A 57,671-nucleotide genomic window follows, 5' to 3' on the forward strand; every position below is an offset into this window, starting at 1 on the left:
GTGGGCGTAGCTCAGTTGGTAGAGCACGGGATTGTGACTCCCGTTGTCGAGGGTTCGATCCCCTTCGTCCACCCCATATTTGAAAAGGCGCCAGATTTAACGGTCTGGCGCCTTTGTTTTAAAAGCTTCAAGCCGCGGATGTGGTGGAATTGGTAGACACACTGGATTTAGGTTCCAGCGCCGCGAGGCGTAAGAGTTCGAGTCTCTTCATCCGCACCAAATACAGCGTCACCCTTGCCATGGGCTGGGTTGGTGCTCAACAGAGAAGGCGATTGGCTTCTTTGTCACGCAATATGGTGGGCGTAGCTCAGTTGGTAGAGCACGGGATTGTGACTCCCGTTGTCGAGGGTTCGATCCCCTTCGTCCACCCCATATTCCGAAAGGCGCCAGATTTAACAGTCTGGCGCCTTTTTTGTTTTAGCGGTTTGCGGCTCCGGGTCGCAGGGGTAGGGCGTTTCGTCGTATTTTTGTTTCTCGATGATGCCGAACTACCCGCCGGCCTTGCGTGCAGGGTTGGCTGCCAGGGAGGAAGTTGCTGGTTTCTTCTATATATAGAAGGGGCGGCACAGAGCCCTGGCGTGATGGGCTGTATTTGTCACTGGGGCGAGGAGCATTCGTGCATTCGTACCTGTAAAATGCCTGCTGTTTTTTAACCCGTTTTCAGTAGGGTGACTTCTTGAGTTTGACCCACTAGAATGCATGCCCTTGATTCTTGGGTCGGAAACGGCCGGCTAACGTCTGTGCAACGAGGAATATCCATGCAAGTTTCTGTTGAAAATACTACTGCTATCGAGCGCCGCATGAGCATCACCGTGCCGGCCGAGCGCATCGAGACCGCGGTCAACAAGCGTCTGCAGCAGACTGCCCAGAAGGCCAAGATCGCTGGTTTCCGTCCAGGCAAAGTGCCGATGAGCGAAATCAAGCGCCGTTTTGGTGCTGACGCACGTCAAGATGCTGTAGGTGATGTGATCCAGGCTTCCTTCTACGAAGCCGTTGTCGAGCAAAAGCTGAACCCGGCAGGCTCGCCTTCGATCGAGCCCAAGTCCCTGGAAGCGGGCAAGGACCTGGAATACGTTGCCGTATTTGAAGTGTTCCCAGAGTTCACCGTGGCAGGCTTCGACGGTATCGAAATCGAGCGTCTGAGCGCCGAAGTGGCTGATGCCGACCTGGACAACATGCTGGAAATCCTGCGCAAGCAGAACACCCGTTTTGAAGTGGCCGATCGCGCTGCCCAGAACGAAGACCAGCTGAATATCGATTTCGTGGGCAAGGTTGACGGCGAAGTCTTCGCCGGTGGTTCGGCCAAGGGCACCCAGTTGGTACTGGGCTCCAACCGCATGATCCCGGGTTTTGAAGACGGTCTGGTTGGCGCTAAGGCCGGCGAAGAGCGCGTTCTGAACCTGACGTTCCCGGCGGACTACCAGAACCTGGACCTGGCTGGCAAAGCCGCCGAGTTCACCGTGACCGTCAACAGTGTTTCCGAGCCTAAGCTGCCAGAGCTGAACGAAGAGTTCTTCGCCCAGTTCGGTATCAAGGAAACCGGTATCGAAGGTTTCCGCACCGAAGTTCGCAAGAACATGGAGCGTGAGCTGCGCCAGGCCATCAAGTCCAAGGTCAAGAACCAGGTCATGGACGGTCTGCTGGCCGCCAACCCGATCGAAGTGCCTAAGGCCCTGCTGTCCAACGAAGTGGATCGCCTGCGCGTACAAGCTGTCCAGCAGTTCGGTGGCAACATCAAGCCTGATCAACTGCCGGCCGAGCTGTTTGAAGAGCAAGCCAAGCGCCGCGTGGTGCTGGGCCTGATCGTCGCGGAAGTGGTCAAGCAATTCGACCTCAAGCCAGACGAAGACCGCGTTCGCGAAATGATCCAGGAAATGGCTTCGGCCTACCAGGAGCCTGAGCAGGTCGTGGCTTGGTACTACAAGAATGACCAGCAGCTGAACGAAGTCCGTTCGGTTGTGCTGGAAGAGCAAGTTGTAGATACTGTTCTGCAGAAGGCTAAGGTGACCGACAAAGCGGTCTCTTACGAAGAAGCAGTCAAGCCGGCAGAAGCAGCACAAGCCGACTGATTGTCCAACTCGTTTGAAAATACACCCATAAGCCAGCCTCGCGCTGGCTTATGCGTATTCAAGACATGACTATTTGGGAGTAACTGCAGAGCATGTTCCGTAATTCGTATATTCAGCAGAACTCTGATATCCAGGCCGCAGGCGGCCTGGTCCCGATGGTTGTCGAGCAATCTGCTCGTGGCGAACGCGCCTATGACATCTACTCGCGCCTGCTCAAGGAGCGAGTGATCTTTCTGGTTGGTCCGGTAGAGGACTACATGGCCAACCTGATCTGTGCGCAACTGCTGTTCCTTGAAGCGGAAAACCCGGACAAGGACATCCATCTCTACATCAACTCCCCAGGCGGTTCGGTGACGGCGGGCATGTCGATCTACGACACCATGCAGTTCATCAAGCCGAACGTATCCACCACGTGCATCGGCCAGGCCTGCAGCATGGGGGCATTCCTGCTGACGGCGGGTGCCGAAGGCAAGCGTTTCTGCCTGCCCAACTCGCGTGTGATGATTCACCAGCCACTGGGCGGTTTCCAGGGCCAGGCGTCGGACATCGAGATCCACGCCAAGGAAATCCTGTTTATCCGCGAGCGTCTCAACACGCTGATGGCCAAGCACAGCGGGCACACCCTGGAAGAAATCGAGCGCGATACCAACCGTGACAACTTCATGAGTGCCGAAGCCGCGCGTGAATACGGGCTGATCGACGCCGTGATCGACAAGCGCCCCGCTTAATATAAGCAGCTCAAAATAGGGCTGGTCGGCATGTCCGACCACCGGCGGGCTTGAAAAAGCCCGCATAAGCCTTCATCTTGTGTTGCAAGCCTATCGGATTTGGATCGAACGAATGACTGACACCCGCAACGGCGAGGACAACGGCAAGCTGCTCTATTGCTCCTTCTGTGGCAAAAGCCAGCATGAAGTGCGCAAATTGATTGCCGGCCCCTCGGTCTTTATCTGCGACGAGTGCGTCGACCTGTGCAATGACATCATCCGTGAGGAGGTGCAGGAGGCACAGGCCGAGAGCAGCGCGCATAAATTGCCTTCGCCTAAAGAAATCAGCGGCATCCTTGACCAGTACGTGATTGGTCAAGAGCGTGCAAAGAAGGTTCTGGCCGTAGCGGTGTACAACCACTACAAGCGCTTGAACCAGCGTGACAAGAAAGGCGACGAAGTCGAACTCGGCAAGAGCAACATCCTGCTGATCGGTCCTACAGGCTCGGGTAAAACCCTGCTTGCAGAAACCCTCGCTCGCCTGCTGAACGTTCCGTTCACCATCGCCGACGCCACCACCCTCACCGAGGCGGGTTACGTAGGTGAAGATGTCGAGAACATCATTCAGAAACTGCTGCAGAAGTGCGACTACGACGTAGAGAAGGCCCAGATGGGTATTGTCTATATCGATGAAATCGACAAGATTTCGCGCAAGTCCGACAACCCGTCGATCACCCGGGATGTTTCCGGTGAAGGCGTGCAGCAAGCCCTGCTCAAGCTGATTGAAGGCACGGTCGCTTCCGTACCGCCTCAAGGCGGCCGTAAGCACCCGCAGCAGGAATTCCTGCAGGTTGATACGCGTAACATCCTGTTTATCTGTGGCGGTGCGTTCTCCGGCCTGGAAAAGGTTATTCAAAACCGTTCCACCCGTGGCGGCATCGGTTTCAGTGCAGAAGTGCGCAGCAAGGAAGAAGGCAAGAAGGTGGGCGAGTCCCTGCGTGAAGTCGAGCCTGACGATCTGGTCAAGTTCGGTCTGATCCCGGAATTCGTTGGCCGTCTGCCGGTCCTGGCCACGTTGGACGAGCTGGATGAGGCTGCGCTGATTCAGATCCTCACCGAGCCGAAAAACGCCCTGACCAAGCAATACGCCAAGCTGTTCGAGATGGAAGGCGTGGACCTTGAGTTCCGTTCTGACGCGCTCAAATCGGTGGCCAAGCGGGCACTGGAGCGCAAGACCGGTGCACGCGGTTTGCGTTCGATTCTCGAAGGCGTATTGCTCGACACCATGTACGAAATCCCCTCGCAGTCCGAGGTGAGTAAAGTGGTGATCGACGAAAGCGTTATCGAAGGTAAGTCCAAGCCACTGTATATCTACGAAAACAGTGAGCCGGCGGCCAAGGCTGCGCCAGACGCGTAAGCGTTTCGCCGTTTCGGTACAGACAAGGGGCCTCTAGGGGCCCCTTTGTTTTTCATGGAGATTTTTACTGTGTGTAACTGCCAGCATTGAGCTTGTTTTTTTTGCACGCAGCCCCCATCTTGGCTTCAAGCTTACTTTCATCTGTCATAGAGGCGAAATCATGAAGACAACCATTGAATTGCCTCTCCTGCCATTGCGCGATGTGGTTGTGTATCCGCACATGGTTATCCCGCTGTTCGTGGGGCGCGAGAAGTCTATCGAAGCCCTCGAGGCCGCGATGACGGGCGACAAGCAGATCCTGCTGTTGGCCCAGAGAAATCCGGCTGACGACGATCCAGGCGAAGACGCCCTGTATCGCGTCGGCACCGTTGCAACCGTCCTGCAATTGCTCAAGCTGCCGGATGGCACCGTCAAGGTGCTGGTCGAAGGCGAGCAGCGCGGTGCGGTCGAGCGCTTCATGGAGGTGGATGGCCACCTGCGTGCAGAAGTGGCGTTGATCGACGAAGTCGATGCGCCGGAACGCGAGTCCGAAGTGTTTGTACGCAGCCTACTGTCCCAGTTCGAGCAATACGTGCAACTGGGCAAGAAAGTCCCGGCTGAAGTCCTGTCCTCCCTCAACAGCATCGATGAGCCAAGCCGCCTGGTCGACACCATGGCCGCGCACATGGCGCTGAAGATCGAGCAGAAGCAGGACATCCTCGAAATCATCGACCTGTCGACCCGGGTCGAGCACGTCCTGGCCCTGCTGGATGCCGAGATTGACCTGTTGCAGGTCGAGAAGCGCATTCGCGGTCGCGTCAAGAAACAGATGGAGCGCAGCCAGCGCGAGTACTACCTGAATGAGCAGATGAAGGCCATTCAGAAAGAACTCGGCGACAGCGAAGAAGGCCACAATGAAATCGAAGAGCTGAAAAAGCGCATCGATGCCGCAGGCTTACCTAAAGACGCGCTGACCAAAGCCACTGCCGAGCTGAACAAACTCAAGCAAATGTCGCCGATGTCGGCCGAAGCCACCGTGGTTCGTTCCTACATCGACTGGCTGGTGCAGGTGCCGTGGAAGGCCCAGACCAAGGTGCGCCTGGACCTGGCGCGTGCCGAAGATATCCTCGACGCCGACCACTACGGCCTGGAAGAGGTCAAGGAACGTATCCTCGAATACCTCGCCGTGCAGAAGCGCGTGAAGAAGATCCGTGGCCCGGTGTTGTGCCTGGTCGGTCCTCCTGGCGTGGGTAAAACCTCGTTGGCCGAGTCGATCGCCAATGCCACCAACCGTAAATTCGTGCGCATGGCCTTGGGTGGCGTGCGTGATGAAGCGGAAATCCGTGGTCATCGCCGGACTTATATCGGCTCGATGCCAGGAAGATTGATTCAAAAGATGACAAAGGTTGGCGTGCGCAACCCGCTGTTCCTGCTCGATGAAATCGACAAAATGGGCAGCGACATGCGTGGCGATCCGGCATCGGCCCTGCTGGAAGTGCTCGACCCCGAGCAGAACCACAATTTCAACGACCATTACCTGGAAGTCGACTACGACCTGTCCGATGTAATGTTCCTGTGCACCTCCAACTCCATGAACATTCCACCCGCCCTGCTGGACCGGATGGAGGTGATTCGTCTGCCGGGCTACACCGAAGACGAAAAGATCAATATCGCCGTCAAATACCTCGCGCCCAAGCAGATTGCGGCCAATGGCCTGAAGAAGGGCGAGATCGAATTCGAGGTCGAGGCGATCCGCGACATCATTCGTTACTACACCCGCGAGGCCGGTGTACGGGGCCTTGAGCGCCAGTTGGCGAAGATCTGCCGCAAGGCGGTCAAGGAACATGCCCTGGAAAAACGCTTCTCGGTGAAGGTTACGGCCGATGACCTGGAACACTTCCTGGGCGTGCGTAAATTCCGCTACGGCCTGGCCGAGCAGCAGGATCAGGTCGGGCAGGTGACTGGCCTGGCGTGGACCCAGGTGGGCGGCGAATTGCTGACGATCGAGGCCGCGGTGATTCCGGGCAAGGGGCAACTGATCAAGACCGGTTCCCTGGGGGATGTGATGGTCGAGTCCATCACGGCCGCGCAGACCGTGGTGCGCAGTCGCGCCCGCAGCCTGGGGATCCCCCAGGACTTCCACCAGAAGCACGACACCCACATCCATATGCCGGAAGGGGCTACCCCCAAAGACGGCCCCAGCGCTGGCGTAGGCATGTGTACGGCCCTGGTTTCGGCCCTGACCGGCATCCCGGTGCGTGCCGATGTCGCCATGACCGGGGAGATCACCCTGCGTGGCCAGGTATTGGCCATTGGTGGCCTCAAGGAAAAACTGCTGGCCGCCCACCGTGGTGGCATAAAGATCGTGATCATTCCGGAAGAGAATGTCCGCGACTTGAAGGAAATTCCTGACAACATTAAGCAGGATCTGCAGATTAAACCGGTTAAATGGATTGACGAGGTCCTGCAAATTGCGCTGCAATACGCGCCGGAGCCCTTGCCGGATGTGGCTCCCGAGATAGTCGCGAAGGACGAAAAACGCGAGACAGACTCTAAGGAAAGAATTAGCACGCATTAATACGTTTAAGCCGGGTGGCTTCCTTGACAGCTTTTTAGAGCCCTTGTTATAAAGCGGCTCTTAAGTGTCTGTAGGCCATTCAGCACTGGTTTTTGCTTTCACCAAAAAACTTAGAATCATACTCAATAGATATAAGGGGACTTAGAGTGAACAAGTCGGAACTGATTGATGCTATCGCCGCATCTGCTGATATCCCGAAAGCCGCTGCTGGCCGTGCGCTGGACGCAGTAATCGAATCCGTCACTGGCGCTCTCAAGGCCGGCGACTCCGTGGTACTGGTAGGTTTCGGTACTTTCTCTGTGACCGATCGTCCAGCTCGCACTGGCCGTAACCCACAGACTGGCAAAGCACTGCAAATCGCTGCTGCCAAGAAACCAGGTTTCAAAGCCGGTAAAGCCCTGAAAGAAGCCGTTAACTAAGCTTCGCTCAAGCCTTTGCCTATCCGGGCTGGACGCAGGTCTGGCCTGGCAGCGGAGCGGCAACTGACCCAGGTATCCATTGGGTCGCGACGCCGGGGGGCGGGTTCAACACCCGTCCGTTCCGCCAGTTACGAGAAGGCGCATCCTCGGATGCGCCTTTCTTCTATCCGGATTCTACCCACGCTCCACGGTTGCCTAATTTTGAAGTTCAACCGTTTCTGGGGGACGCATGCTGCAGAATATCAGGGACAATTCACAAGGCTGGATTGCCAAGACCATTATCGGGCTCATCGTTGTATTGATGGCTTTCACCGGTATCGAGGCCATTTTCCAGGCGACGACCAACAGCCAGGACGCGGCCAAGGTCAATGGTGAAGAAATCAGTCAAAACGAGCTGAGCCAGGCTGTCGACTCGCAACGTCGGCAACTGATGCAACAACTGGGTAAGGACTTCGACGCGTCCTTGCTGGATGAAAAAATGTTGCGCGAAGCGGCCCTCAAGGGTCTGATCGACCGCAAGCTGCTGCTGCAAGGTGCGGCCGACTCGAAGTTCTCCTTCTCGGACGCGGCCCTGGACCAAATGCTCCTGCAAATGCCGGAATTCCAGGTCGAGGGCAAGTTCAACGCTGAGCGTTTCGACCAGGCGATTCGTCAGGCGGGCTACAGCCGCATGCAATTCCGCCAGATGATGACGCAGCAAATGCTGATCGAGCAGTTGCGTTTAGGCATTGCCGGCAGCGGTTTTGTCACCGACCAGGAAGTGCTGAACTTCGCGCGTCTGGATAAACAGACCCGTGATTTCGCCACCGTCAGCATCAAGGCCGACCCGGCAGCGGTGAAGCTCACCGACGACGAGGTCAAGGCTTACTACGACCAGCGTGCCAAGGAGTTCATGACCCCGGACCAGGTCGTCATCGACTATCTGGAGCTGAAGAAGGCTTCGTTCTTTGACCAGGTAACGGTCAAGGACGATGAACTGCAGGCCCTGTACGAGAAAGAAACCGCCAACCTCGCTGAACAGCGTCGTGCCGCGCATATCCTGATCGAAGTCAACGACAAGGTGACCGAGGCGCAGGCCAAGGCCAAGATCGAAGACGTCCAGGCGCGCCTGGCCAAGGGCGAAAGCTTCGAGGCCCTGGCCAAGGAGTTCTCCCAGGATCCAGGTTCGGCCAACAATGGCGGCGACCTGGGTTTTGCAGGCCCTGGCGTCTACGATCCTGAGTTTGAAACCGCCCTGTATGCCTTGAACAAGGATCAGGTCTCGGCACCGGTACGCTCCAGCTTCGGCTGGCACCTGATCAAGCTGTTGGGTGTTGAGGCGCCAGAAGTGCCTTCGTTCGCCAGCCTCAAAGACAAGCTGACCCGCGAGCTGAAGACCCAGCAAGTGGAGCAGCGCTTCGTCGAGGCGACCAAGCAACTGGAAGATGCGGCATTTGAGGCTTCCGACCTGGCCCAGCCGGCGTCGGACCTGAAACTGACCGTGCACACCTCGGCGCCGTTTGGCCGTGAAGGTGGCGAAGGTATCACGGCCAATCGTGCGGTGATCCAGGCGGCTTTCAGCCCTGAAGTGCTGGATGAGGGTGCCAACAGCACTGCCATCGAGCTGGATCCGGAAACCATCGTGGTCCTGCGCGCCAAGGAGCACCGCAAGCCGGAGCAACTGCCGCTGGACAGCGTGGCGACTGCCATCCGTGCCCAGTTGACCAAGGAGCGTGCAAGCGCTGCGGCGAAGGCCCACGCTGACGAGCTGATCGCCAACCTGCGCGATGGCAAGCTGGCGCTGGACAAGGCCGTTGATGGCCAGGCCTGGAAAGTCACCGAAGCCGCCACCCGTGGCCAGGAAGGCGTTGAGCCTGCCGTGCTGCAGGCCCTGTTCCGCATGGCCAAGCCGGCGGCGAAGGACAAACCGACCTTTACCGACGTGACCCTGCCGGATGGCAGCCTGATGATCGTGCGCTTGAACAGCGTCAACGAAGGTGCCGCACCAAGCGATGAAGAGAAGGAGCAATATCGTCGCTTCCTCGCCTCGCGGGTCGGCCAGCAAGACTTCGCAGCGTTCCGCAAGGAACTGGAAGCCAAGGCTGATATCAAGCGTTTCTGATCGTGTGATACCGCCTCAAAAAAAGACCCCGGCCTGAAAACCGGGGTCTTTTTTTGCCTGTGGGTCAGGTGCGGCGAAGCTGTAGGGTCGTGATCAACGCCAGCATGGCCAGGCCGGCAACGGTCCAGGGAAAGGACACCACGCCCCACCCTTGAAGCAACACGCCGCCCAGTAGGCCACCGCCGGCAATCCCCAGGTTCCACACCGTCACCAGCATCGACTGGGCGGCATCCGCCGAGTCACCGGCCGCCTTGGCCAGCGCGGTTTGCAGCAAGGCGGGCAGGCCGCCAAATGCCAGGCCCCAGACGGCGACTGACAGGTAGACGACCTCGGTAGCGGCGACCCACAGCCCCAGGACCAATGCGGCAGCGGCAAACAGCGCGCAACTGAGCACCAGCAAGCCCTGCAGTAGGCGGTCGATCAACAGGCCGACGACCCAGATGCCCATCAGCGCGGCCAGGCCAAATACCAGCAGCACCTGGTCAATGTCGGCGCCAAGCCCGGCGGGCACCAGGAACGGCGCGATATAGGTGTACAGAATGTTATGCGCCAGCACGTAGGTAAAGGTCACCCAGAGCACCGGGCGCACCCCCGGCAAGTGCAATACCTGGCGCAAGCCCAGGCGCTGCTGCGCACGTTGCCCGGCAAAATCCGGCACCTGCCAGCGGACCCACACCAGTAGCAGCACGGTCAGCCCGGTCATGATCGCAAAGCTCAAGCGCCAGCCTACCGCCGTGCCAAGAAAGGTCCCGGCGGGCACCCCGAGGGACAGCGCCAGCGGCGCGCCCAGCATCGCCACGGCAATCGCCCGGCCCTGCAGGTGCGGCGCCACCATGCGGCTGGCATACCCCGCCAACAGTGCCCAGAGCAGGCCCGCGAACACCCCGGCCAACAACCGTGCGACCAGGGTCAGCCAATACACGCTTGATAGCGCCGTGACACTGTTGACCAGCGCAAAACCACCAATGGCCACCAGCAGCAAGGGGCGGCGGCGCCAACCACGGGTGGCGATGGTCAGCGGGATGGCGGCCAGCAATGAGCCCAGGGCATACAGGGTGACAAGCTGGCCCACCAGCGCTTCGGAAACGCCCAGGCCAGTACTCATCTGGGGCAGCAGGCCTGCGGGCATCGCCTCGGTGAGGATGGTGATGAAGCCGGCGGTGGCCAGCGCCAGCAAACCCGCCAGGGGCAATCGTTCGCGCTGGCTGGGCAGGCATTGCGGTGTACTGCAGTCATTCATGGGGCTCGGCTCCGTATTCAAGGCATCAGGACATCGGGGCAGAGTAGGGGGCTGAACCACTCGGAAAAATAGGCTAAGGTTCCGAACTTATCGGACAGTCGTGTCCGTAATCAGCAGGAAGGGACAATGGACAGCCTGAGCAGTATGTCGGTGTTTGTGCAGGTCGCGGAGACCCGCAGCTTTACCCAGGCCGCTCGCTTGCTGGGTGTGTCGTCTTCGGCCGTGGGCAAAAGCATTGCGCGTATGGAGCAGCGCCTGGGGGTGCGGCTGTTTCACCGCAGCACCCGCAGTATCACGCTGACGGCCGAGGGTGCGCTGTTCCTTGAGCGTTCGCGGCGGATCCTGGCCGAGGTTGAAGCGGCCGAACGGGAGTTGACCGAAGCGGCGGCCACCCCCCGTGGCAAATTGCGCATCAGCTTGCCGCAAGTCAGGGGCCTGTTGATGCCGGTGCTGACCGAGTTTATGCGGGCCTATCCAGAGATTGAGTTGGACGTGGATTTTTCCGACCGCATGGTGGATGTGATCGAGGAAGGCTTCGACGCCGTGGTGCGCACCGGCAAGCCTGAGGATTCGCGGCTGTCGGCGCGGCTGCTGGGGCACTATCGATTGGTGCTGGTGGGATCGCCACAGTATTTCGCCCTACACGGCATACCAGCCTGTCCTGCGGACCTCAACCATCATGCCTGCCTGCGTCACAAGTTCTGCGCCACCGGCAAGCTGGAGAGCTGGCCGTTGCGCCATTTACCGGGTGAGCCCGAGCCGTTGCTGCGCGCACCGCTGGTCAGCACGACCATCGAGTCGCTAAAGCATGTGGTGCACGAAGGCCTGGGGATCGCCTGCCTGCCGGACTTCATGGTCCGCGAATCCGTCGAGCAGGGCCGCTTGCAGCGGGTGCTGGACGATTACCTGGAGCATCGCGGCAGTTTCTGGATGCTCTGGCCGTCGAGCCGGCATGCCTCGGCCAAACTGCGGGTGTTTATCGATCATATGAGCGCCAGGCTTTTTCCTGCGCCGCGCGTCGAGCCGGCCGGTGACGTTTTACCGACAGGAATCCGCGCGCGCACCCGGTGATCTGTTGCACAATACCGCCCTGACCGTTTTCCCCAGGATGATCAATGTCAACTTCATTTCACTTGCGTGGCCTTGTGCTTGCGCTGGTGCTGGCAGGCGCCACGGGCTGCTCGTCGCCCAAGACCGCTATCTACGAACATGAGAATTTCGACGACTCCGGTACGTTTTCGCGCAATTACCCGGTCAGCGATGTCGCGGCCTGCGAAGCGGCACGCCGGGCGTTGCTCAGCCAGGGCTACATCATCACCAGCAGCGACCCGAAGCTGGTCAGTGGTAACAAAAGCTTCCAGCAGACCGGTGAGACCCATCTGCAGATCAGTTTCAACGTGGTGTGTGCCGAAGACGGCAGCGGTGAGCATCATGCGACGATGTTTGCCAACGCCCTGCAGGATCGCTACGCGCTGAAGAAGGTCAACAACTCCGCCAGCCTGGGGGTGGGGGTGCTTGGCTCGGTGTCGATGCCGATCGGCTCCACCGACGACTCGATGGTCAAGGTGGCCAGCGAGACAGTGACTTCGCCGAAGTTCTATGACCGCTACTTTGCCTTGGTCGATGTGTTTCTACCCCAGGAGAAACCAGCAGCACCGCTGCCTGAAACGCCCAAGGCAGAATTGGGCGTGCCGGAGCCGAAGGCAGCAGAGCCTGTGGCACCGGCAGCCCCGGTAGCCGAACCCGAGGCTTCGCAGCCACTGGCACCTCCTCCTGATGCCGCGCCGATTGCTCCAGAGCAACCTGCCGTGCCGGTGCAAGCCCCACCCGCCTTGCCGGCCCCGACCGAGGTGATCCCAGCGCTGCCGTCACCGCCATAAATTCCCACGACGCTACTACGTTTACTCCTTAGGTGCAGGAACACATCTTGACGCATACATTTTTCCGTCATGAAGGCACTTTAGGCTGGTGATGCGGGTCACTATGCAGCCACTCACCTCAAATAAGGAGTCGACGATGGACGATTACCAGGAAGAACTGCTGGAACTCCAGGCCTTTGAACTGGACCCTCTGGACCCGGCCGACGACGCCACCGAGTTGTAGGCCGGCGTCAGGCGAAATGCCGCTGGCTGCGGCGAAATTCCCCTGGGGTCTGGCTGTTCCAGCGCTTGAAGGCCCGCTGGAAGGCTTGCGCTGAGGCAAAACCGAGCAAATAGGCAATTTCCCCAAACGCCAGTTCCGTATCGCGAATGTAGGTCATGGCCAGGTCGCGGCGGGTGTCGTTGAGTATGGCGCGATATTGCGTGCCTTCCTCGGCCAGTTTACGGCGCAAGGTCCAGGTCGGCAGCTTCAGGCGCGCCGCCACTTCTTCCAGGTCGGGTTCCCGGCCGCCATTGAGCATCGGCCCCAGCAACCGTGTGATGCGCTCGCGCAGGCTGCGGGTGCGGGTCAGTTGTTCCAGTTCTCGTTCACACACCTGCAACAGCATGTGCCAGGTACTGGGGCAGTGTTGCGGGTTGCGCAGGCCCAGGCTGTGCTGGCTCAGGCGCAGTTGATTGAGTTCGGCGCCGAACTGGATCGGGCAGTCGCCCAGTACGCTGTAGCGGGCGCTGTAGTCCGGGGCGGCGAATTCAATTTCGATACGCTCGGCCAACACCGGCTGCTGGCACAAGGTCGCCATCTGCTGCAGCCAGCCAGCCAGGATCGAGTCCACCACAAAGCGGTTATAGGCGTTGTACGGGCTGATGGAATAGAAACGCAGCCAGGCGCCCCGGGCGTCTTCATGAAAGCTCGACTGGCCACGGTAGTTGGCGCCGTACAGGGCCTCGAAGCGCGTCAGGGTGCGCGCGGCTTCGCGCACGTTGGGCGCCTGGGCGGCGGTGACGCCGGCCAGGCCCAGTTGATTCATGCGGCTCAACTGGCCCATGCGCAGGCCCAGGCCGGGGTCGCCGGTCAGTTGGATGGCTGCATGGCCCAGGCGCATATAGCGTGGGATCGACAGGCGCGCGCCGGGCTCACTCAAGCGCGCCGGGTCCAGGCCGTACTGCAACAGCAGCGGCTGCGGGTCCAGGTTGTGGCTGAGAATGGCGTCGGCCAGGGTGTGCACGATGCCCACCGATAAGTCCCCGAGGCGCATCGGTGCCGGTTTCATGGGCTTATAGCCACACGTTCAGCAGGCGCGCACCACGTGCGTTACCGTCGGCGAAGACTTGGCCATTGGCACTGAGAAAGCTTTGGCCGCTGGTGCCCTGGTCCCAGAATTGCCCGCGCATGAAGACGCTGATGCCCGCACCCGCGAGGCTGATGGGCACCTGGCTGATCAGGCTCAGGCGATGCCAGGCTTCGCCTTCGCTGAGCTCTTCGGGCTTGAGGCTGACTTCCGGGGGCGTGGACACACTTTTGAAGCCGCGCCACGGCTTGTCCCAGGTGTCGCGGCCAATCACCAGTGCCGGCACCGCCACCACTTGCGCGCCTTGTTCGTTGAGCTTGCGGTAGTTGTCGGGGTACCAGCTGTCGCTGCCAATCAGAATGCCCAGGCGCCCGGCCGGGGTGTCGATCACGCTGATCGCGTTTTCGTCGCCCGGGGCGATAAAACCGCGCTCATCGAAGATCGGGTAGAGCTGGCGCTGGGGTTGACCCAGGGGCAGGCCATCGCGGTCGAACACCAGGCTGGTGTTGTACAGCGCGCCATGGCCGACCTGCAGTTGACCCTGGCTGATGCTTGGGTTGGGCAGGGCGATGGAGCCGGCGACCAGGGTCACCCCGAACTCCTTGGCCAGGCCGCCAAACAGCACCTGGTAATCACGGGCCATGGCCGGCGCTTTCATACGCAGGTAGGCATCGTCCAGGCGGTTGTCGCCCTGGGCACTGATCAGTGCGCGCAGGAACGGCAACGGGTTGCTCACCGACAGCCAGTTCATCGCCTCTTTAAAGGTGGTGGCCTGATACAGCTGGTTTTTTTCACCACTGATCATCAACCAAGTGCCGACATGTTCCGGCAGGACCACGATGGTTTTGTCGTTGAGCAGGCCCAGGTCCCGGGCATTGCGCAGATAGGCCGAGAGCTTGAGGTGCAGGCGCTCCAGGCTCTGGTAGTCGGCGGGGAACAGTTCCGGCTGGATGCCCAGCAGGTTGCCGTGATCGGCGGGAGTGCCCTGGTTCACGGCCAGGTTGATCCGCAGGTCCGACAGGTAATGCCCCACGGGGCGCTCCTGGGTCCAGACCAGATAGGCGGAAACGGCGGCGACCAGGGCCATGGTGAGGGTCAAGGCAAGTAATTTACGCATGGGGGAACAGACAACAGGCCGTGTGCAGGGTTCGACCCTAGGGTAGGGCCCGTCGCCACACTTGCCAAGGGGCGCTGCGCATTTGGATCAATAACTTGTCAGTTTCAGTCATTGAGCGCTAGGGGTATGGCTCTTAGTCTGTGGGACATAAACCGATGGCCGGCCATTCGAGCCTGTCACGTCCCGTGATGATCCGTTGTGGAGCTGTACCATGAGCGCTGCTGCCTACCCGCATTTGCTGGCCCCGTTGGACCTGGGTTTTACCACCTTGCGCAACCGCACCCTGATGGGTTCGATGCACACTGGCCTGGAAGAAAAGCCCGGCGGTTTCGAGCGCATGGCCGCGTATTTTGCCGAACGCGCCCGTGGCGGCGTGGGCCTGATGGTCACCGGCGGGATTGGCCCGAACGATGAAGGCGGGGTGTATGCCGGGGCGGCCAAGCTGACCACCGAGGCCGAGGCGCTCAAGCACAAGATCGTCACCCAGGCGGTGCACGAGGCGGGCGGCAAGATTTGCATGCAAATCCTGCATGCCGGGCGTTATGCCTACAGCCCCAAGCAGGTCGCGCCCAGCGCGATCCAGGCGCCGATCAACCCGTTCAAGCCCAAGGAGCTGGACGAGGACGGCATCGAAAAGCAGATCAGCGACTTTGTTACCTGCTCGCGACTGGCCCAGGTCGCCGAGTACGACGGCGTGGAAATCATGGGCTCGGAAGGTTATTTCATTAACCAGTTCCTCGCCGCCCACACCAACCATCGCACCGACCGCTGGGGCGGCGCCTACGAAAACCGCATGCGTTTGCCGGTGGAAATCGTGCGCCGGGTGCGCGAAGCCGTGGGGCCTAACTTCATCATTATCTTCCGCCTGTCGATGCTCGACCTGGTGGAAGGCGGCAGCACCTGGGAAGAGATCGTGCAGTTGGCCAAGGCCATCGAGCAGGCGGGTGCGACGCTTATCAACACCGGGATTGGCTGGCACGAAGCACGCATCCCGACCATCGCCACCAAGGTGCCGCGTGGTGCGTTCAGTAAAGTCACGGCCAAGCTGCGTGGCGCGGTGCAGATCCCGTTGATCACCACCAACCGCATCAACACCCCGCAAGTGGCCGAGCAGATCCTCGCCGAAGGCGATGCCGACATGGTGTCCATGGCCCGGCCGTTCCTCGCCGACCCGGAGTTCGTCAACAAGGCTGCCGCTGGCCGTGCCGACGAGATCAATACCTGCATCGGCTGCAACCAGGCCTGCCTGGACCACACCTTCAGCGGCAAATTGACCACTTGCCTGGTTAACCCGCGTGCCTGCTACGAGACCGAGCTTAATTACCTGCCGGTCAAGCAGATCAAGAAAATCGCCGTGGTCGGCGCCGGCCCCGCCGGCCTGGCGGCTGCCACCGTGGCGGCGGAGCGCGGTCACCAGGTGACCCTGTTCGATTCGGCCAGCGAGATCGGCGGCCAGTTCAATGTGGCCAAGCGCGTGCCGGGCAAGGAAGAGTTTTTTGAAACCCTGCGTTACTTCAAGCGCAAGCTGCAAACCACCCATGTCGAGCTGTGCCTCAACACCCGGGTGGATGTGGCGCAACTGGTGGCCGGCGGTTATGACGAGATCATCCTCGCCACGGGTATCGCGCCGCGGACCCCGGCCATTCCAGGCGTGGAGAACGCCAAGGTGCTCAGCTACCTGGACGTGCTCCTGGCACGCAAACCGGTGGGCAAGCGCGTTGCGGTGATTGGCGCCGGTGGGATCGGCTTCGACGTCTCGGAGTTTCTCGTGCACCAGGGCGTGTCCACCAGCCTGGACCGCGAAGCGTTCTGGAAGGAGTGGGGTATCGACACCCATCTGCAAGCCCGTGGCGGCGTGGCCGGGATCAAGCCCGAGCGCCATGCGCCGGCGCGTGAGGTGTACCTGTTGCAGCGCAAGGCTTCCAAGGTCGGCGACGGCCTGGGCAAGACCACTGGCTGGATCCACCGTACCGGCCTGAAGAACAAGCAGGTGCAGATGCTCAATAGCGTTGAGTACCTGAAGATCGACGACGAGGGCCTGCATATCCGTATTGGTGCCGAGGGCGAGCCCCAGGTGCTGGCGGTGGACAACATCGTCATCTGCGCCGGGCAAGACCCGCTGCGCGAACTGCAAGAGGGCCTGGTCGCCGCGGGCCAGCACGTGCACCTGATCGGCGGTGCCGATGTGGCCGCCGAGCTGGATGCCAAGCGCGCCATCAACCAAGGCTCGCGCCTCGCTGCCGAGTTGTAAGGGGCGCGCCGGGGCGGTGTTAGACTAGCGCCCCTTTTTTCATGCAGATATGCCCTGATGGGTCCTTTCGATTGGCTTCCCCACGCGCCCCTTGAACCCTTGCAGCTGGATTGGCTGAACGGGGTCGAGGTGGCCGTGCTGCGCCTGGACCGCATCGACCCGCTGATCAGCGGCAACAAGTGGTTCAAGCTCAGCGGGCACCTGGCCCAGGCGCAACAGGCGGGTGCCAGCGGCATCATCAGCCTGGGCGGCGCCTACTCCAATCATCTGCATGCCCTGGCGGCGGCCGGCAAACGCTTTGGCTTTGCCACCGTCGGCCTGCTGCGCGGGCACCCGCAAGACACCCCGACGGTCCTCGACCTGCAAGCCCTCGGCATGCAACTGCACTGGTTGGGTTATGGCGGTTACCGCGCGCGGCATGAGCCGGACTTCTGGTTGCCCTGGCGCGAGCGATACCCGCACCTGCATCCCGTGCCCGAAGGCGGCGGCGCGGTGACGGGGGCGTTGGGCTGTGGGGTGTTGGTCGAGCAGGTGCGCAGGCAGTTGCCCGCCCTGGGGTGGGCCGACTATGACGCCTGGTGGCTGGCAGCCGGCACCGGTACCACCCTGGCGGGGCTGGTGCTGGCGGAGGCGGGTGCCCATCCGGTGTACGGGGCACTGGCGGTGCCGGATGATCACGGGGTTGCGCAGAACGTGCAGGCTATCGTGCAGGGCGGGTATGAGTTGTTGGAGGCCAGCCGTGGCGGCTTTGCGAAGGTCGATCCGGTATTGCTGGAGTTTATCCAGGCCACCGAGCAGGCCAGTGGCCTGCCGTTGGAACCGCTCTACACCGGCAAGGCGCTGCTGGCGCTCAAGCAGCAGATCGAGGCCGGACGCTTGGCCCCCGGCACTCGCCTGGTCTTTGTGCACACCGGCGGCTTGCAGGGCCGCCGGGGTTTTGTGGATTAACGCTTGGGCAACATGCGCAACACGGTGTTGTCGCGCATAAAGTAGTGGTGATACAGCCCCGCCGCCGCATGCAGGCCAATCAGCCAGTAGCCGATGGTGCCGCCCAGTACATGCCAGCCTTCGATCTGCTTGGCCAGGTCCTTGTTCTCACCGATCAGGGGTGGCAACTCGATCCCGTAGAACCACACTGAATGCCCCTCGGCACTGACAATCAGCCAGCCGAAAATCGGCATGCCGATCATGAACACATACAGCGCCACGTGCATCAGGGTCGCCAGCAGGGTTTGCCAGTGCGGCGGCGCCGGCAGGATTTTCGGTGCCACGCCGAGGCTGCGGGCAAACAGGCGCAGCCAGACCAGCACAAACACGGTCAGGCCGAACATGAAGTGCAGTTCTTTGATCAGGGTGCGCCCGCCACTGCCCTTGGGGAAAATCCCGCGAAATTCAATGGTGACGTAGACCGCCACCAGCAGCACCAGCATCAGCCAGTGCAGGGCAATGGACATCGTACTGTAACGGGACTCACTGTTTTTCCACGGCATCGCGTCTTTCCTCACTCATCAGGGGCAAACCTCCGTTCTTTGGCGACGGAGTCCCTTCAGCCTAAACCTGTTGCGCAAGGTTTGCCCGAGTGAGGGGCGAAGTATTGATCTCGATCAGGCGCTTTGTGGCATTTCACCACGGGCCAGGCGCTGATTGATGTCGGCGATCACGCCGGGCAGGTCGGTGATGGTGTCGATCAGGTAGTGCGGGCGTGAGCCGGCAAACAGCGTTTCGATACGCTGGCGCTCGCTGGCCAGCGTCGCCGGGTCCAGGGCGCGGAACTGCTCGTAGGTCAGGCCCAGGGCGTTGCCCGAGCAGGTCAGCGCCACGGTCCACATCCCGGCGCGGCGGCCTTCGAGGATGCCCGGCACGGTGTCGTCGATCTTCACGCAGGCCGCCACGTCGTCAATGCCCAGGGCGATCACGTTGGCCAGGGCCTGGGCCGGCCATGGGCGGCCATTGGGCACTTCATCGGTGGCCACCACGTGGTCGGCGATATAGCCGTTGGTGGCGGCCAGTTCGACCACCTTGTCCATCACTGGCTTGGGGTAGCCGGAGCAGGAGCCGATCTTGATCCCTTGCGCACGCAACGCGGCGATGGTCGCCAGGGCGCCGGGAATCAGCGCCGAGTGTTCGGCGATCTTCTCGATCTGCAAGGGCATGAAGCGCTCGTAGATAGCGGTCACGTCAGCGTCGGTCGGCGTGCGGCCGAAGGCTTTGCGATAGCGCTCGGCCACTTGCGGCTGATCACACAGGGTGCGGATATGGTCCCACTTGCCCATGCCCATCGGGCCACGGGCTTCTTCGATGGAGACCTGCACGTCGAACTCGGCAAACGCCTCGACAAAAATCTGCGTGGGGGCAAAGGAGCCGAAGTCGACCACGGTGCCGGCCCAGTCAAGGATAGCGGCCTGCAGGGTGTTGGGGTTCTGATAGTTCATGGTGCAAATCCTGTAAATAATGTGTAGGAACCGGCTTGCCGGCGATAGCGGCCCTGAAGGCCCCATCGCCGAGGGGAATCAGATTTCGAGCACTTCCATCTCTTGCAGCGCCTGACCGATCGCCGCCACCGCCGCCTGCATCTCGGCCTGGTTGACGTGACCGATGCAGCCGACGCGGAAGGTCTCCACCTGGGTCAACTTGCCCGGATACAGAATGAAACCCTTGGCCTTGACCCGCTCGTAGAAGTCCTTGAACTGGTAGCGCGGGTCCTTCGGTGCGTGGAAGGTGATGATGATCGGCGCCTGGATCGCGGCCGGCAGGAAGCTGCGCAGGCCCAGGTCGGCCATGCCGTCCAGCAGTGTCTGGCAGTTGGCGGCATAGCGCTGGTAACGGGCCGGCAAGCCGCCTTCTTCGTTGTATTGCAGCAGCGCTTCATGCAGCGCGGCCACCACATGGGTCGGTGGGGTAAAGCGCCATTGGCCGGTCTTGGCCATGTAGGCGTGCTGGTCGAACAGATCCATGGCCAGGGAATGGCTGTTGCCCTGGGCGGCGGCCAGCGCCTGTTTTTTGACAAAGACAAACCCCATGCCCGGCACGCCTTCCAGGCATTTGCCGGAGGCGGCGATCAGGGCATCGAAGGGCACTTGGGCGGCGTCGACGGGCAGTGCGCCAAACGAGCTCATGGCATCGATGATCAGGTGCTTGCCGTGGCGTTGGATGACCTGGGCGATCTCCGGCAGCGGGTTGAGGATACCGGTGCTGGTTTCGCAGTGGATCAGCGCGACATGGGTGATGCGGCTGTCGGCCTGTAACAGGCGGTCGACATCGGCGGCGGTGGTAGGCTGGTCTTCAGCGGTTTCAAAGGTGCTGAACGGGCGGCCCAGCACTTCGCAGATTTTTGCCAGGCGCTTGCCGTAGGCACCGTTGATCAGCACCAGCACCTTGCCATCCCGGGGCACCAGGGTGCCGATGGCGGCCTCGACGGCAAAGGTGCCGCTGCCCTGCAATGGTACGCAGTGATGGCTGTCGCCACCGTTGATGATGGCCAGCAGTTGCTCGCAGAGGCTGGCGGTCAGTTGGTTGAAGCGGTCATCCCACGAACCCCAGTCAACCATCATCGCCTGGCGGGTGCGGGCAGAGGTGGTCAGGGGCCCAGGTGTGAGCAGGATCGGCGCGGCAGTACTCATTCTCATGTCCTCGCAAAGCAGTGGGATGAAGCTACGGGGCATAAATTGCAGTTTGCCTTGTCATCAATCAAATTGTTTGTTGTTATGCCAGCCATCAGTGAGGCCGATAGCTATGAATCTTTTCCAACTCCGTGCATTTGACGCCGTGGCCCGGGACGGCAGTTTTACCCGGGCCGCCGCCCGCCTGTTTATCAGCCAGCCGGCCGTGACCGGGCATATCAAGGCGCTGGAAGAGCACTACCAGATCACCCTGCTGCGGCGTACCGCGCGGCGGGTGGAGTTGACAGAGGAGGGCACCAAGCTGGCGGCCATCACCCGCAGCATCTTCGGCCTGGTGGATGAAGCACAGACCCTGCTCGAAGCCAACCGCCAATTGCTGACCGGGCGCCTGGAGGTGGCGGCCGACGGGCCGCATATGGTCATGCCGATGCTGGCCAGGCTGCGGGCGCGTTACCCGGGGATTACCGTCAACCTGCGTTTGGGCAATGCCCAGGAAACCCTGGCCGCGTTGTTGTCCGAACATGCGGATGTAGCGGTGTTGACCGAAGTGGAACCGCGCAAGGGCGTGTATCTGCAACCCTTGCGCGAGTCACGTATCTGCGCCTTGGTGCCGGCTGGCCATCCGTGGCTGGCGGACCCGGCGGGGATCCGCCTGGAGCAGTTGGACCAGGTGATCATGGTGCTGCGCGAGCCCAGTTCCATCACCCGCCGCACCTTCGACGACGCCTGTGCCAAGGCCGGCGTGCAGCCCAGGGTGTTGCTGGAACTGGACAGCCGCGAAGCGGTGACGGAGGCGGTGGCCGCCGAGCTGGGGGTGGGCGTGGTGTCCTCGGTGGAAGTCAGCCGCGATCCCCGGGTGCACGCGATTCCCATTCGTGGCGATGGGCTGCTGAACCATCATAGGCTCGGCTGCATGGAGCGGCGCCGGGAGTTGCGCTTGATTCAGGCGTTTTTCGAGCTGGCCTCAAGCTGATCTTCGCGCAGGCTCTCGCGGACAATCTCCAGAAAAGTCGCCACCACCCGCCGCGAGCTCTGCTCCTTGAGGCACACCAACGTTTCCTTCATGCGCTGGGTGCAGTCGCGGATGGGCATGGCATACACCCGCGAATCCGCGCCGAATTCCGACGCCGACACCACGCCCACGCCAATCCCCACCACCACCGCTTCACGGGCGGCCTCGCGGCCTTCCACCTGGATCGCCGGGCGGATGCGCAGCCCGGCCTGGTGCATCTCGCGCTCCAGGGTCTGCCGGGTCACCGAGCCGGTTTCGCGCAGGACCAGGGGCGTGTCGTCCAGGTCCGCCAGGTCGATGGACTCGCGCCCGGCCCACGGGTGGTTGCGTGCGACGAACGCCAGCATCGGGTCATCGCGCAGGGGGATCGAGAGCAGGCGCTCATCATCGACATCGCGCCCCACCAGCGCCAGGTCGGCTTGATAGTTGTACAGGCGGTACAGTGCATCATCGGTGTTGCCGGTCTCGATCTTCACCGTGATCCCCGGATAGCGTTGGCAGAACCGGGCGATTTGCGGCAGCACATGCACCGGCGCGTCCACCGCCAGGGTCAGGCTGCCGGTTTGCAAGGCCTTGGAGTCTTGCAGCAGCTCGTGGGCTTCGGCGGCGATGACAAACAGGCGCTGGGTGATACTCAGCAGGCGCTCCCCCAGGTCGGTCAGGCGCACCGAGCGCTTGTTGCGATGGAACAGCAGCACGCCAAAACGCTCTTCAAGCTTGCGCACCTGGTCGGAAATGGCCGGCTGGGTGAGGAACAGCCGTTCGGCTGCCAGGGTAAAGCTGCCGTGGACGGCCACGGCGTGGAAGGCTTTGAGTTGGGCATGGGATACCGGCATGGCACGACCTCTTACAAGCTGAGCTTATATTTGAAATACGATAAATCGATTTTACCTATTAGTCAGCCATTGCTTTGATAGCCCCCAGTCGCCGCAGGTTGAGTCCTACAACTTCGGCGACCATGGGCCCTTGCGCGCAACCTTGCAGGACTCATCTGACCAGTACCCGGCGCCCTGCGACCCGGTACTGCAGTGCAAAACAATAACAACACAGGCAATTGCTTCTCGACTCTGCCGGCACACTCACACCTGAGGTCAGAACCACCATGAATATCCCTATGGGTAGCATCAAGCGTTGGCGCGTGCAGATTTTCGCCATCACCTGGCTGGCCTATGCCGCCTTCTATTTCACCCGCAAAGCGTTTTCCGTGGCCAAGTTGGGGATCGTCGACGATCCGAGCTTCCCGCTGGACAAGATGATGATGGCCAACCTGGATGGCCTGTACCTGGCGGCCTATGCCGTCGGCCAGTTCACCTGGGGCATGCTCGCCGACCGTTTCGGCCCACGGGTCGTGGTGTTGGGCGGGCTGGTGATTTCGGCGGCCGCCGCCCTGGTTATGGGCACGTTTGCCACCTTGCCGATCTTTGTCACGTGCATGTTGATCCAGGGGCTGGCGCAGTCCACCGGCTGGTCGGGGCTATGCAAGAACCTTGGCAGTTTCTTCCCGGCGCAACAGCGCGGGCGGGTGCTGGGGTTGTGGAGCTCGTGCTATGCGTTTGGCGGCCTGGTGGCCTCGCCGTTTGCCGGCTGGTGGGCCTATACCCTGATCGGCAGCTGGCATGCGGCATTTATCTCCAGTGCCGCCGTGGTGGCGGTGGTGGCGGTGCTGTTCTTTATCTTCCAGCGCAACACGCCACAGGACGTCGGCCTGCCGGAAGTAGAGCCCGAACCGGCAATGAGTGCGCAAGAGCAGGCGGCGGCGAAGAAAATCAGCATCCTTGAGCCGTTGCGCGCAATCTTGCGCAACCGCACGGTGCTGACCCTGGGCCTGGCGTACTTCCTGTTGAAACCGGCGCGTTACGCGATCCTGTTGTGGGGCCCGGTGATTGTCTATGAGCAGATGCCCTCGGTGGGCAAGGTCGGCGCGGCCATTGTGCCGACGGCGTTCGAGCTGGCGGGGTTGCTGGGGCCGATCATGATTGGCCTGGCGTCCGACAAACTGTTTGGCGCCCGACGCATGCCGGCTTGCGTCCTCAGCCTGTTGGCGCTGACCGTGTCCCTGGCGCTGTTTATGGGGGCGTTGCATACCGGCAGCGTGATGCTGGTGATGGCCTTGCTGTTTGTCATGGGCCTGACCCTGTACGGGCCGGACTCGATGATCAGCAGCACCGCGGCGATCGACTTCGGCACGGCCAAGGCCGGCGCCACGGCGGCGGGCTTCGTCAATGGTTGCGGTTCGGTGGGGGCGATCCTCGGTGGCCTGTTACCGGGCTACTTCGACACGGTAACGGTGTTTATCGTGTTCGCCGGCGCCGCGTTGTTTTCCGCGCTGGTGCTGATGCCCTATTGGAACGCCCGGCCTGCGGTATTGGCGCAAGTGGGCGACTTTGTGCCGGATCGCACTGTGGCGATCAAACCCCTGCGCACCTGAGGCGCCTGCAACGCTGGCCGGTTTTTTGGTGGAACGATGGGGGCTTGCCCTATAAACTCTGCGGCCAAAGCGCCGGCCAGTAGACGTCTCGGCGCCACGGATATCAAGAGAGTGAGTCATGGGCGCACAGTGGAAGGTTAAACATAAAGAAGCGGCATCCAATGCCAAGGGCAAAATCTTCGGCAAACTGGTGAAAGAGATCACCATTGCCGCCCGTAACGGTGCGGACACCGCGACCAACGCCCACCTGCGTCTGGTGGTCGAGCAGGCCAAGAAGGCCTCGATGCCCAAGGAAACCCTGGAACGCGCGATCAAGAAAGGCGCGGGCCTGCTGGGCGAGACCGTGCAGTACCATCGCGTGACCTATGAAGGGTTTGCCCCGCACCAGGTGCCGTTGATCGTTGAATGCGTGACCGACAACATCAACCGTACCGTGGCGGAAATCCGCGTGGCGTTCCGCAAGGGGCAACTGGGGGCTTCGGGCTCGGTGGCCTGGGACTTCAACCACGTGGGGCTGATCGAGGCCTCGCCGGATACCCCGGACGCCGACCCGGAAATGGCCGCCATCGAAGCCGGCGCCCAGGACTTTGAAGACGGTGAAGAAGAGGGCACGACCCTGTTCATCACCGAGACCACCGACCTCGACGCAGTGCAGAAAGCCTTGCCGGACCAGGGGTTTACCGTGTTGTCGGCGAAGTTGGGCTACCTTGCGAAAAACCCGGTCAGCGGCTTGAGCGACGAGCAGATGGCCGAAGTCGAAGCCTTCCTGGAAGGCCTGGACAACCATGACGATGTGCAGGATATGTTCGTCGGCCTGGCGGGCTAAACCCGGCCTGGAATTATGGGCGCAGACTCGTGTGGGAGTGGGCTTGCCCGCGATAGCGGTGGGTCAGCCAGCTGATGTGCCATCTGATACACCGCAATCGCGGGCAAGCCCGCTCCCACATTTGCACGGCGTTTCAGAGTGAGGACAGCAGTGTCTCGATCTCTTGGAACGCCGGTCGCGCCAGCACCTGCGGCTGGCAGCAACTGTCACGCAGCGCCTCCAGCACCTGGCGCTGTTCATCGCTCAGGCCTGCGTCAATCCGCTCCAGCAACTCCCCCAGCAACACCCCGAACGCCCGCACTTCAATGCGCTGCAATGCCCTGGTTTCCAAGGTGTCTGCTATGGCGTGGAAAGATGCCGCGCCAAAGTCCCCGAGCAGGCAATCGCCTTGGGCATTCCACAGGATATTGTGCCCATACAGGTCACCATGGGTAATGCCGTGCCGGTGCAGATGCGCCGCTACGGAGGCGATGCCGCGCGCCATGCGCAATGCCACTTCCAGGCTGAAACGGGTGGCAGGCTCGTAGATGTCCCGGGTGCAGGACGCCAAGCTGGGCAGGCCGGCGAGGTTGCGGTAGCTCGGGTCGATCAGGTCCATCACCAGGGCGGCCTGGTCAGCGGGGTGGCCGACCACGCGGCCTTGCACCTTGATCAGGTTGGGGTGCAGCCCGGCGGCAATACAGGCCTGCATTTCGTGCAGCGGTGAACCGTCGCTGGTGATGGTGCCCTTGTAGAGTTTGACCGCGACCGGCTCGTTCGACGGTTTGCGCAGCGCCTTGCGGATCACGCCTGAAGCGCCTTCGCCCAGCACGTCGGCCAGCTCCAGCTCGGCCCAGGGAATATTCGGCGTCGCGTCATCAGTTGCCACGTCCACCGCGCTTTCCACCGGGTTGCCGGCATAGGCCAGCCAGGTCAGGCGCGGCAGTGTCAGCAGCCAGTGCGGCAATTGCGTCAGGCGGTTGGAGGCGATGCGCAGCAGTTCGAGGTTATGGCACTGGGCCAGGCTCGCCGGTAGTTGCTCCAGGCGGTTGCCGGCCAGCATGAGTTTTTGCAGCAGTGGCCGCTCACCAAGTGCGTCCGGCAACTGGCGGATGCGGTTATCGGTGAGGATCAGCCAGCGCAACGAGAGCGGGAGTGCGGCGGCGGGCACCTGCTCGATCTGGTTGGCCTTGAAGCCGACCATGCTCAACTGCGGGCATTGGCCCAGGCACGCCGGCAGTTCGGTGAAGTTGTTGTCCGAGCAAAACAGCACGCGCAAGTGGGGCAGGCGGTGCAGGTCGTCCGGCAGGCTGCTCAGGGCATTGCCACTGAGGTTGAGGATTTCCAGGGAGTCGGCCAGGTCGAAGATTTCCCGGGGGAACTGCGTCAGGCCGCAGGACAGGTCCAGGCGCTTGATGCCAGCCAGTTGGCCAGCCTTGAGTTGGGCAAGGGTATCCATGAACAGCTTAGGTCACTCGACAGGGGCAAAGGGGCTCATGATAGCGGCTTGAGCGCCAGCGAGCTGACTTGTTGCAACTGCCCCGGCCTGGCAGGCGATGGGGCGGTGTTGAGGGAAACGCCTACCGGCAAAGGTTGTTCCATCTGTAGGAAAAGTAAGCGTTAGAGAGAGTCTTGGTCTCTATCGTTTGTGGGCTCTCGTGGCCCTGTAATGTCGTGAATTGTCCTCAGTCCAGCCCTCTGCCTGCCCGAACACTGTGAGGCAGGGGCCAGATGAGGAGTTGACCCATGATATCGGCGACAACAGCGGATAGCGGATTTGCTTGCACCAAGGCACTGGGCCATTTGCCCATTATCCAGCGTAATACCCTTGAAGCCTGGGGATGCGGGCCGGCACGGCCACTGCCGTACGCGTGTATACACCAGGCGTTCGAGGCGCATGCAGCGGCAACCCCCCATGGGATCGCCGCGCTCTGGCGGGGCCAGAGCATCAGCTATGAGCAGTTGAACCGCCAGGCCGACCGGCTGGCCCGGCACCTGATCGAGCAGGGGGTGGTGGCGGGCGACACGGTGGCGCTGTTTGTCGAGCGGTCGATCCCCATGCTGGTGGGGATGCTTGCGGTGCTGAAGATTGGTGCGGCCTACGTACCGCAAGATGCCAGGATCACCCCGCCGGCGCAGTTGGCGATGATCCTTGGGGCGTTGTCGAGTACCGTGGTACTGACCTTGTCGGGGTTCAAGGATCGCCTGCCGCTGGCAGCGGGCCAGCCGTGTGTGTGCCTGGATGAGTTCCTGGCACAACAGCCGTGGGTGGCGCAGGCGTGCGCGCTGAACGTTGCCGCGCCGGACCCTGCCAGCCTGTGCTTTGTACTGTTTACCTCCGGGACGACAGGGCGGCCCAATGGCGTACGGGTGACCCACCGCAATGTCTGCAATCTTGTGCTGACGGCACCGGGCAACCTGGGAATCAAGCCGGGCATGCAGGTCGGGCAAATCCTTAATATCGCGTTTGACATGGCCGCCTGGGAAATCCTCGGCTGCCTGGCCCATGGGGCGACGTTGCATATCCGCCAGCAAGACATCGGCGAAACGGCCCGCCAGTGCCAGGTGCTGATCGCCACCCCATCGATACTCGCCACCCTGGACCCCCAGCGGTGCCCCGCGCTTGAGGTGGTGGCGGTAGCGGGGGAGCCATGCCCGCAGGCCCTGGCGGATCGCTGGGCGGCCCATTGCACCTTCTACAACGGGTGCGGCCCCACCGAAACCACCATCGTCAATACCCTGCATCGGCATGTACCAGGGGCACCATTGACCATCGGTAAACCGACGCCCAACAACACGGTGTATGTGCTGGATGAACACGGCCAGGCCTGCGCGCCGGGGGAAGTGGGGGAGATGTGGGCCGGGGGCGACGGGGTGACGGCGGGCTATCTGCAGGACCCGCTGTTGACCGCGCAGCGCTATCGTCCCGACCCGTTCCTGGCGACGGGGCGGATGATGTTTCGCACGCGGGACCTGGGGCGCTGGACGGACGAGGGGGCCCTGGAGCATCTGGGGCGGGTCGACGACCAGGTCAAGGTCCGCGGGTTTCGCGTGGAGTTGGACGCGGTGGCCAGCACGCTGGAGGCCAGTGGCGCTTGTAGCCGGGCGGTGGCGCTGAAACTCGACAGCCAGCACCTGGTGGCGTTTGTGACACCCGCCACGGTGGACATTCCGGCCGCCAGGCAGTCCTGTGTGCAACGGCTGGCCTACTACTGTGTACCCGCCGTGATTTTTGCCCTGGACCACTTGCCACTGACGGCGCGCGGCAAGCTCGACAAGGCCTTGCTGTTGCAATGGGCCCGCGACAGCGAGGAGGGGCGCCGACTGGCCCTGAAAGCCGGTGAGCGAGCATGATTGAGCGGTGGATGGCGACAGTGGTGCCCGCCCGGCCGGGCGGGTGGCGGCGCTGGTGTGGCTTGCCGATATTTTCCCATTACAACCGGCTGGTGGTGTTGGTGCTGCTGGGCAATGGCTGGTATGCGCTCTGCGGCTTGGAACTGCCCGAGATCGACGTGCCGCAGGTGTCGATGCTGGTGATGATCAACCTGGCCCTGGCAATCCTGGTGCGCCAGCAGTATGTGATCAATGGGCTGTTCTGGCTGGCGACGCGCATTCCGGTGAGCTGGCCACTGTATGTGCGCCGCCACGCCGCCAAGGTCTATCACCTGGGCGGGCTGCACAGCGGCGGTGCGCTGGCGGCGACGCTGTGGTTCGCCGTGCTGGTCGGCAGCCAGGGCTGGCGATATCTGCAACAGCCGCAGAGTGTTTCGGCGCCGTGGTTGCTGGTCAGTGCGGCACTGTTGGGCTTGTTGTTGCTGATGGTGCTCATGGCGCAGCCGGGGATCCGCCGTCGCTTTCACAATGGCTTTGAGCGTGTGCACCGGTTTGCGGGGTGGGGGGCCTTGCTGCTGTTCTGGGTGCAGGCCCTGCTGGCCGAGGCCCCTGCGGCGGCGTTGTGGGTGCTACTGGTGCTGACCTTCAGTATTGCCCTGCCTTGGTTGCGGTTGCGCAAAGTGGCGATCAGTCATCAGCGGCCTTCCGGCCATGCCGTGATCAGCACATTGCGACACACCACGCCCTTTGCCGGCTCGTCTACGGCCATCAGCCTGCAGCCGCTGCTGGAGTGGCATTCATTTGCCAATATCCCGGCCCCGGGCCAGCCGGGCTTTCGCCTGATCATTTCCAGGGCCGGGGACTGGACGGGGCGTTTTATCGAGCAGAGGCCGTCCCATGTGTGGGTCAAGGGCATCACCACAGCGGGGGTGGCCCATGTCGAGACCTTGTTCAGGTCGGTGGTGTATATCGCCACCGGCAGCGGTATTGGCCCGGTGATGCCGCACTTGTTGGCGAGGCAGGTGCCGATCCAGTTGGTATGGTCCACCCGCAGCCCGGCCAAGACCTATGGCGAGGAATTGGTCGCAGAAATCCTCCGTGCACAACCCCATGCCGTGATCTGGGATACCGATGTACGGGGCAAGCCTGACCTGGTGCAACTGGCCTACGCCGCGGTGCAGGATGTGGGGGCCGAAGCGGTGATCTGTATCGCCAACCAGGCGTTGACGCGCCGGGTGGTGGAGGAAATGGAGGCGCGGGGGATTGCGGCTTATGGCGCGATCTGGGATTCCTGAGCAAAAGGCCTGCATCCCCTATGGGCTGTTGCTGCATTTGGCGGCGGCGTTGTTCCTGGGTTGGACTGGCCGTGACAAGGGCTGCGCCGCTAGGGTCGCCCGCCAGTACACCAGGGCCAGTAGATTGATGGCGGCGCCCAGGGCACAAACGCCGAGCCAGCCGCCCCAAGCGTACATCAAGGTGGCGCCGAGCGAGCCTAGGGCGCTGCCCGCCGAGTAGAACAGCATGTAGCCGGCCGCCAGTCGGCTCTGGGCTTGGGGGCGCACGCTGTAGATCAGGCTCTGGCTGGTGACATGCACAGCTTGCAGGCCGAGGTCGAAGGCAATCACCCCGAGCAACAGCGCCCACAACGACGACTGGGTGAAGGCGATGGGCAGCCAGGACAGCAGCATCAACGCCAGGGCCATGCCGCTGGTCCACTGCGCCCAGCCTCGGTCCGCCAGGCGCCCGGCATGGGCCGCGCCCAGCGCGCCGACGGCACCGGCGAGGCCGAACAGGCCGATCTGGGTGTGGGACAACGACAGGGGCGGGGTGCTCAGGGGCAACACCAGCGGGGTCCAGAGCACGGTGCCAGCGGCAAAAACCAGGCACGCCAGCACGGCACGATCGCGCAGCACTTTTTCTTCGCGCAACAGGCGGAACACCGAGCCGAGCAACTGGCGATAGGTACCTGGCGCCCGGGGTTGTTCGGTGGTGGGCAAGACGCGCCAGAGCAAGAGCGCCATCAGCAAGGTCAAGCCAGCCGACAACAGGTACACCGAACGCCAGCCGGCCAGGTCCGCCATGATCCCGGACACCGTGCGCGCCAGCAGCAGGCCGACCACGATGCCACTGGTCACCAGGCCCACCACATGCCCCCGTTGCTCGGGCCGCGCCAGGTTGGCGGCATAGGCCACCAGCACCTGGGCCACCACCGCGAGCAGACCCGTCAGCAGCAGGCCGGCCAGAAACCCAACGCGGCTGTTAGAGAGGGCCACCAGCAACACCGCGCCAGTGGACAGCAGTAACTGGCCGACGATCAAGTGCCGCCGGTTGAGCAGATCGCCCAACGGCACCAGCAGTAACAAACCGACGCCATAGCCGACCTGGGTCAGGCTGATCACGATGCCGACAGTGGCAGGGGCCATGGCGAATGTCGTGGCCATGGCATCGAGCAGGGGCTGGGCGTAATAGACATTCGCCACCGACAAGCCACAGGCCATGGCGAATAGCAGCACCACGGCGCCGCTTAAAGAGGATTGAGGCATGCTGGGCTCTGATTATGGTTTTAAAATGAAACTTGTTGTACTGTAGGTATCCCAGTTTTATATTGCAACTACATTATTCAGTCAGGCAGGCACCAGTCATGGTCAAACTCACCCGTTTTGAAAGTGCCGAATGCCCAGTGGCGCGCTCCCTGGAGGCGATTGGCGATGGTTGGGCGCTGTTGATCATTCGGGATGCGTTCGACGGTATCCGCCGTTTTGGCGAGTTCCAGCGCAGCCTGGGGATGGCCAGGAACATTCTGTCGGCACGCCTGCGCAGCCTGGTCGGCCATGGGATTTTCGAGATCGTCCCGGCCTCGGATGGCAGCGCTTACCAGGAGTACGTGTTGACGGAAAAGGGCAGGGGGTTGTTTGCCGTGATCATTGGGTTGCGGCAATGGGGCGAGGGGTTTTTCTACGCCGAAGGCGAGGCCCATTCGGTGCTGTTGGACCGGGAGCACGGGCAGCCGCTGCAGGCTTTGCACGTGCAGGCGGCGGATGGCCGGGTGCTTGGGCCGCAGGACTGCGTGCGGGTGGCGGCGCAGTCCGAGGCTTAGGGTTAGCGGCGCTTATTGGGGCAGGTTCAGCGCAGTACGCTGACTATATCCGCCACGGTGCTCAGCACGTCCTTGCCCAGTTGCCGGGAGCGTTTGCCGGACCAGCCGGTGTGCGGGTCGGGGGCATCGTCGTTGTCCTTGAACGGCATTTCCAGGGTCAGGGACAGGCAGTCGAATTTCTCGCCCACGCTGTTGCAGGCCAGGGTCATATTGGCCTGGCCCGGCAAGTCGCGGGTGTAGCCATGGGTGGTCTGGAAGTCGCGGGTCAGCTCGCTCAAGTGGCTGCGAAAGTGTTTTTCCAGGCCCTCGATACGCGGCGTGTAGCCAGGGTTGCCTTCACAGCCGGCGGTGAACACGTAGGGGATTTCCTCGTCGCCGTGGATATCCAGGAACAGGTCGACGCCGTATTTCTCCATTTGCTGCTGGACGAACAGCACTTCCGGGCTCTGTTCCTGGCTGGCGCTCTGCCAGGCGCGGTTGAGGTCCTGGCCCATGGCGTTGGTGCGCAAGTGGCCGTGGAACGCGCCATCCGGGTTCATGTTCGGCACCAGGTACAGGTCGGCGGCGGCCAGGAGTTTTTTCAGTTCGGCATCGCCGTCCTGTTGCAGGCGTTCGATGATGCCTTCCATAAACCACTCGGCCATGTGCTCGCCCGGGTGCTGTTGCGCAATGATCCAGACCTTGCGCCGCCCAGCGCCCCCCTTGCCACGGCGCAGCAGGGGAATATCACGGCCTTCGACACTCTTGCCGGTGGCCAGCAATTGCGTACCGGCACGGTTCAGCGCCTGGTCGATCAGCCAGGCGTGACGCTCGCGGCTGTAGGGTTCGAAGTAGGCGAGCCAGGCATGTTTTTGCTCGGTCTGCAGTTCGATGTGCAAGGTTTCGCCATCAAAGCGCGTGGGGACCCGGAACCAATTGATATGGTCATAGGACGCCACGGCGTTGTAGCCACTCCAGGCATGTTTGTAGGAAGACTGGCCAGCGTTGCTCAGGCGGAAGGTATGGGTATGACCTACGTGCATCCCTTCGGCCTTGAAGTGGAACCATTGGAAGTGCTGGCTGCGGGTATCCGGCTTGATTGCCAGCAGTAACTGATGGGCATCGCTGGTGTCGAGCACCTGGATATTGCCGCTGTCGAAGTCGGTGCTGATTTTGATGGAGGTCAAGGCCACGGTCATAGTCTGCTTGCCTGAGTATGAGAGTTGTGACAGGCAGTTTACACAGGCGCGGGGTAAAGTCTGGACGCAAATGATTGCGAAAAAGGAGGGGGCGTCGTCCATGACGCCGCAGCAGCTTAGAGTCTATGAGATTGATTCTCAAGTGCTAATTTGGAAAGAACCGGGCCAGAGCGCTTTCTTGGCTTTCTTTCGGCGATGGTCTTTTGCTACCATGCGCGCCATCAAGCAACACACAGTCTTCATTAGCCTGAAGCCACGCCAGAATAACTGGCAAAAAAAAGACCCGGCCAAAGAGCCGGGTCAAAAACCGTGATTAGCCTGATGAGGAGATATTCCAAGAGTCCGACCTAAGGTCCCTTGGTCTATCGACTGATCTCGCGACCAGCTGCATGCAATAATAATCATTATCATTTGCAAGTCAAATGTTTTTATCGTCCAGATAGAAATATTTTTCTCGCTGTTCCTGCACATCTACCGGCTCACGGGGTTTTCCCGCCTGCCAGGTGCAGTGGACGCTCCAGCATGGCCTTGGCCATATCAATCAGATACACCACCGAAAACGCCAGGTCCCGGGTGCCCCCCAGCTTGTTGTTCGCCAGTTCATACGCAATGGCGGCGGCGCTACGCAGCAGGTCCGAAGCATGGACCAGGGCTTCTTCACTGCTGACAGTGGGGTTGGCTTCAAAAAAGGCCACCTCGTCCGAGGCGAGGGTTGTCTCTTCTTTCAAGTAGTAGTCCAGTGCGCGTCGGGCTGCATCGCTGCCCTGCAAAAACTTTATTTCGTCGTTATCAGGTGTGCCAGGCAGGTGATCCGGGGTTATGGTCATGAGGTCGGTGCTCTGGGTGGGAGGGTGAACAGGTGGGACTGATAATAATACGATCTGTATTTATGTCATTTGATTGATTACTACAAACTGTTTATTGTCGCCGTGAATCCACCCGGTATTGTCTGCCCCATGGATAAATGGATAGCGTTGGTCAAAGCCAACATGAAGGCCCGCAAGGTCACGCAGAATCAACTGGCCGCGCGTCTGGGCATGTCCCAGGGCGGCATTGGCCATTGGCTGGGCAAGCGCCGGGTGCCGAGCCTTGCCGATATGAACCGGGTGCTCGAAGAGCTGGGCCTGGGTTACCTGGAAGCGGCGCTGGTGATCCGCGAAAGGGGCGACGGCCCGGCAGACGACACCGCGTCGGCCGTTCAATACAACCCGTATTTTCGCTACCCCGTGAGTGACTGGAAGCAACCCTGCCGGGTGCACGAAGCGCGGCCAGCCTATGGCCCTGGGCGTTTTGAGGCGAGTGACTACGACGCCAGCGGCGAGGCGTTCTGGCTACAGGTGAGCGGCGACGCAATGACCGCGCCCAGTGGGCCGAGCATCGCCGACGGGATGATGATCCTGGTGGACCCGGCCCTCGACGCCGAACCCGGCCACCTGGTGGTGGCCCAATGGGTCGGCAGCAGCCAGGCGACCTTTCGTAAGTTGATCGAAGAAAGCGGCCAGCGTTACCTGGTGCCGCTCAACCCGACCTATCCAAAGGCGCTGCTGACCGATGACTGCCGGATCATCGGCGTCGTGGTACAGGCCACGGTGAAGTTCTAGGCCTGGGCCTCCAGCTCCACCAAGGCGCTGCCTTCGCCGACCATTTCGCCTTCCTGGCAATACAGCGCCTTGACCACACCAGCATGGGGCGCGCGGATGCTGTGCTCCATCTTCATCGCTTCGAGCACCACCAGTTGCGTGCCGGCCTCGACCGTCTGGCCGACCTCCACCAGCACCCGCACGATGCTGCCGTTCATAGGCGCCGTAAGGCCGTCCTGATGGGCTTGCCCGGCCTCGACGGCGGCGATCGGATCAAACAGCGTCACGCTGCGCATTTCGCCTTGCCAGCGCAGGAACAGCGTCGGCCCCTGGCGCACGGCCAGGTGCGAGCGGCGTATGCCGGCGTCTTCGATCAACAGCTGTTCGTCGCGCAGTTGTGGCGCAGTGGTGGTTTGCAGTGTCACCAGGCGGTCCTGACCGTCGCAGCTCAGGTGCAGTGATGTCTCGGCAGGCAGGCCTGCACGAAACCCCTGTGTCGCAGCCCACGGCGAGGCGGGGTCGTCGTCCCGCAACCGAGGCAGTTGGCTTTGCATAAACCCATGGCCAGCCGCCTGCCAGAATGCATCGTTCAACGCGCTTGCAACAGGCAGCAGTTGCTCCTGATAGCGCGGGATAAACCCGGTATCCAACTGCGCCGCGGCGAACGCCGGGTGGCCGATGATGCGCCGCAAAAAGCCCAGGTTGGTCTTCAAGCCGCCGACTGCAAATTCGTCGAGCATGCTCAACAGGCGCAGGCGTGCCTGTTCGCGGTCCTCGCCCCAGGCAATCAGCTTGCCGAGCATCGGGTCGTAGAAGGGCGAGATGTCGTCGCCTTGCTCGACGCCACTGTCCACCCGGCGTCCCGGGCCTGGCGCCGACTCGCGGTACAGCGCCAGATGCCCGGTGGCCGGCAAGAAGTCATTGGCCGGGTCTTCGGCATACAGCCGCACTTCAATGGCGTGGCCGCGCAACGGCACCTGCTCCTGGGTCATCGGCAGCGGTTCGCCTTGCGCCACGCGAATCTGCCACGCCACCAGGTCCAGGCCGGTGATGGCCTCGGTCACCGGGTGTTCCACCTGCAAGCGGGTATTCATCTCCATGAAGAAGAACTCACCGCGTGCATCCAGCAGGAACTCCACGGTGCCGGCGCCGACATAGCCAATCGCCTGGGCGGCACGCACCGCTGCCTCACCCATGGCCTGGCGCAGGGCAGGGCTGAGGCCGGGGGCGGGTGCTTCCTCGACGACTTTTTGGTGGCGACGCTGGATCGAGCAGTCGCGTTCATTGAGGTACAGGCAATGGCCGTGCTGGTCGGCAAACACTTGGATTTCCACGTGACGCGGCTGGATCAGGTATTTCTCCACCAGCATCTGCGCGTTGCCAAACGACGACAGCGCCTCACGCTGGGCCGAGGCCAGGGCTTCGGCCAGCTGGCTTTCGTCCTCGACCACTTTCATGCCCTTGCCGCCGCCGCCAGCGGTGGCCTTGAGCAGCACCGGGTAGCCAATGCGCGCGGCGGCCTGGCGGAAGGTTTCCAGGTCCTGCTCGGCGCCGTGGTAACCCGGCACCAGCGGCACACCGGCGGTTTCCATCAATGCCTTGGCCGCCGACTTGCTGCCCATGGCATCAATGGCCGAGGCGGGTGGGCCGAGGAAAATCAGCCCGGCCTCTTCAATCGCCCGCGCAAAGCCTGGGTTCTCGGAAAGAAAGCCATAGCCCGGGTGAATCGCCTGGGCGCCGCTGGCCTTGGCGGCGGCGATCAGTTTGTCGATCTGCAGGTAACTGTCGGCGGCCTTGCTGCCGCCCAGGTCCACGCGGATATCGGCTTCGCGGCTATGGCGCGCATCGCGGTCCGTGGCGCTGTGCACGGCAACGGTGGTCATGCCCATCGCCTTGGCCGTGCGCATGACCCGGCAGGCGATTTCGCCCCGGTTGGCCACCAGCACGCAGGTAATCAACGGCAAACTCATGAACGCGGCTCCTGGGACTGCCAACTGGGCGTACGCTTTTGCAAAAATGCGCGCAGGCCTTCCTGGCCTTCGGCGCTGACGCGGATACGGGAGATGGCGTTTTCGCAGTAACGGCGCAGCGCCGGGGTCAGCGTGCCGTTACCCACTTCGCGCAGCAAATCCTTGCTGGCGCGCATGGCGGCCGGGCTGTTGAGCAGCAGGTTGGCGGTCCATTGCTCGACCTGCTGCTCCAGCGTATCGAGAGGGTAGCTTTGCGCCAACAGCCCGATGGCTTGGGCCTGCTGACCGTCGAAGCGTTCTGCGGTCAAGGCATAGCGGCGTGCCGCGCGCTCGCCAATCGCCTGCACCACAAACGGGCTGATCACCGCCGGCGCCAGGCCGATGCGCACTTCCGACAGGCAGAACTGCGCATCATCGGCGCCAATGGCCATGTCGCAGCAACTGATCAGGCCCAGGGCGCCGCCATAGGCCGCGCCCTGGACCACCGCCAGTGTGGGGATCTTCAACTTGGCCAGGTTGTACATCAGCTCTGCCAGCTCGCGGGCGTCGTCGAGGTTGGTGTGGTAGTCCAGCTCGGCCGACTGTTGCATCCAGGCCAGGTCCGCGCCGGCGCTGAAATGCTTGCCGCGCCCGCGGACCAGTAGAAAACGCAAGGCGGCATCGGCCTGCACCTGGTCCAGGGCAATGATCAGCTCACGGATCATCTCGGCGTTGAATGCGTTGTTCTTCTCTTCCCGGCTCAACCACAGGGTGGCAAAGCCCCGGGGGTCGTTGACCAGTTCAACGGTGTTGAAATCGCTCATGGGTGCAGCTCCAATTACATGCGGAACACGCCGAAGCGGCTCGGCTCGATGGGGGCATTCAGCGCGGCGGACAAGGCCAGGGCCAGCACGTCGCGGGTCTGCAAGGGGTCGATGACGCCGTCATCCCACAGGCGGGCGCTGGAGTAATAGGGGTGGCCCTGGGTTTCGTACTGGTCGAGGATCGGCTGCTTGATCTGCGCTTCGTCCTCGGCGCTGAACCCCTGGCCACTGCGCTCGGCCTGTTCGCGCTTGACCTGCACCAGCACACCGGCCGCCTGCTCGGCGCCCATCACGCCAATGCGTGCGTTGGGCCACATCCACAAAAAGCGCGGATCATAGGCGCGCCCACACATCCCGTAGTTACCGGCACCAAAGCTGCCGCCGATGATCACCGTGAATTTCGGCACCTTGGCGCAGGCCACGGCCGTGACCAGCTTGGCGCCGTGCTTGGCGATGCCGCCGGCTTCGTACTTCTGGCCGACCATAAAGCCAGTGATGTTCTGCAAGAACAGCAGGGGAATCCCGCGCTGGCAGGCCAGTTCGATAAAGTGCGCGCCTTTTTGCGCCGCTTCGGCAAACAGGATGCCGTTGTTGGCGAGAATCGCGATGGGGTAGCCATGCAAATGGGCAAAGCCGCAGACCAGTGTGGTGCCGAACAGCGCCTTGAATTCATCGAAGACCGAGCCGTCCACCAGCCGCGCAATCACTTCGCGCACATCGAAAGGTTGCTTGGCGTCGGCCGGGATCACCCCGTACAACTCGTCGCTGGCATACAGCGGTGCGACCGGCGTGCGCTGCTGCAACTGCCCCTGTTTGTGCCAGTTGAGGTTGGCGACGCTGCGGCGGGCCAGGGCCAGGGCGTGTTCGTCGCTGTCGGCGTAATGGTCGGCCACCCCGGAGATCTTGCAGTGCACATCGGCACCGCCCAGGTCTTCGGCGCTGACCACTTCGCCGGTGGCGGCCTTCACCAGGGGCGGGCCGGCGAGGAAGATGGTCGCCTGTTGGCGCACCATGATCGCTTCATCGGCCATCGCCGGCACATAGGCACCGCCGGCGGTGCAGGAGCCCATGACCACGGCGATCTGCGGGATGCCCTGGGCGCTCATATTGGCCTGGTTGAAGAAGATCCGCCCAAAGTGCTCGCGGTCGGGAAACACCTCGTCCTGGCGCGGCAGGTTGGCGCCGCCGGAATCCACCAGGTAGATGCACGGCAGGCGGTTCTGTTCGGCGATGGTCTGGGCGCGCAGGTGTTTTTTCACGGTCAGCGGGTAATAGGAGCCGCCTTTTACCGTGGCGTCGTTGGCGACGATCATGCATTCCACGCCTTCAACGCGGCCGATCCCGGCGATCACGCCAGCAGCGGGTACGTCTTCACCGTAGACCTGATACGCCGCCAGTTGGCTGAGTTCGAGGAACGCCGAGCCCGGGTCGAGCAGGCGGTTGATGCGCTCGCGCGGCAGCAGCTTGCCACGGGAGGTATGACGCTCCTGGGCCTTGCTGCCGCCGCCTTGCTGGACCTGGGCGAGCAGGGTGTGCAAGGCATCGACCTGTTTGAGCATCGCCGCGCTGTTGGCGGCAAACTCTGCCGAGCGCGGGTTGAGTTGGGTGTGCAGGGTGGCCATGGTGCACTCCCTCAGCGGGTTTCGTTAAACAGTTCGCGACCAATCAACATGCGTCGGATCTCACTGGTGCCCGCGCCGATTTCATACAGCTTGGCATCGCGCAGCAGGCGGCCTGCGGGGAATTCATTGATGTAGCCATTGCCGCCAAGAATCTGGATTGCATCGAGGGCCATCTGCGTCGCGCGTTCGGCGCTGTACAGAATCACCCCGGCGGCGTCCTTGCGCGTGGTTTCGCCGCGCTCGCAGGCCTGGGCCACCGCATACAGGTAGGCACGGCTGGCGTTGAGCTGGGTGTACATGTCGGCGACCTTGCCCTGGATCAGCTGGAACTCACCGATACTCTGGCCGAACTGCTTGCGGTCGTGGATGTACGGCACGATCAGGTCCATGCAGGCCTGCATGATCCCGGTGGGGCCACCGGAGAGCACCACGCGCTCGTAGTCCAGGCCACTCATCAGCACTTTGACTCCGCCATTGAGCGCGCCGAGGATGTTTTCTTCGGGCACTTCGACGTCATCGAAAAACAGCTCGCAGGTGTTGGAGCCGCGCATGCCCAGCTTGTCGAACTTGTTGCTGCGGCTGAAGCCTTTCGAGTCGCGCTCGACGATAAACGCGGTGATGCCATGGGCGCCTTTTTCCAGGTCGGTCTTGGCGTAGATCACATAGGTGTGGGCATCGGGGCCGTTGGTGATCCAGGTCTTGCTGCCATTGAGCACGTACACGCTGCCACGCTTGTCGGCGCGCAGCTTCATCGACACCACATCAGAACCGGCATTCGGCTCGCTCATGGCCAGGGCGCCAATGTGTTCGCCGCTGATCAGCTTGGGCAGGTACTTGAGTTTCTGCTCGTGGCTGCCGTTGCGGTTGATCTGGTTGACGCACAGGTTGGAGTGCGCGCCGTAGGACAACGCCACCGAGGCCGAGCCGCGGCTGATTTCTTCCATGGCCACCACGTGGGCCAGGTAACCCAGGCCGGCACCGCCGTATTCTTCCGCCACGGTGATGCCCAACAGGCCCATGTCGCCGAACTTGCGCCACATATCCACGGGGAACAGGTTGTCGATATCGATCTGCGCCGCCCGTGGCGCCAGCTCCTTGGCCACGAAGGCCTGCACCTGGTCGCGCAGCATGTCGATGGTTTCACCGAGGGCGAAGTTCAGGGTCGGGTAACTCATGGGAGGGCACCTATAAACATTATTGTTGTGGGGCTGGCGACGCCATTGGGCGGTCACCTTTACGTTAACGTAAACTTGCGTTGCATGACTGTCAATCGTAGCTTACGTTAACGTCAAGCTCGCGCCTGACCGGCGCACCGTCCACCTACAAAAAAGACAATAGGGGTCGTCATGGATCAACCGAATCAGAGCTACAGCCGTGGCCCACAGGACAAGGCCCTGCTGGCCATGACCATTGGCCAGGCATTTGACCGCACCGTGGCGCAGCACCCGGAGGGCGAGGCCCTGGTGGTGCGCCATCAGCAGCTGCGCTACACCTGGCAGCAATTGGCCGCAGCCGTGGACTTGCATGCCCGCGCTCTGTTGGCCCTGGGGCTGCAGGCTGGGGATCGCCTCGGCATCTGGGCGCCGAACTGCGCCGAGTGGTGCATCAGCCAGGTGGCCAGCGCCAAGCTTGGGGTGATCCTGGTCAACATCAACCCGGCCTACCGCAGCAGCGAACTGGAATACGTGCTCAAGCAATCGGGTTGCCAGTGGTTGATCTGTGCTGGCGCGTTCAAGTCCTCTGACTATCACGGGATGCTACAGGCGCTGGTGCCGGAACTGGCGGAGCAGGGCATCGGCCAATTGCACTGTGAGCTGTTACCCGAGCTGCGCGGGGTGATCAGCCTGGATGCGCGACCGCCCTCGGGGTTCCTGCCCTGGTCGCAATTATCGGCCCTCGGCGCGGGTATTCCCGCCGAACACCTGCACCGCCGCGAGGCCAGCCTGCACTTCGATCAAGCCGTCAATATCCAGTACACCTCCGGCACCACGGGCTTTCCCAAGGGCGCCACCCTCAGCCACCACAACATCCTCAACAACGGCTACATGGTCGGCGAAAGCCTGGGCCTGACCGCGCAGGACCGCCTGGTGATCCCGGTGCCGCTCTACCATTGCTTTGGCATGGTCATGGGCAACCTGGGCTGCATCACCCATGGCACCACCATGATCTATCCCAATGACGGCTTCGATCCGCTACTGACCCTGGCCGCCGTGGCCGAAGAACGCGCTACCGGCCTGTACGGCGTACCGACGATGTTTATCGCGGTGCTCGATCATCCGCAACGCAGCACGTTCGACCTGTCGACCCTGCGCACCGGGATCATGGCCGGCTCCACCTGCCCGATCGAGGTGATGCGCCGGGTGATCAGCGACCTGCATATGAGCGAAGTGCAGATTGCCTATGGCATGACCGAGACCAGCCCGGTGTCGCTACAGACCGGCGCGGATGACGACCTGGAGCGGCGCGTGACCACGGTTGGGCGCACCCAGCCGCAACTGGAAAGCAAGATTATCGACGAGGCCGGCAACACCGTGCCGCGCGGGCAGATCGGCGAGTTGTGCACCCGTGGCTACAGCGTGATGCTTGGCTACTGGAACAACCCCGAAGGCACCCGCGAGGCCATCGACGACGCCGGCTGGATGCACACCGGCGACCTGGCGAGCATGGATGAGCAGGGCTATGTGTGCATCGCCGGGCGCAACAAGGACATGATCATTCGCGGTGGCGAGAACGTGTACCCACGGGAGCTGGAGGAGTTCTTCTTCACCCACCCGGCGGTGGCCGATGTGCAGATCATCGGCATTCCCGATGAGCGTTACGGCGAAGAGATCGTGGCCTGGATCAAGTTCCACCCGGGGCACGTGGCCAACGCGCTGGAGCTGCAAACCTGGTGCAAGGGGCGCATTGCACACTTCAAGACACCGAAGTATTTCCGCTTTGTCGAAGAGTTTCCGATGACGGTGACGGGGAAGATCCAGAAGTTTCGGATGCGGGAGATCACGATCGAGCAACTGCGAACGCTGAAACCCTGATCTAAAGGGTGGGAGCTGGCTTGCCTGCGATTGCGGTTTATCAGTCAACAATTGAGTAGCTGACACACCGCTATCGCAGGCAAGCCAGCTCCCACATTAACGGTGGCGTGTCAGTAGGCATTGTTTTCATCCAGACAGCACAAAGGGGAGCCGAAGCTCCCCTTTAATTTGTTGTTACGTGCTCTTTTTTTATTATTGAGGGGCGGTCTATTGTTGTTTTTGGCAACCGTGGCCCTTTACCGCTGTTTTGGCGACCCCCATCCGGGGTCAAGAGCAAACGTATTTTTTTGAGCGCTGATCTGCTTCTTCGCACGCGATCCAACCAGTGGGTAGCTACCTTGGGGTAGTTTTATTGTTCTCTGCCCGGTTGCGAGTGGCGGCTTGCGCCGTACCCTGCGAAGCACATCTTCTCCAAAAAAATCTGTTAGCTGCGTCTCTGCCGTGTTGTTTTTGTTATGTCAGAGTCGGTACGTCTTATTTTTATTAGGTTTGGTGCTTTTTATTCTTGTTATGCCATAGAGATAGCAGAAGCCGTGCCAACTTTTAAAATGCCTTTAAAATCAATAACTTGATTTTTTAGTGGGAAATTTACTTCAGAAAATGCGACAAAATATGTTCCCGTGTTACCCGATGTGTAGCCGCGAGGTAACACATCGTCACGGGCACAGTACTCAACTGGCACTACGGGCCTTGGCCACGCGTGAACCGGTGGGGCGGCCCAGGACTGTGCAGATCTGTTGCCCCGCCACCAGCAACGTATCCAGGTCGATACCGGTCTCGATGCCCAGGCCATTGAGCAGGTACAGCACATCCTCGGTGGCCACGTTACCGCTGGCGCCCTTGGCATAGGGGCAGCCGCCAAGGCCCGCGATAGAGCTGTCGAACACCGCGATACCTTCCAGCAGGCTGGCATAGATATTGGCGATGGCCTGGCCATAGGTGTCATGGAAGTGCCCGGCAAGCTTGGCCCGGGGCACGTCCTTGCCCACCACCTCGAACATGCGCCGCGTAGCGCCTGCGGTGCCGGTGCCGATGGTGTCGCCCAGGGACACCTCATAACAGCCCATGGCATACAGCTCGCGGGCCACCGCTGCGACTTGCGCTGGCGCGACCTGGCCTTCATAAGGGCAGCCCAGCACGCACGACACATAGCCGCGCACACGGATGCCCTGCTGCTGCGCCGCCGCCATGATCGGGGCAAAGCGCTCCAGGCTCTCGCTGATGGAGCAATTGATATTGCGCTGGGAGAACGCCTCGGACGCCGCCGCAAACACCGCGACCTCCTTGACCCCGGCCGCCAGCGCGTCCTCGAAGCCCCGCAGGTTCGGCGCCAGGGCGCCATAGATCACGCCCGGCTTGCGCTGGATCTGCGCAAACACCTCGGCGGAGCCGGCCATCTGCGGCACCCACTTGGGCGAGACAAAGCTGCCGACTTCGATATAACCCAGGCCGGCCGCACTGAGGGCGTCCACCAGTTGTACCTTGTCGGCCACGCTGATGGGCTGTGCTTCGTTTTGCAGGCCGTCGCGCGGGCCGACTTCGATCAGGCGCACAAAAGAGGGGAGAGACATGGGAGCTACCTTTTTATTGGGGTTGGCCGACCTGGCTCTGGATCGTCTGTTCCAGGGCCTGGGTGCAACGTTCTTCGGCGGTGTCCAGTTCCAGCTTCATCTGTTCGATGTCCAGCAACTGCTGTTCCAGTTGCTCGCGGCGTTCGCTGATCTTCGCCAGCATGCTGTGCAGTTGCTTCTGATTGCCGCTGCTGGGGTCGTAGAGTTCGATCAGTTCGCGGCATTCGGCCAGGGAAAAGCCGATGCGCTTGCCACGCAGGATCAGCTTCAGGCTGACTTTGTCCCGGGGCGAATAGATACGTTCCTGGCCCCGGCGTTCGGGGCTCAAGAGGCCTTGCTCTTCATAGAAACGAATGGCCCGGGTGGTGATGTCCAACTCGCGGGCCAGGTCGGAGATGCTGTAGGTGGTGCTCATGATGGCGCTCAAGGAGGGTCTTGGCGCTACGCTAATGGCTGCTTGACGTAAACGTCAAGCAAATCCCCCTACCCCTATGGGTTATCCAACTTCTTCTCGCGCGCCGTCACCTGTTGGCACAACTCGATCATCTGCTCGCGCATCCAGCGGTTGGCCGGGTCCTGGTCGGTGCTTTCATGCCAGTACAGGTGGGTTTCCACCGACGGCACATCATTGACCGGCAGGTTGAACGAATGCAGCTCGTTACGCCTGGCAAAGCGCTCGGGCACGGTCATCACCATATCGGTCTGCTGCAACACCTGGGAGGCCATCAGGTAATGCTGCGAGCGCAAGGCGATCTTGCGCTGGATCCCCATCTTGCCCAGGGCCAGGTCGACGTGGCCCAGGCCATTGCGCCGGCTGGAAATATGGATGTGGGTCAGCGCCAGGTAGTCATCCAGGCTGAGCTTTTCCTTGCCCGCCAGCGGGTGGCCCTTGCGCATGGCACACACGTAGCGGTCTTCCATCAGCTTGACGTGGCGCACTTGCGGGTCGGTGTTGAGCGGCGCGTCCACGGCAAAATCCAGGCGCCCGGCGGCCAGTTCCTTGGTGGTTTCCCGCCGTTTGGACAAAAAGCTCTCGATGATCACCGTCGGCGCCAGGCGGCGCAGGCGCTGGAACAGCGGCGGCAGGATCACCGCCTCCGTGAGGTCGGTCATGCTGATGCGGTAGGTCTTGGCCGCCTGCAACGGGTTGAAGATCCGGCTTTCCTGCACCGACACCCGCAGCAGCGACAAGGCGTTGCGCACCGGGCCAATGATGTTCTGGGCCATGGGGGTCGGCACCATGCCCTGGGCGGTGCGCACGAACAGCGGGTCGTTGAAAGTCTCGCGCAGGCGTGCCAGGGCGTTTGACACGGCCGGCTGGGTAATGCCGACGATCTGCCCGGCACGGGTCAGGTTGGCTTCGGTGTAGATCGCGTCAAAGACGATGAAAAGATTGAGGTCGACCTTGCTCAGATTCATTGCGTTGCGCTCTTCTTGTTAGGTTTTCATGCGCCGATCATATATCGGTGATGAATGTTAATACACGCCGAGAATAGGCTAGGTAAATTATCAACGCTGTTCTAGCATCGATTGCATGACCTAAACAACCTCTCCACGAAGGGAGCTGCTCATGGATTTTGCCTATTCGCCCAAGGTTCAGGAACTGCGTGAACGCGTCACCGCGTTTATGGAGGCTTACGTTTACCCCGCCGAGCCGGTGTTTGAGCGCCAGGTCAGCGAAGGTGACCGCTGGCAGCCCACGGCCATTATGGAAGAGCTCAAGGCCCGTGCTAAGGCCGAAGGCCTGTGGAACCTGTTCCTGCCGGAATCCGAACTGGGGGCCGGCCTGACCAACCTGGAATATGCGCCGCTTGCCGAAATCATGGGCCGCTCCCTGCTCGGGCCGGAGCCGTTCAATTGCTCGGCACCCGACACCGGCAATATGGAAGTGCTGGTGCGCTACGCCAACGAAGAACAGAAACAACGCTGGCTGGAGCCGCTGCTGCGCGGTGAGATCCGCTCGGCGTTCGCCATGACCGAGCCGGACGTGGCGTCTTCCGACGCCACCAACATGGCTGCGCGCGCCGAGCGCCAGGGTGACGAGTGGGTGATCAACGGTAAGAAGTGGTGGACCTCCGGCGCGTGCGACCCGCGCTGCAAGATCCTGATCTTCATGGGCCTGAGCAACCCGGATGCGCCGCGCCACCAGCAGCACTCGATGATCCTGGTGCCGGTGGATGCGCCCGGGGTGAAAATCGTCCGGCCGTTGCCGGTGTTTGGCTACGACGACGCGCCCCATGGGCATGCCGAAGTGCTGTTCGATAACGTGCGTGTGCCGTACGAAAACGTCCTGCTGGGTGAAGGCCGTGGCTTTGAAATTGCCCAGGGTCGCCTTGGCCCGGGGCGTATCCACCACTGCATGCGCTCCATCGGCATGGCCGAGCGGGCCCTGGAGTTGATGTGCAAGCGTGCCGTCAGCCGCACCGCCTTTGGCAAGCCACTGGCGCGCCTGGGGGGCAATATCGACAAGATCGCCGACTCGCGGATGGAAATCGACATGGCGCGCCTGCTGACCCTGAAGGCGGCCTATATGATGGACACGGTCGGCAACAAAGTGGCGAAAAGTGAAATTGCCCAGATCAAGGTGGTGGCGCCGAACGTGGCCCTGAAGGTGATTGACCGGGCCATCCAGATCCACGGCGGTGCCGGGGTGTCCAATGACTTCCCGCTGGCCTATATGTACGCCATGCAACGCACCCTGCGCCTGGCCGACGGCCCGGACGAAGTGCACCGCGCGGCCATTGGCAAGTTCGAGATTGGCAAATATGTGCCTCGGGAAATGATGCGCAGCGGTCAGTAAGACCGCGTCGCCTGTATCGCGGGCAAGCCCGCTCCCACATTGACCTCTGTGGGAGCGGGCCCGCGATAGCGGTGGCAGGCTTCAGTAAACCCAGACCTCCACCCGGCGATTCTTGATCCGCCCCTCATCCACGGTGTTCGCCGCCACCGGCATCTGCGCGCCAAAACCGCGGATATCGCGCAGCACCACGCCACTCTTGACCAATTCCCGGCGCACCGCCATCGCCCGCAGCTTCGACAGCAGGTCGGCGCGTTGCGGGTCATCCTTGGCGTCACCAAAACCCACCAGGGTGACCCGTTTGTCCCGTTTATCGTGGCGGCTTATATAAGCCACCACCCGCGCCAGATCCTGGCGCGCCTTGTTGTCCAGGCTGGCGCTGCCTTCCTCAAAGCGAAAGTTCACGCTCAGGCGTTGCGCCTCGCGGGCGATGGCCTGGTAGTCGGCGGGCATCGGCGCCCGTGGTTGCACGGTGATGGCCTTGATCTGCTGGGCGATAAACCCATTGGCGGCCACGATGGCCTGGCCTTGGGCGCTTTGGGCAAAGTCCACCAGCACTTCGGCCCAAGGGTTGGTGTTAGTGGGTGGCAGGTAGAAAAACAAGCGGCGCGACAGCGGGTAGTCCTCGGTGGCGATCAGGCTGCTCTGCGGCAACATGGCCTGGGAGTCCCCGTCACTGATCGCGACGGCCTTGGCCTGGCGCACATAGGGCAGGCCGATAAAACCAATGCCCTGAGGGTCGTGGCTGACCGCATCGGACAATTGCTCGCTGGACTCAAAGCGCTTGGCCGCGCTGTCGAGGGTTTTGCCGCGACGGCTGAGCACCAGTTCCTTGAAGGTGTCGTAGGTGCCGGATTGATCATCACGGGCATACAAGCGGATCTGCCCGCCGCGGCCGCCCAAGGCTTCCCAGGTGCTGATCTCGCCGCTGAAAATCTTCGCCAGTTGTTCGGTGCTCAACACCTGTAGCGGGTTATAGGGGTGCAGGATGATCGCCAGGCCATCGATGGCGATCACCTGTTCGGCGCCGGGGCTTTTCAGGTCGCCCAGGGGTTCGAGGTCTACCAGTTCGCGGTCCTTGATCGGGCGCGACGCGGCGGCCAGGTCGGCCTCGGCGTTTTTCAGCGCGGCAAAGCCGGTGCTGGAACCGTGGGCGGCAATTTCTATCAGGACCCGTTTGCCTTGAGGGCTGGTGCCGACGAGGCGCTGTTCGTTGGGGCGGCTGGCCGGTTCATTATGTACGGCCTTCAGGCCCTGTTGCTCCATCAAGCCCTTGACCAGCGCCGGGCCCAGCGCCGCGCCAATGGTGTTGGAACCCTGGATGCGCAAGGCCGGGCCCTGTTCGGGGAAGGGCAGGGGCGTTGCAGAAACCACAAGAGGAAAAACGCTGCAAAGTGTCAGCAGGTACAAAACGCGCAGCATCATGCTGGCACCTTCTCAAGCCAAAGGAAGTGCGGGCAGATTAAGACAGTAAGGTTTCAAAAATATGACTGACACCCCGCCTATCCAAATGTAGGAGCTGGCTTGCCAGCTCCTACATTTTAGGGTGTGGCCGCAAAGATCAGCTCAGTTCCAGCCAGATCGGCGCATGATCCGAAGGTTTTTCCAGGCCGCGCAACTCGTAGTCCACACCCGCATCCTTGACCCGTGGCAACAAGCCATTGGAGGCCATGATCAGGTCGATGCGCAGGCCGCGCTTGGGCTCGTCCTCAAAACCGCGGCTGCGGTAATCGAACCAACTGAAGCGATCCGCCACGTCCGGGTTCAGGTGGCGGAAGCTGTCGGTCAGGCCCCAGTTCTTCAGGCGCGCCATCCATTCGCGCTCTTCCGGCAGGAAGCTGCACTTGCCGGTCTTCAGCCAGCGCTTGGCGTTGTCGGCACCGATGCCGATGTCACAATCCTCGGGGGAAATATTCACGTCGCCCATCACCACCAGCGCCTGGTCATTGCTGAACTGGGTTTCCAGCAACTGTTGCAGGTCTTCGTAGAAGCGCTGCTTGGCCGGGAACTTGGTTGGGTGGTCGCGACTTTCGCCCTGTGGGAAATAGCCGTTCATGATGGTGACCGGGTTGCCATGCTCATCGGCGAAAGTGCCCCAGATAAAGCGGCGCTGGGCATCCTCTTCGTCACTGGCAAAACCCTTGTGCAGGGCCAGCGGCTCCTGGCGCGAGAGCAGGGCGACGCCGTAGTGGCCTTTCTGCCCGTGGTAGTACACGTGGTAACCCAGGGCCTGGACTTCGGCGAGCGGGAACTGGTCGTCGTGGACCTTGGTTTCCTGCAGGCCGATCACGTCCGGTTGATGTTTGTCGATCAGGGCCGCCAGCTGATGAGGGCGGGCGCGCAGCCCGTTGATATTGAAGGAGACGATTTTCATGGTCGGCAGTCCAGTCTGGCAAAAGGGCGATGCTAGCCGACAAGTCGGACGGGGGCCAGCGTGGCGGTAGGACAGATGCACTGCTAATGTCTCTCAAGGAGCCAGTGGCGGGGAACGACTCCGTTGCCCCGGGCTCGTAATAACAAGAGCGCGACCTTTTTGAGTGGCGCCCAGGGGAGATACGACTGATGCCCGACACCTCGACCACCACTGCCCAGGTGCACCTGCTCGACAGCGGCTATTCCCGCGAAGCACGCTCGCTGCTGTATCACGCCTATCGCCATGAGCCGACCTTTGCCTACCTGTTTGAAGCCGAACGCTCCGGCTATGAACAGCGGGTAAGGGCCACCGTGCGCGAGCTGGTCAAGCAGCACTTTCTTCAGGATCTGCCGGCCATCGGCCTGCTGGTCAATGACCGCCTGATCGGCATCGCCCTGATTGCCCCGCCGCAACGACGCCTGGGCATCACCGAAAGCTGGGCCTGGCAATTGCGCATGTGGCTGAGTACCGGGTTCAAGGGCACCCGGCGTTACCTCGAATACCATCAGGCCGTGCTGGCATGCCTGCCGTCCGAGTCGGTGCATGTGTTGCCGCTGCTGGGTATCCACCCGCAATTCCAGGGCAAGCATTACGGCGAGCAACTGCTGGCAGCCGTGCATAACTGGTGCGCCGAAGACCCCCATTCACACGGGGTGGTGCTGGATACCGGCAATCCGCTGTACCTGGCGTTCTACAAGCGCCAGGGCTATGAGGAAGTGGGAGAGGTGGCGGTAGGCCCCATCCTGGAACATGTGTTTTTTCACCCCAATCCCCAGGTGTTACAACCTGCAACGGCTTAACGGAGAATTATTCAGACAATTCCAGGTTCTAAGGTGCTCCCCAGCTCGTGTAGCATCCGCGCCTATGAAGTTTCCAAATAGAGTTACCAGCGGCTTGATTCTGCTGTTCACAAGCTGCGGCGCCTTTGCGCAAAGTGAGTTGGACGTACGGGTCAAGCCTTCAAACGACGCGCTGAAGGCCAATATCGAAGGCTATATCGGCGGGGTAGGCGAGCGTGATGAAGAGGCCTTGCTGCGCTTTAGCCGTGGCGCCGAGGAGCAGGCGCGCAAGGCCGCCCAGGCCCTGGGCTTTTATCAGCCGCAGATTGCCAGTGAGGTAAAGGCCGGCAAGAACCCGCGCCTGATCCTCAGCATCGACCCCGGCGAGCCCGTGCATTTGCGCAATGTCACGATCCGGGTCGACGGCCCGGCGGCCGAGCTCAAATCCTTCCGTGTACCCGACAGCCAGGACCTCAAGTCCGGCGCCATCCTCAACCATGGTCATTACGAAGATGCCAAGCGCCTGATCCAGAACCAGGCCTCGCGCTTCGGCTATTTCAGTGGCCGTTTCACGAGTCAGAAGCTTTCCGTCGACCCCCAGGCGGGCGTGGCCGATATCGAGCTGGTCTACGACAGCGGCCCGCGCTACACCCTCGGCAAAGTCAACTTTGCCGGCGATACCCCGTTTGATGAAGAACTGTTGCAGCGCATGGTGCCGTTCAAGAGTGGCACCCCCTACGATTCCGAACTGATTGCCGAATTGAACCAGGCCCTGCAAGCCAGCGGCTTTTTTGAAGGTATCCGGGTGGATGCCGCCCCGGCTGCGGCGGCCAATGACGTGATCCCGGTGGCGGTCCAGCTGGAAACCCGCAAGCCCCGGACCATGGGCCTGGGCCTGGGGTTTTCCACCGACGTCGGCCCGCGGGGCAAGGCCAACTGGACGCGGCACTGGGTCAACCCCCAGGGCCACAGCTATGGCTGGGAGGCCGAGTTGTCGGCGCCCCGGCAGAACGTCGGCCTGTGGTACGACATTCCCCTCGACCCGCCGCTGACCGACAAGCTGCGTTTTGCCGGGGGCTACCAGAACGAAGAACTGGCCAACACCGACACCCTCAGCAAGCTGCTCACCCTCGGCCCGGAATGGCACAGCAAGTTGCCCAGCGGCTGGACACGGGTGATCTCGCTCAAATGGCAACGCGAAGAATATCGCCTGGGGGATGACTCCGGCTTGAGTAATTTGCTGATGCCCGGTCTCAGTTATTCCTACCTGCGCAGCGACAACCGCATCGACCCCCATAACGGCTATCGCCTGCAGTTCGATACCAAGGTGGCCAAGGAAGGGGTGGGCTCGGACACCAACCTGCTGTACGGCACCGCGATGATCAAGGGCTTGACCACCGTGTGGGACAAACACCGTTTCCTCGGCCGTGCGCAGTTTGGCGGCAGCGCCACCAATGGCTACAAGTCGGTGCCGCCGTCCCTGCGCTTCTTTGCCGGTGGCGACCAGAGCGTGCGTGGCTACGAGTACCAGACGCTGTCCCCGGAAAACAACAAGGGCGACCGCATCGGTGGCCGCTACATGGTGGCCTTGAGCGCCGAGTATCAATATTCCATCGCCGAAAAATGGCGGATCGCGACCTTTGTCGACCAGGGCAACTCTTTTAACTCCCTGGAATTGCCGAGCCTGAAAACCGGGGTCGGCGTTGGCGTGCGCTGGGTGTCGCCGGTTGGCCCGATCCGCCTTGACCTGGCCCATGCCCTGGAAGACCCGGGCGGTATTCGTTTGCACTTTTCCATGGGGCCTGAGCTGTGAAGCGTGGTTTGAAAATAGCGGGTTTGAGTGGGGTGGCGCTCGTCGCCTTGGTGCTGCTGGCCGTCTGGAGCGTACTGGGTACGCAAGTCGGCAGTCGCTGGGCCCTGGGCCAGGTGCCGGGCTTGAGCGTGGACAACTTCCAGGGCCGTTTGGGCGGGGAGTGGAGCGCCGACCATTTGCTGTGGCAACAAGACAGCAGCCGCGTGGAGCTCAAAGCACCTAAGTTCGACTGGTCGCCGGCGTGCCTGCTGCGCATGACCCTGTGCATCCGGCAACTGGACGTGGAGCAGGTGAGCCTGCAGTTCCCGCCCAGCACCGAGGACAGCAGCGGCCCGATCACCCTGCCGGACTTGAACCTGCCCGTGGCCATCGAACTGGGCGACGTGCGCGTCGCCAGCCTGCTGTTCAACGGCAGCGAAGAGCTCCAGGGCCTGCAACTGGCCGCGCACTGGACCGCTGAGGGCATGAAGATCGACGCGGTACATCTGCAACGCGACGGCCTGGTGCTGGACCTCAACGGCGTGCTGCAACCCACGGGCGATTGGCCGCTGACGGCGAGCGGCAGCCTGAGCCTGCCCTATGCCCCGGGTGGCGCGCCGTGGACGGTGGCGCTGAATGTCACCGGTGACTTGCTCAAGACCCTCAAGCTCGACGCCGACAGCAGCGGCTACCTGCCCGCCAAACTCAGTGGCGAGCTGCAACCTTTGCTCGAGAACCTGCCGGCGCAACTGCGTATCACCGCCGATGGCTTCAAGCCTGCCGCCGACTTGCCGGATACCTTGCAACTCAATCAACTGGACCTGACGGCCAAGGGTGACCAGGGCAAGGGCTATCAGTTGCTGGGCAAGGCTGTATTACCCGCAGAAAAGGGCCCGGTTGACCTGTTGCTGCAAGGCCGGGTCGATGTCAAGGGCGCGCAGCTCGCCGGCCTGGACTTGAAGGCCGGGGACAAGCAAAGCCTCAAGCTCAGTGCTCAACTGGATTGGCAGCAGGGTTTGAGCGCCGAGGCGAAAATCGACTGGCTGGACTTCCCCTGGCATCGCCTGTATCCGCTGGTTGATGAGCCGCAAGTGGTGTTGCGTACCTTCAATGGTGAAGTTTCCTACAAAGATGGCAACTACCTGGGCAATCTCAAGGCCGACCTCGACGGCCCGGCCGGCAAATTCAGCCTGGTCACGCCGTTCAGTGGCGACCTCAAGCAAGTGTTCCTGCCCGAGCTGAAATTGACTGCCGGCCAAGGCAAGGCCGAAGGCCACCTGAACCTGCAATTTGCCGAGGGCATCGCCTGGGATACGGCGCTGGACCTGTCGGCATTGAACCCGGCGTACTGGGTCGCAGAATTGCCCGGCACCCTGGCCGGGCCGCTGCGCAGCAAGGGCGAGTTCAAAAACGCACAACTCAAGCTCAACGCCGACCTCGACCTCAAGGGCCGCTTGCGCGGCCAAACGGCGGTGCTGGCGGCCAAGGCCGAAGGCGCGGGCGAGCAGTGGACCCTGGCCAACCTGGATATCCGCCTGGGCGACAACCGCATCAACGGCAGCGCCAGCCTGCAACAGCGCCTGGCCGGGCAGATCGACATCAAGCTCGCACGCCTGGCCCAGCTGTGGCCGCAGCTGCGTGGGCAGGTCAATGGCCGGCTCGATGTGGCCGGCACGCTGAAGGCGCCCCAGGGCAAGCTCGACCTCAAGGGCCAGCAACTGGTGTTTGAAGACAATCGCCTGCAAGCCCTGACCCTGGACGCAACGCTGGATAACGCCCAACGCGCGAAGATCGACCTCAAGGGCACAGGCATCCAGGCCGGAGACACCCAGCTCGGCACCCTGACCGCCAGCGCCCAGGGCAATATCAAAAGCCAGAACCTCCAACTGGAGCTGATGGGCCCCCTGGTCAAGCTGGCCCTGGCCCTGGACGGCAATCTTGACAAGGGCAACTGGCGCGGGCGCCTGGCCAGTGGCGATGTGCAGGCCGGTGGCCAGGACTGGAAACTGCAAGCCCCGGCAAAAATCGAGCGCATGGCCGACGGCAAGCTGACGTTCGCCGCCCACTGCTGGGTCTCCGGGCCCGCCAGCCTATGTGGCGAAGACCAGCGGCTGATGCCCGATCCCAAGCTGCGTTACCACCTCAAGCAGTTCCCCATCGACAGCCTGGCGCAATGGCTGCCCAAGGATTTTGCCTGGCAGGGCAAGCTCAATGCCGATATCCAACTCGACCTGCCGGCCAGCGGCCCTAAAGGCCTGATCGCGGTGGATGCCAGTGGCGGCACGCTGCGGGTCAAGGACAAGGACCAGTGGCTGGATTTCCCCTACGACGCCCTCAAGCTGGAAACCACGCTCAACCCCACGCGCATCGATACCCAGCTGAATTTCCGTGGCGGCAAGCTCGGTGAGTTGCTGTTGCAGGCGCAAATCAACCCGTTGGCGAAAAACAAGCCGATCTCCGGCAACTTCAGCCTCACCGGCCTGGACCTGGCGGTCGCGCGACCGTTTGTGCCGATGGTGGAAAAACTCAATGGCAAGCTCAATGGCAACGGGCGGATCTCCGGCGGGTTGTTGGCGCCGCAGGTCAACGGCAACATCAACCTGATCGCCGGCGAGATTTCCGGGCCCGAACTGCCCATCAGCCTTGAAGGCCTGAACGTGCAGGCCCTGATCGCCGGCGAAAGCGTGCAGCTAAACGGCGGCTGGCGCAGTGGCAAGGCCGGGCAGGGCAGCCTCAAGGGGCAGATCGACTGGGGGCGGGCCTTGGTCGTGGACCTCAGTCTGCAAGGCTCGCAACTGCCGGTCACGGTCGAACCCTACGCCGAACTGGAAGTGGCGCCTGACCTGAAGATCACGCTCAAAGACGACAAGTTGGCGATTGCTGGCAATGTGCACATCCCGCGTGGCGATATCACCGTGCGCGAACTGCCGCCGTCGACGGTCAAGGTTTCGGACGACACGGTGATCGTCGGCAGCCAGACCGAAGAGGGCAAGCCGCCAATGGCCATGGCCATGGATATCAACGTGGTGGTGGGCGAGGAGCAGCTCAACTTTGCCGGCTTCGGCCTGACCGCCAAGGTCCAGGGCCGGGTGCATATCGGTGATAACCTGGACACCCGTGGCGAACTGTGGCTCAACGACGGGCGCTATCGCGCCTACGGCCAGCGGCTGGATGTGCGCCGTGCGCGCCTGCTGTTCGCCGGGCCGCTGGACCAGCCGTACCTGGATATCGAAGCCATCCGCAAGACCGACGACGTGATCGCCGGTATCCGCTTGAGCGGCAGTGCCGAGCAGCCGACCACGCAGATCTTTTCGGAACCGGCCATGAGCCAGGAGCAGGCACTGTCCTACCTGGTACTGGGCCGCCCATTGAGCACCACCGGCGAAGACAACAACATGCTGGCGCAAGCGGCGCTGGGCCTGGGGTTGATGGGCAGTGCCGGTGTGACCTCGGACATTGCCAAGAACCTCGGCATCCAGGACTTTGAACTGGACACCCAGGGCAGCGGCACCAGCACGGCGGTAGTGGCCAGCGGCAAGATCACCGAAAAACTCAGCCTGCGCTACGGGGTCGGGGTGTTCGAGCCGGCCAGCACCATCGCCTTGCGTTACCTGCTGAGCAAGCGGGTGTACCTGGAAGTGGCCAGCGGCGTGGCCAGTTCATTGGATATCTTCTACAAACGGGATTTCTGACGGCTAAACGCCACTCAAAGTGTGGGAGCCGGCTTGCCTGCGATAGGGGTGGTTCAGTCACTGTTTCTGGTGGCTGACACACCGTAATCGCAGGCAAGCCAGCTCCCACACTTGTTTTGGGGTGCCTTCAGAGGCTGATTACCAAGCAACCTAACTATTTGTTTGACATTCGCTGCCTAGGCAGTAATATTTCGTCACATATTGGCTGCCTAGGCAGTAATAAGGTGACTTTCGATGGCACACTTCACCCCGGAAAACTTTCATAACTGCCATCTAGGCCTGTTGCTGGGCCGCGCCGCGATTCTCAAGGACCGCATCATCGACACCCATATGGAACCCCACGGCATCACCGCCGCGCAGTTCAAGGTGTTGATCATCATGGCCCAGTTTGGCGTCGACACCCCGGCGGAACTGTGCCGCCACCTGTCCCTGGACAGCGGCTCGATGACCCGCATGCTCGACCGCCTGGAGCAAAAAGACCTGCTGGCGCGTAAGCGTTCCGAACAGGACCGACGCCAGGTGCAACTGGTGCTCACTGCCGCCGGCCAACGCCTGGCGGACAGGCTGCCGCACATCGGCGCCCAGGCCCTTAACCAACTGGCCGGCGCGCTGGAGCCCGGCGAGTTGCAGACCCTGGAACACATCCTCAAAAAAATCCTTATCGCGGCGGGTGATCCCATCACGCTCCAGCGCGTAGGGCGTACTGATTAACCCGAGGTACTGGTCATGGCGACTGCCCAAACAAACAACACCGCTGAACCCCAACCCAACGACAGCAACCCGCGCAAACGCAAAGTCCTGTTGTTGGGCCTGGCGCTGCTCGTCGTGCTCGGCGTCGTGGTCGTGTGGGGTTGGTACACGCTGTATGGCCGCTGGAGTGAGAGCACCGACGATGCCTACGTCAACGGCAACGTGGTGGAAATCACCCCGTTGGTCACCGGCACCGTGGTCAGCATTGGTGCCGACGATGGCGACCTGGTCCATGAAGGCCAGGTGCTGATCAACTTCGACCCCAACGACGCAGCTGTCGGCCTGCAAAGCGCCCAGGCCAACCTGGCGCGCACGGTGCGCCAGGTGCGCGGTCTGTACAGCAATGTGGATGGCATGAAGGCCCAGGTGCTCGCGCAAAAAGCCCAGGTGCAAACCGCCCAGGACAACTTCAACCGCCGCCGAATCCTGGCACAGGGTGGGGCGATTTCCCTGGAAGAACTGTCCCATGCCCGCGACGCCCTGAGCGCGGCGAGCAACTCACTGGCCAACCTGCAACAGCAGCTCAATACCTCCACCGCGTTGGTGGATGACACGGTGATTTCGTCCCACCCGGATGTGCAGGCCGCTGCCGCGCAACTGCGCCAGGCCTACCTGGCCTATGCGCGCAGCACCCTGATTGCACCGGTCACCGGCTACGTGGCCAAGCGCACTGTGCAACTGGGCCAGCGGGTTGAGCCAGGGACTGCGTTGATGGCAGTGATTCCCCTGGACCAACTGTGGATTGATGCCAACTTCAAGGAAACCCAACTGCGCAATATGCGGATCGGCCAGCCAGTGGATATCGAGACCGACCTCTATGGCAGCGATGTGAAATACAGCGGCACCATCGACAGCCTCGGTGCTGGCACCGGTAGCGCCTTTGCCCTGCTGCCGGCGCAGAACGCCACCGGTAACTGGATCAAGATCGTGCAACGGGTGCCGGTGCGTATTCATATCAATGCCCAGGAGTTGGCCCAGCACCCGTTGCGGGTGGGCTTGTCGACCCTGGTGAACGTCAACTTGCACGACCAAAGCGGCCCGGTGCTGGCGCAACAGCCGCCGCAAAAAGCATCGTTCAGTACCCCGGTGTATGACCGCCAGTTGGCCGAGGCCGACGCGATGATCACCCGGTTGATCCATGACAACAGCGTGGCCGCGCCCAAGGCAGCACAACGCTGATGAGCCATAACGCCTCCTTCACGCCGCCCAGCTTGCTGATGGCCACCATTGGCCTGTCCCTGGCGACCTTTATGCAGGTGCTCGACACCACCATCGCCAACGTGGCGTTGCCGACCATCTCCGGCAACCTGGGGGTGAGTTCGGAGCAGGGCACCTGGGTCATCACCTCATTTGCCGTGAGCAATGCCATCGCGCTGCCGCTGACCGGCTGGTTGAGCCGGCGTTTTGGCGAGGTGAAGCTGTTTTTATGGGCCACCCTGTTGTTTGTGCTGGCCTCGTTCCTGTGCGGTGTCTCCACTTCGATGCCCGAGCTGATCGGCTTCCGGGTCCTGCAAGGCCTGGTGGCGGGCCCGTTGTACCCGATGACCCAGACCCTGCTGATCGCGGTGTACCCACCGGCCAGGCGCGGCATGGCCCTGGCATTGCTGGCGATGGTCACGGTGGTCGCGCCGATTGCCGGGCCCATCCTCGGCGGCTGGATTACCGACAGCTACAGCTGGCCGTGGATCTTCTTTATCAACGTGCCCATCGGGATTTTTGCGGTGATGGTGGTGCGTGCGCAGCTCAAGAAACGCCCGGTGGTCACCAGCCACCAGCCGATGGACTATGTCGGGCTGCTAAGCCTGATCGTCGGGGTCGGTGCCTTGCAGATCATCCTCGACAAGGGCAATGACCTGGATTGGTTCGAGTCCAATTTCATCCTCATCGGTACGGCGATCTCGGTGATCGCCCTGGCGGTGTTCGTGATCTGGGAAATGACCGACAAACACCCGGTGGTCAACCTGCGCCTGTTTGCCCACCGCAACTTTCGTATTGGCACCATTGTGCTGGTGCTGGGCTACGCCGGGTTCTTCGGGATCAACCTGATCCTGCCGCAATGGCTGCAGACACAGATGGGCTACACCGCCACCTGGGCCGGGCTGGCGGTGGCGCCGATCGGCATCCTGCCGGTGTTGATGTCGCCGTTTGTCGGCAAGTATGCGCACAGGTTAGACCTGCGCCTGCTGGCCGGCCTGGCATTCCTGGCGATGGGCCTGAGCTGCTTTATGCGCGCCAGCTTTACCCATGAAGTGGACTTCCAGCACATCGCCATGGTGCAGCTATTCATGGGCATCGGTGTGGCGCTGTTCTTCATGCCGACCTTGAGCATCCTGATGTCCGACCTGCCACC

General features: G+C 62.0%; 46 protein-coding genes and 3 tRNA genes (1 of these 49 cut by a window edge). 29 read left to right on the plus strand and 20 right to left on the minus strand.

What is annotated here, in order from left to right; genetic code table 11:
* The 9 genes from AC07W7_RS12240 to AC07W7_RS12280 all read left to right on the plus strand — a co-directional run bounded on the left by AC07W7_RS12240 (position 1) and on the right by AC07W7_RS12280 (position 9,270).
* Positions 1-76 (plus strand) — tRNA-His (locus tag AC07W7_RS12240).
* Between the two features lie 58 nt (positions 77-134).
* Positions 135-219, plus strand: a tRNA-Leu gene (locus tag AC07W7_RS12245).
* A gap of 77 nt (positions 220-296) precedes the next feature.
* Positions 297-372, plus strand: a tRNA-His gene (locus AC07W7_RS12250).
* Positions 373-758: 386 nt separating this feature from the next.
* Positions 759-2,069 (plus strand): trigger factor, encoded by a 1,311-nt coding sequence (tig, locus tag AC07W7_RS12255; RefSeq protein ID WP_076962625.1) that lies wholly within the window; start codon positions 759-761, stop codon positions 2,067-2,069.
* A 92-nt stretch (positions 2,070-2,161) separates the two neighbouring features.
* Positions 2,162-2,797 (plus strand): ATP-dependent Clp endopeptidase proteolytic subunit ClpP, encoded by a 636-nt coding sequence (clpP, locus tag AC07W7_RS12260; protein ID WP_029298421.1) that lies wholly within the window; start codon positions 2,162-2,164, stop codon positions 2,795-2,797.
* 112 nt (positions 2,798-2,909) lie between these two features.
* A complete protein-coding gene (clpX, locus tag AC07W7_RS12265; protein WP_076962626.1) occupies positions 2,910-4,193 on the plus strand; it encodes an ATP-dependent Clp protease ATP-binding subunit ClpX in 1,284 nt (427 codons plus the stop codon).
* Between the two features lie 160 nt (positions 4,194-4,353).
* On the plus strand, positions 4,354-6,750 hold the full coding sequence (lon, locus tag AC07W7_RS12270) for an endopeptidase La (protein ID WP_099169017.1): 2,397 nt from the start codon (positions 4,354-4,356) through the stop codon (positions 6,748-6,750).
* A gap of 146 nt (positions 6,751-6,896) precedes the next feature.
* Entirely contained in the window at positions 6,897-7,169 is a 273-nt protein-coding gene (locus AC07W7_RS12275) for an HU family DNA-binding protein (protein ID WP_003174819.1), read from the plus strand.
* Positions 7,170-7,398: 229 nt separating this feature from the next.
* Entirely contained in the window at positions 7,399-9,270 is a 1,872-nt protein-coding gene (locus AC07W7_RS12280) for a SurA N-terminal domain-containing protein (protein ID WP_495039386.1), read from the plus strand.
* A gap of 64 nt (positions 9,271-9,334) precedes the next feature.
* Here the strand turns inward: AC07W7_RS12280 and AC07W7_RS12285 are convergent, their stop codons facing one another.
* Entirely contained in the window at positions 9,335-10,510 is a 1,176-nt protein-coding gene (locus AC07W7_RS12285) for an MFS transporter (RefSeq protein ID WP_495039387.1), read from the minus strand.
* A 126-nt stretch (positions 10,511-10,636) separates the two neighbouring features.
* Here AC07W7_RS12285 and AC07W7_RS12290 point away from each other — a divergent pair, with 126 nt between their 5' ends.
* Positions 10,637-11,581, plus strand: coding sequence for a LysR family transcriptional regulator (locus AC07W7_RS12290; protein ID WP_495039388.1), 945 nt, complete (start codon positions 10,637-10,639; stop codon positions 11,579-11,581).
* Positions 11,582-11,625: 44 nt separating this feature from the next.
* A complete protein-coding gene (locus AC07W7_RS12295) occupies positions 11,626-12,390 on the plus strand; it encodes a DUF2242 domain-containing protein (protein WP_495039389.1) in 765 nt (254 codons plus the stop codon).
* A gap of 230 nt (positions 12,391-12,620) precedes the next feature.
* Here AC07W7_RS12295 and AC07W7_RS12300 read toward each other — a convergent pair whose 3' ends face one another.
* Complete coding sequence (locus AC07W7_RS12300) at positions 12,621-13,661, minus strand: AraC family transcriptional regulator (protein WP_495039390.1); 1,041 nt, start codon at positions 13,659-13,661, stop codon at positions 12,621-12,623.
* A gap of 4 nt (positions 13,662-13,665) precedes the next feature.
* A complete protein-coding gene (locus AC07W7_RS12305) occupies positions 13,666-14,796 on the minus strand; it encodes a carbon-nitrogen hydrolase family protein (RefSeq protein WP_495039391.1) in 1,131 nt (376 codons plus the stop codon).
* Between the two features lie 211 nt (positions 14,797-15,007).
* Here AC07W7_RS12305 and AC07W7_RS12310 point away from each other — a divergent pair, with 211 nt between their 5' ends.
* Positions 15,008-17,047, plus strand: a complete 2,040-nt coding sequence (locus AC07W7_RS12310; protein WP_495039392.1) for an oxidoreductase — start codon at positions 15,008-15,010, stop codon at positions 17,045-17,047.
* A gap of 57 nt (positions 17,048-17,104) precedes the next feature.
* Entirely contained in the window at positions 17,105-17,995 is an 891-nt protein-coding gene (locus AC07W7_RS12315) for a 1-aminocyclopropane-1-carboxylate deaminase/D-cysteine desulfhydrase (RefSeq protein WP_495039393.1), read from the plus strand.
* Here the strand turns inward: AC07W7_RS12315 and AC07W7_RS12320 are convergent.
* From AC07W7_RS12320 to AC07W7_RS12330, 3 genes are all read right to left on the minus strand, one after another.
* Positions 17,992-18,537 carry a cytochrome b gene (locus tag AC07W7_RS12320; protein ID WP_495039394.1) on the minus strand — a complete coding sequence of 182 codons (546 nt, stop codon included), beginning with the start codon at positions 18,535-18,537 and terminating at the stop codon, positions 17,992-17,994. The genes AC07W7_RS12315 and AC07W7_RS12320 overlap by 4 nt on opposite strands.
* 114 nt (positions 18,538-18,651) lie before the next feature.
* Positions 18,652-19,479, minus strand: coding sequence for a phosphonoacetaldehyde hydrolase (gene phnX / locus AC07W7_RS12325; protein ID WP_099169024.1), 828 nt, complete (start codon positions 19,477-19,479; stop codon positions 18,652-18,654).
* Between the two features lie 78 nt (positions 19,480-19,557).
* A complete protein-coding gene (locus tag AC07W7_RS12330; RefSeq protein WP_495039395.1) occupies positions 19,558-20,667 on the minus strand; it encodes a 2-aminoethylphosphonate--pyruvate transaminase in 1,110 nt (369 codons plus the stop codon).
* A 112-nt stretch (positions 20,668-20,779) separates the two neighbouring features.
* Here AC07W7_RS12330 and AC07W7_RS12335 point away from each other — a divergent pair, with 112 nt between their 5' ends.
* A complete protein-coding gene (locus AC07W7_RS12335) occupies positions 20,780-21,640 on the plus strand; it encodes a LysR substrate-binding domain-containing protein (protein WP_169901302.1) in 861 nt (286 codons plus the stop codon).
* Here the strand turns inward: AC07W7_RS12335 and AC07W7_RS12340 are convergent.
* Complete coding sequence (locus AC07W7_RS12340) at positions 21,610-22,515, minus strand: LysR substrate-binding domain-containing protein (protein ID WP_099169027.1); 906 nt, start codon at positions 22,513-22,515, stop codon at positions 21,610-21,612. The two genes, AC07W7_RS12335 and AC07W7_RS12340, sit on opposite strands and share 31 nt — an antisense overlap.
* 266 nt (positions 22,516-22,781) lie before the next feature.
* Between AC07W7_RS12340 and AC07W7_RS12345 the strand changes: the two genes are divergently transcribed.
* A complete protein-coding gene (locus AC07W7_RS12345; RefSeq protein ID WP_076962643.1) occupies positions 22,782-24,107 on the plus strand; it encodes an MFS transporter in 1,326 nt (441 codons plus the stop codon).
* Positions 24,108-24,225: 118 nt separating this feature from the next.
* Complete coding sequence (locus AC07W7_RS12350; RefSeq protein WP_169866410.1) at positions 24,226-24,933, plus strand: YebC/PmpR family DNA-binding transcriptional regulator; 708 nt, start codon at positions 24,226-24,228, stop codon at positions 24,931-24,933.
* A 133-nt stretch (positions 24,934-25,066) separates the two neighbouring features.
* On the opposite strand, the gene AC07W7_RS12355 is transcribed toward AC07W7_RS12350, so the two are convergent.
* Positions 25,067-26,371 (minus strand): protein kinase, encoded by a 1,305-nt coding sequence (locus tag AC07W7_RS12355; protein ID WP_495039396.1) that lies wholly within the window; start codon positions 26,369-26,371, stop codon positions 25,067-25,069.
* A 287-nt stretch (positions 26,372-26,658) separates the two neighbouring features.
* Between AC07W7_RS12355 and AC07W7_RS12360 the strand changes: the two genes are divergently transcribed.
* Both AC07W7_RS12360 and AC07W7_RS12365 read left to right on the plus strand, forming a co-directional pair.
* Complete coding sequence (locus tag AC07W7_RS12360; RefSeq protein ID WP_495039397.1) at positions 26,659-28,266, plus strand: amino acid adenylation domain-containing protein; 1,608 nt, start codon at positions 26,659-26,661, stop codon at positions 28,264-28,266.
* Positions 28,263-29,540 (plus strand): hypothetical protein, encoded by a 1,278-nt coding sequence (locus AC07W7_RS12365; protein WP_495039398.1) that lies wholly within the window; start codon positions 28,263-28,265, stop codon positions 29,538-29,540. The genes AC07W7_RS12360 and AC07W7_RS12365 overlap by 4 nt, the downstream gene beginning before the upstream one ends.
* 18 nt (positions 29,541-29,558) lie before the next feature.
* On the opposite strand, the gene AC07W7_RS12370 is transcribed toward AC07W7_RS12365, so the two are convergent.
* A complete protein-coding gene (locus AC07W7_RS12370) occupies positions 29,559-30,788 on the minus strand; it encodes an MFS transporter (protein ID WP_495039399.1) in 1,230 nt (409 codons plus the stop codon).
* Between the two features lie 98 nt (positions 30,789-30,886).
* Between AC07W7_RS12370 and AC07W7_RS12375 the strand changes: the two genes are divergently transcribed.
* Positions 30,887-31,342: a winged helix-turn-helix transcriptional regulator gene (locus AC07W7_RS12375; protein WP_076962649.1), complete on the plus strand. Its 456-nt coding sequence runs from the start codon at positions 30,887-30,889 to the stop codon at positions 31,340-31,342.
* A gap of 26 nt (positions 31,343-31,368) precedes the next feature.
* On the opposite strand, the gene AC07W7_RS12380 is transcribed toward AC07W7_RS12375, so the two are convergent.
* Positions 31,369-32,520, minus strand: coding sequence for a M14 family metallopeptidase (locus AC07W7_RS12380; protein WP_076962650.1), 1,152 nt, complete (start codon positions 32,518-32,520; stop codon positions 31,369-31,371).
* 100 nt (positions 32,521-32,620) lie between these two features.
* On the opposite strand from AC07W7_RS12380, the gene AC07W7_RS12385 reads away from it, so the two are divergent.
* Entirely contained in the window at positions 32,621-32,833 is a 213-nt protein-coding gene (locus tag AC07W7_RS12385; protein ID WP_130898216.1) for a hypothetical protein, read from the plus strand.
* A 166-nt stretch (positions 32,834-32,999) separates the two neighbouring features.
* On the opposite strand, the gene AC07W7_RS12390 is transcribed toward AC07W7_RS12385, so the two are convergent.
* On the minus strand, positions 33,000-33,347 hold the full coding sequence (locus AC07W7_RS12390; protein WP_495039400.1) for a DUF6124 family protein: 348 nt from the start codon (positions 33,345-33,347) through the stop codon (positions 33,000-33,002).
* Positions 33,348-33,476: 129 nt separating this feature from the next.
* On the opposite strand from AC07W7_RS12390, the gene AC07W7_RS12395 reads away from it, so the two are divergent.
* Positions 33,477-34,121 (plus strand): LexA family protein, encoded by a 645-nt coding sequence (locus AC07W7_RS12395; protein WP_495039401.1) that lies wholly within the window; start codon positions 33,477-33,479, stop codon positions 34,119-34,121.
* On the opposite strand, the gene AC07W7_RS12400 is transcribed toward AC07W7_RS12395, so the two are convergent.
* Genes AC07W7_RS12400 through AC07W7_RS12415 form a run of 4 tightly spaced genes read right to left on the minus strand, consistent with a single transcriptional unit; the run spans position 34,118 to position 39,670 of the window.
* On the minus strand, positions 34,118-36,070 hold the full coding sequence (locus tag AC07W7_RS12400; protein WP_495039402.1) for an acetyl/propionyl/methylcrotonyl-CoA carboxylase subunit alpha: 1,953 nt from the start codon (positions 36,068-36,070) through the stop codon (positions 34,118-34,120). The two genes, AC07W7_RS12395 and AC07W7_RS12400, sit on opposite strands and share 4 nt — an antisense overlap.
* Entirely contained in the window at positions 36,067-36,873 is an 807-nt protein-coding gene (locus tag AC07W7_RS12405) for a gamma-carboxygeranoyl-CoA hydratase (protein ID WP_076962654.1), read from the minus strand. Before AC07W7_RS12405 ends, AC07W7_RS12400 begins: the two co-directional genes overlap by 4 nt.
* Positions 36,874-36,887: 14 nt before the next feature.
* Positions 36,888-38,495, minus strand: a complete 1,608-nt coding sequence (locus AC07W7_RS12410; protein WP_076962655.1) for a carboxyl transferase domain-containing protein — start codon at positions 38,493-38,495, stop codon at positions 36,888-36,890.
* Positions 38,496-38,506: 11 nt separating this feature from the next.
* The gene (locus AC07W7_RS12415) at positions 38,507-39,670 is read right to left on the minus strand and encodes an isovaleryl-CoA dehydrogenase (protein ID WP_076962656.1); all 1,164 of its coding nucleotides are present in this window, start codon (positions 39,668-39,670) and stop codon (positions 38,507-38,509) included.
* A gap of 171 nt (positions 39,671-39,841) precedes the next feature.
* Here AC07W7_RS12415 and AC07W7_RS12420 point away from each other — a divergent pair, with 171 nt between their 5' ends.
* Positions 39,842-41,527, plus strand: coding sequence for an AMP-binding protein (locus AC07W7_RS12420; RefSeq protein WP_495039403.1), 1,686 nt, complete (start codon positions 39,842-39,844; stop codon positions 41,525-41,527).
* A gap of 671 nt (positions 41,528-42,198) precedes the next feature.
* Here the strand turns inward: AC07W7_RS12420 and AC07W7_RS12425 are convergent.
* From AC07W7_RS12425 to AC07W7_RS12435, 3 genes are all read right to left on the minus strand, one after another.
* Positions 42,199-43,098 carry a hydroxymethylglutaryl-CoA lyase gene (locus tag AC07W7_RS12425; RefSeq protein ID WP_076964761.1) on the minus strand — a complete coding sequence of 300 codons (900 nt, stop codon included), beginning with the start codon at positions 43,096-43,098 and terminating at the stop codon, positions 42,199-42,201.
* A gap of 13 nt (positions 43,099-43,111) precedes the next feature.
* Entirely contained in the window at positions 43,112-43,513 is a 402-nt protein-coding gene (locus AC07W7_RS12430) for a MerR family transcriptional regulator (RefSeq protein WP_154220670.1), read from the minus strand.
* 74 nt (positions 43,514-43,587) lie between these two features.
* Entirely contained in the window at positions 43,588-44,517 is a 930-nt protein-coding gene (locus AC07W7_RS12435; protein WP_076964760.1) for a LysR family transcriptional regulator, read from the minus strand.
* 151 nt (positions 44,518-44,668) lie between these two features.
* Here AC07W7_RS12435 and AC07W7_RS12440 point away from each other — a divergent pair, with 151 nt between their 5' ends.
* Positions 44,669-45,898 carry an acyl-CoA dehydrogenase gene (locus AC07W7_RS12440; protein ID WP_495039404.1) on the plus strand — a complete coding sequence of 410 codons (1,230 nt, stop codon included), beginning with the start codon at positions 44,669-44,671 and terminating at the stop codon, positions 45,896-45,898.
* Between the two features lie 81 nt (positions 45,899-45,979).
* Here the strand turns inward: AC07W7_RS12440 and AC07W7_RS12445 are convergent, their stop codons facing one another.
* Positions 45,980-47,320, minus strand: a complete 1,341-nt coding sequence (locus tag AC07W7_RS12445; protein ID WP_495039405.1) for a substrate-binding domain-containing protein — start codon at positions 47,318-47,320, stop codon at positions 45,980-45,982.
* Between the two features lie 136 nt (positions 47,321-47,456).
* Complete coding sequence (gene xthA, locus AC07W7_RS12450) at positions 47,457-48,269, minus strand: exodeoxyribonuclease III (RefSeq protein WP_076964757.1); 813 nt, start codon at positions 48,267-48,269, stop codon at positions 47,457-47,459.
* Positions 48,270-48,457: 188 nt separating this feature from the next.
* On the opposite strand from xthA, the gene AC07W7_RS12455 reads away from it, so the two are divergent.
* The 6 genes from AC07W7_RS12455 to AC07W7_RS12480 form a co-directional block, all read left to right on the plus strand.
* Positions 48,458-49,108 carry a GNAT family N-acetyltransferase gene (locus tag AC07W7_RS12455; RefSeq protein WP_076964756.1) on the plus strand — a complete coding sequence of 217 codons (651 nt, stop codon included), beginning with the start codon at positions 48,458-48,460 and terminating at the stop codon, positions 49,106-49,108.
* A 64-nt stretch (positions 49,109-49,172) separates the two neighbouring features.
* Positions 49,173-50,900: an autotransporter assembly complex protein TamA gene (locus AC07W7_RS12460; protein WP_169901294.1), complete on the plus strand. Its 1,728-nt coding sequence runs from the start codon at positions 49,173-49,175 to the stop codon at positions 50,898-50,900.
* Positions 50,897-54,571, plus strand: a complete 3,675-nt coding sequence (locus AC07W7_RS12465) for a translocation/assembly module TamB domain-containing protein (RefSeq protein WP_495039406.1) — start codon at positions 50,897-50,899, stop codon at positions 54,569-54,571. The genes AC07W7_RS12460 and AC07W7_RS12465 overlap by 4 nt, the downstream gene beginning before the upstream one ends.
* Before the next feature lie 234 nt (positions 54,572-54,805).
* On the plus strand, positions 54,806-55,282 hold the full coding sequence (locus AC07W7_RS12470; RefSeq protein ID WP_076964746.1) for a MarR family winged helix-turn-helix transcriptional regulator: 477 nt from the start codon (positions 54,806-54,808) through the stop codon (positions 55,280-55,282).
* Positions 55,283-55,297: 15 nt separating this feature from the next.
* Positions 55,298-56,500, plus strand: coding sequence for an HlyD family secretion protein (locus AC07W7_RS12475; RefSeq protein ID WP_495039407.1), 1,203 nt, complete (start codon positions 55,298-55,300; stop codon positions 56,498-56,500).
* Positions 56,500-57,671, plus strand: partial view of a DHA2 family efflux MFS transporter permease subunit gene (locus AC07W7_RS12480; RefSeq protein ID WP_076964744.1) — the 5' portion only. 358 nt of this gene lie beyond the right edge of the window; the window shows 1,172 of its 1,530 coding nt (coding positions 1-1,172); it begins with the start codon at positions 56,500-56,502; its stop codon lies beyond the right edge, outside the window. The genes AC07W7_RS12475 and AC07W7_RS12480 overlap by 1 nt, the downstream gene beginning before the upstream one ends.

Source organism: Pseudomonas sp. GW821-FHT01D09 (genome assembly GCF_059422465.1).

Excerpts from the sequence above, each read along its gene's own strand:
- tig (WP_076962625.1), top strand. The coding sequence starts at position 759 with ATGCAAGTTTCTGTTGAAAATACTACTGCTATCGAGCGCCGCATGAGC.
- clpP (WP_029298421.1), top strand. The coding sequence starts at position 2,162 with ATGTTCCGTAATTCGTATATTCAGCAGAACTCTGATATCCAGGCCGCA.
- clpX (WP_076962626.1), top strand. The coding sequence starts at position 2,910 with ATGACTGACACCCGCAACGGCGAGGACAACGGCAAGCTGCTCTATTGC.
- lon (WP_099169017.1), top strand. The coding sequence starts at position 4,354 with ATGAAGACAACCATTGAATTGCCTCTCCTGCCATTGCGCGATGTGGTT.
- AC07W7_RS12280 (WP_495039386.1), top strand. The coding sequence starts at position 7,399 with ATGCTGCAGAATATCAGGGACAATTCACAAGGCTGGATTGCCAAGACC.
- AC07W7_RS12285 (WP_495039387.1), bottom strand. The coding sequence starts at position 10,510 with ATGAATGACTGCAGTACACCGCAATGCCTGCCCAGCCAGCGCGAACGA.
- AC07W7_RS12290 (WP_495039388.1), top strand. The coding sequence starts at position 10,637 with ATGGACAGCCTGAGCAGTATGTCGGTGTTTGTGCAGGTCGCGGAGACC.
- AC07W7_RS12295 (WP_495039389.1), top strand. The coding sequence starts at position 11,626 with ATGTCAACTTCATTTCACTTGCGTGGCCTTGTGCTTGCGCTGGTGCTG.
- AC07W7_RS12300 (WP_495039390.1), bottom strand. The coding sequence starts at position 13,661 with ATGAAACCGGCACCGATGCGCCTCGGGGACTTATCGGTGGGCATCGTG.
- AC07W7_RS12305 (WP_495039391.1), bottom strand. The coding sequence starts at position 14,796 with ATGCGTAAATTACTTGCCTTGACCCTCACCATGGCCCTGGTCGCCGCC.
- AC07W7_RS12310 (WP_495039392.1), top strand. The coding sequence starts at position 15,008 with ATGAGCGCTGCTGCCTACCCGCATTTGCTGGCCCCGTTGGACCTGGGT.
- AC07W7_RS12315 (WP_495039393.1), top strand. The coding sequence starts at position 17,105 with ATGGGTCCTTTCGATTGGCTTCCCCACGCGCCCCTTGAACCCTTGCAG.
- AC07W7_RS12320 (WP_495039394.1), bottom strand. The coding sequence starts at position 18,537 with ATGCCGTGGAAAAACAGTGAGTCCCGTTACAGTACGATGTCCATTGCC.
- phnX (WP_099169024.1), bottom strand. The coding sequence starts at position 19,479 with ATGAACTATCAGAACCCCAACACCCTGCAGGCCGCTATCCTTGACTGG.
- AC07W7_RS12330 (WP_495039395.1), bottom strand. The coding sequence starts at position 20,667 with ATGAGTACTGCCGCGCCGATCCTGCTCACACCTGGGCCCCTGACCACC.
- AC07W7_RS12335 (WP_169901302.1), top strand. The coding sequence starts at position 20,780 with ATGAATCTTTTCCAACTCCGTGCATTTGACGCCGTGGCCCGGGACGGC.
- AC07W7_RS12340 (WP_099169027.1), bottom strand. The coding sequence starts at position 22,515 with ATGCCGGTATCCCATGCCCAACTCAAAGCCTTCCACGCCGTGGCCGTC.
- AC07W7_RS12345 (WP_076962643.1), top strand. The coding sequence starts at position 22,782 with ATGAATATCCCTATGGGTAGCATCAAGCGTTGGCGCGTGCAGATTTTC.
- AC07W7_RS12350 (WP_169866410.1), top strand. The coding sequence starts at position 24,226 with ATGGGCGCACAGTGGAAGGTTAAACATAAAGAAGCGGCATCCAATGCC.
- AC07W7_RS12355 (WP_495039396.1), bottom strand. The coding sequence starts at position 26,371 with ATGGATACCCTTGCCCAACTCAAGGCTGGCCAACTGGCTGGCATCAAG.
- AC07W7_RS12360 (WP_495039397.1), top strand. The coding sequence starts at position 26,659 with ATGATATCGGCGACAACAGCGGATAGCGGATTTGCTTGCACCAAGGCA.
- AC07W7_RS12365 (WP_495039398.1), top strand. The coding sequence starts at position 28,263 with ATGATTGAGCGGTGGATGGCGACAGTGGTGCCCGCCCGGCCGGGCGGG.
- AC07W7_RS12370 (WP_495039399.1), bottom strand. The coding sequence starts at position 30,788 with ATGCCTCAATCCTCTTTAAGCGGCGCCGTGGTGCTGCTATTCGCCATG.
- AC07W7_RS12375 (WP_076962649.1), top strand. The coding sequence starts at position 30,887 with ATGGTCAAACTCACCCGTTTTGAAAGTGCCGAATGCCCAGTGGCGCGC.
- AC07W7_RS12380 (WP_076962650.1), bottom strand. The coding sequence starts at position 32,520 with ATGACCGTGGCCTTGACCTCCATCAAAATCAGCACCGACTTCGACAGC.
- AC07W7_RS12385 (WP_130898216.1), top strand. The coding sequence starts at position 32,621 with ATGACGCCGCAGCAGCTTAGAGTCTATGAGATTGATTCTCAAGTGCTA.
- AC07W7_RS12390 (WP_495039400.1), bottom strand. The coding sequence starts at position 33,347 with ATGACCATAACCCCGGATCACCTGCCTGGCACACCTGATAACGACGAA.
- AC07W7_RS12395 (WP_495039401.1), top strand. The coding sequence starts at position 33,477 with ATGGATAAATGGATAGCGTTGGTCAAAGCCAACATGAAGGCCCGCAAG.
- AC07W7_RS12400 (WP_495039402.1), bottom strand. The coding sequence starts at position 36,070 with ATGAGTTTGCCGTTGATTACCTGCGTGCTGGTGGCCAACCGGGGCGAA.
- AC07W7_RS12405 (WP_076962654.1), bottom strand. The coding sequence starts at position 36,873 with ATGAGCGATTTCAACACCGTTGAACTGGTCAACGACCCCCGGGGCTTT.
- AC07W7_RS12410 (WP_076962655.1), bottom strand. The coding sequence starts at position 38,495 with ATGGCCACCCTGCACACCCAACTCAACCCGCGCTCGGCAGAGTTTGCC.
- AC07W7_RS12415 (WP_076962656.1), bottom strand. The coding sequence starts at position 39,670 with ATGAGTTACCCGACCCTGAACTTCGCCCTCGGTGAAACCATCGACATG.
- AC07W7_RS12420 (WP_495039403.1), top strand. The coding sequence starts at position 39,842 with ATGGATCAACCGAATCAGAGCTACAGCCGTGGCCCACAGGACAAGGCC.
- AC07W7_RS12425 (WP_076964761.1), bottom strand. The coding sequence starts at position 43,098 with ATGTCTCTCCCCTCTTTTGTGCGCCTGATCGAAGTCGGCCCGCGCGAC.
- AC07W7_RS12430 (WP_154220670.1), bottom strand. The coding sequence starts at position 43,513 with ATGAGCACCACCTACAGCATCTCCGACCTGGCCCGCGAGTTGGACATC.
- AC07W7_RS12435 (WP_076964760.1), bottom strand. The coding sequence starts at position 44,517 with ATGAATCTGAGCAAGGTCGACCTCAATCTTTTCATCGTCTTTGACGCG.
- AC07W7_RS12440 (WP_495039404.1), top strand. The coding sequence starts at position 44,669 with ATGGATTTTGCCTATTCGCCCAAGGTTCAGGAACTGCGTGAACGCGTC.
- AC07W7_RS12445 (WP_495039405.1), bottom strand. The coding sequence starts at position 47,320 with ATGATGCTGCGCGTTTTGTACCTGCTGACACTTTGCAGCGTTTTTCCT.
- xthA (WP_076964757.1), bottom strand. The coding sequence starts at position 48,269 with ATGAAAATCGTCTCCTTCAATATCAACGGGCTGCGCGCCCGCCCTCAT.
- AC07W7_RS12455 (WP_076964756.1), top strand. The coding sequence starts at position 48,458 with ATGCCCGACACCTCGACCACCACTGCCCAGGTGCACCTGCTCGACAGC.
- AC07W7_RS12460 (WP_169901294.1), top strand. The coding sequence starts at position 49,173 with ATGAAGTTTCCAAATAGAGTTACCAGCGGCTTGATTCTGCTGTTCACA.
- AC07W7_RS12470 (WP_076964746.1), top strand. The coding sequence starts at position 54,806 with ATGGCACACTTCACCCCGGAAAACTTTCATAACTGCCATCTAGGCCTG.
- AC07W7_RS12475 (WP_495039407.1), top strand. The coding sequence starts at position 55,298 with ATGGCGACTGCCCAAACAAACAACACCGCTGAACCCCAACCCAACGAC.